This window comes from Nocardiopsis mangrovi (assembly GCF_042653925.1).
Classification (GTDB): Bacteria; Actinomycetota; Actinomycetes; order Streptosporangiales; family Streptosporangiaceae; genus Nocardiopsis_B; species Nocardiopsis_B mangrovi.
This window is the reverse complement of record NZ_JBHSFQ010000026.1, coordinates 57,029-100,598: the sequence shown is the minus strand read 5'-3', so window position 1 is coordinate 100,598 and position 43,570 is coordinate 57,029. Positions and strand designations below refer to the sequence as shown.

Genomic DNA, 43,570 nt, shown 5'->3' with positions numbered 1-43,570 from the left:
GCCCTGCCCCATCGTGTGCGACAAGGGGTTCGCCGGGGCCGGGATCGAGAGGGCCGCGGCTGCCCTGGGCCACGTGCTCATCCGCCCGGCCCGCCGCGACGAGGACGGCTCCGGCGCCTTCCCGGGCCGGCTGCGCCAGCGCATCGAGGCGGTCATCTGGACGCTGAAGAACCAGCTCGGCCTCGAACGCCACGCCGCACGCACCCAGGAAGGACTCTGGGCGCGCACCTGCCAGCGCATCCTCGCCCTCAACGCCGCGATCTGGCACAACTGGCTCATCGACGCACCCGTCAAGCGCTCACTCGTGGCCTACGACCACTGAGCAGCACACACCAACCCCCATCAACGATCTAGCCGACACCCTTCACAGAGAGTCGGGAACACATGGGGAACACGGCGCCCACGGAGTCCGCCGGCGACGACGCGGTGGCGTTCGCCCGGGTCGGCGACGGCTTGGTCGAGGACGTCGTCACCGGCTCCGGAGGGGAGCCGGCCGCCTTGTCCGCATCCGCGGCGTCCGAGGGGACCGCACGCCTGTTCGAGGTGCCGGGGAACGCGCGGCGCCTGATCACTGCGATCAAGGAGCTGGAGGCCGGCCGCGGGGTGGAGAGAGCGCTCATCGAGTGACGCCGCCCCGCGCGCGGTTCCCGTCGGCGCCGATACGGACGGCGCGCGCAGGGGGAGCGGCGCCGCGGTGTCCCGGTGCCGCCGGCCGGGCAAGTGGCTGGGCGGGGGCGGGCGCGGCGCCGCGGGGCCGGCCGGTCAGGCCGCGGTGCGGATGTAAGTGGGGCGATGCGGGGCGATCACGCCGCCGTCGGGGAGGAGTTCACCGGTGTCTTCAAAGACCACGACGCCGTTGCACAAAAGGCTCCAGCCCTGCTCAGGGTGGCTGGCGACCACCCTGGCGGCCTCATGGTCGGGGTCGCCTGATGTCGGACAGGGGGGTTGGTGCTGGCACATGCCGTGCCTCCGGTTCGATCGTCGGTTGTCGGTCGGTGTTCGGTCGGCCGTGGGGTGCCGTTCGTACTCTAGTGCGTGCGTGTCGGCGGTCACACCGTTTCACATTTTCCCGGATTTCGACGCGGGACGTCAGTGCCGCGGCCCACTTCGGACGCCGATCGGCCGGGTCCGGCCGCGGATCGAACCGGCGCGGCCCGGCGCGCGTCAAAGGCCCCTGAGCACGTCCCGCGAGAGGCGGTCCGCGCGGCGGATCGGCTCGGGCAGCCGGTAGCTCGGGGCGAGCCGGAGCACCAGCCCGGTGGCGCCGTCCAGATCGATGCGGTGCCCCACCGAAACGTACACCGGTTTGACGCCGTCGCGGGTCCGCAACGCGCGCCCCACCACATCACCGCCGTCCACGAGCGGCGACCACGACCCGCGCCGCTCGCCGGGCGGCTCGGCCGACCCCACGAACGGCGACTTGCCGACCCCCAGCGCCGGACGGTCCAGCAGCACCCCCAGGTGGCAGGCGAGCCCGAAACGACGCGGATGGGCCAGGCCGAACCCGTCGCAGACGAACACGTCGGGCGCGGTGCGCAGCCGCCCGATCGCGTCCAGCAGCGGCGGCACCTCCCGGAAGGCGAACAGCCCCGGCACATAGGGGAACGCCGGCCGGGCGACCGCGGTGGCCGACTCCACGACCTCCAGCGTCCCGGCGTCCAGTACCACGGCGGCGGCGACCAGGCGGTCGTCGCCCGGCGCGTAGGTGACGTCCAGCCCGGCGACCAGCCCCACCCGGTCGGGGTCGAGCGGATCGGTCCGCACCAGCGGGGCCAGCCGCGCCTGCTCGGCCCGCGCCTCCTCGGCGCCGGCGGGCGGGGGACCGGCGGCGGGGACGAGGGGGCGGGCGGGCATGGGGGCTCCTGAACATCGGTCGCACGTGGCCGCAGGCGGCCACGGAGTCTCGGGGAAACGGCGGCGGAGCCGCAGGCGCGCTGCCTAGTATGGCGGTGGTGGGCGACGGCAGCCGTCCGGTCGCCGCCGGGTTCGCCCGTGCCGCCCGCGCACGGGCACGGGCGGGGGAAGGGCCGTGCGTCGGACCTTCCGCGGCCCGTACCACCGGCTCGCTCGGCCCCGCCCCCGCGAGCGCCACTGTCCACCCGCACCCTCGGCCGGGCACGCGAAGTCCGGTCGTCGGCCGCTACCGCGGCGCGGACCCGGTCCCGCGTGCCGCGCACGCGGCGCGGGTGACACGGCCCGGACGGGCCGGGCCGATACGGCCGCTCCGCCCCGCACAGGGCCGGCGGATCCGGTGGCCGTGCTCAGTGGCAGATGCGCCGCAGCCCCTCAATAGGCGCCGCGGCTTCTTCGTGCAGCCGGTCTGCTCCGGCGGCCGGACCCGGCGAGCCCGCCGCGCTGGAACGCTCGCACGAGCTCCCCGCCCAGGTTGACCCCGGCGCCCAGGGCGAGCCCGATCGCCACGGCCTCGGCCACGCTGAGCAGGCCGTCCACCGGATGCCCGAGGGTGATCTCCAGCAGCCCGCGGTACAGGGTGCTGCCCGGCAGCAGCGGTGCGATCGCGGGGATCACATAGGGCAGCACGGGCCGCCGGCTGCGCATGGCCAGCCAGTGTCCCGCCATGCCGATCACCACCGCCCCCACAACGGTGCCCATGATCGGCGGGGTGTCCAGGGCGATGCGCACCCCCGCGTAGATGAGCCAGATCACCACGCCCAGGACGCCGATCGAGGGGAGCATGCGCGGCGGCACCGTCAGCGACACGGCGAACGCCATGGCGATCCCCGCCGCGCCCACCAGCACCGGGACGTCCACGGCCGTTCCGGCCGACGGCAGGTTGTCCAGCTCCATGTTGACGCCGAGCCGCACCGCCGTGTAAGCGACGGCGCCGACCCCCGAGACGATCGCGCCCAGGGTGAAGAAGGTCTCCAGCAACCGCGCCGAGGCCGAGACGAAACTGCCGCTGACCCCGTCCTGGAGGCTGGACACCAGCGGGCGCCCCGGCAGCAGCGCCATGATGTTGCCGGTGATGATCGCGCCCGCCTGCAACCCCAGGTCCATCTGCGCGCTCGCCCACAGCAGCGCCACCCCGATGGTGGAGGCGGTGACCGCCGCCGCGGCCATCTGGTAGAACTCCGCGACCCCGCGCCGGGCCAGCAGCGCCGACGCGCGGTCGCCCAGGACGGTCGCCAGGAACGCCGCGGCGGCGACGAGTAACTGGCCGCCGACCATGAGGCTGGCGCTGGAGGCGATGAGCCCGAACCCCGTGACGATCACCCAGTTGGGGTAGGGCGGGCGCGCCTGCTTGATGGCGCGCAGCCGCGCGATCGCGCCCTCCAGCTCCAGCATCCCCAGAGCGGCGTCCTGCACGAGCGTGTGCAGCTGGTTGACGCGGAAGTAGTCGAGGGTGCGCCGCCGCACGACGCGCTCGCCGGTGATGGGCGGGTGGTCGCCGCCGGGGTGGGTCGACAGGGTGATGGCGGTGAAGGTCACCGACACCTCCGAGCGCGGCAGCTCGAAGGCGACGGACAGGCTCAGCATGGCCTCGCTGACGACCTCGGTGGCCTCACCGCTGGCGAGCAGCAGCTCGCCGACGCGCAGGACCAGGTCGAGCGCGCGGGGGTCGGGCATTTCCACCGGGTCGTCGTCGAGGCCGTCGGCGTGCAGTTCCGACTCGCGGGCCGCCCGCCAGTCGCGGAGACGGCTCAGCAGGTTGTTCTCGTTCAACGGCGTCTGCTGGTGCGGATTCTCGGCCATCGGCGGCTTTCGATACCTCCTCGGACAAGGAGCACGGAGTCGGGGCACGGTCGCGCCCGGTGGCGGAGCCCCGGGTGGGACGCCCGGAATCCGCCAGCGGTTGGCGGCACCCCCACTTGCTCCCGGGTGAGGTCCGTCACCGACCATCGTCGCAGGTACAGCCTTTGATCAAGGTTACGGTCGGTAAGCGGGCAGCACACGGTTCAGAGTCGATCGCGTGCCGAATGCGGGCCGCCAGGCCCGCTCGGAGGGCGGTCGCGGAGGACCGGCGGGCGGCCCCCGCGGGGTGCGCGAACGGTCGCGGACCGCGACGGATCCGGGGGTCTGGGCGTGTGCGGCGGCCCGGCGGCGGCAGCGGCGCGCCCGTCCGCGGGGCGGGGCCGGCGGCGGGCGGGCACGCCGGTCGGACGCGTCGCTGACGGCGGTTGTGGCCGGACCCTAATCCGCCCGCGCGGATGCGGACCGGCCCCCGCCGCCGGCGCCGTCAGTCGTCGCCTTCGCCCGGCCGGACGATCCCGGCCTCGTAGGCGTGCACCACGGCCTGCACCCGGTCGCGCAGGCCCAGTTTGGTCAGGACGTTGCCGACGTGGGTCTTCACCGTGGTCTCGCTGACCACCAGGCGGCGCGCGATCTCGGCGTTGGACAGCCCGCGCGCCAGCAGCCGCAGCACCTCGCGCTCGCGTTCGGTCAGGTGCTCCAGGCGGGGTGCGGGCCGGGCGCGGGTGGAGGGGAGCTGGTGGGAGAAGCGGTCCAGCAGCCGCCGGGTCACCGACGGCGCGACGATCGCGTCGCCCTCGGCCACCACCCGGATCGCCGCCACCAGGTCGTCGGGCGGCACGTCCTTGAGCAGGAAGCCGCTGGCGCCGGCGCGCAGCGCCTCGACCACGTACTCGTCGAGGTCGAACGTCGTCAGCACGAGCACCCGCACCTGCTGCCCGGCCCCGGCCGCCCAGGCGAGGATCTCCCGGGTGGCCTCGATGCCGTCCTTGCCGGGCATGCGGATGTCCATGAGCACGACGTCGGGCAGCAGCCGCTTGGCGCCGGCGACGGCTTCGCGGCCGTCGGCGGCCTCGCCGATGACCGACACCTCGGGCTCCGATTCCAGGATCAGCCGGAACCCGGTTCGCAGGAGGGGCTGGTCGTCGACCAGCAGGACACTGATGGGCATGCCCCGATTCTTCCCGATCGCGGGCACCGGCCGCGCCGCCGGACCGGTCACCGGTCCGGAAGCGGCCCGCACCCGGGGCCGCGGTCCGCCCCGGAAGCGGCCTCCACCGGGAGCCGCGCGCCGACCCGGAAGCCGCCCCCTTCGCGGGCGCCGGTGCGCAGCTCGCCGCCGAACAGGGCGACGCGTTCGCGCATCCCCAGCAGCCCGTGGCCGGGTTCGTCGGACGGGACCGCCGGGCCCCCGGGGGCCCGGCCCCCGGAACCGTCGTCCTCCACGGTCAGTTCGACGTCGCGGGCGCCGAAGGTCAGGGCGACCGTCGCGCGGGCCCCCTCGCCCGCGTGCTTGAGGACGTTGGTCAGCGACTCCTGGGCGACCCGGTAGAGGGTGAGGTCGAGCCCGGGGGGCAGGGCGACCGGCTCGCCCGAGACCCGCAGCTCCACCCGCACCCCCGCCTCGCCCATCTGGTGCGCCAGGTCCGACAGCCCGGCCACCCCCGGCTGCGGCCCGAGGTCGGCACCGGCCGACTCCGGCACGCGCAGCACGCCGACGATCCGCCGCATCTCCGCCAGCGCCTGGCGGCCCGTCCCCTCGATCTCGGCCAGGGTCTGGCGGGCGCGCTCGGGCGAGCGGTCGATCACCCGGCGGCCGGCGGTGGCCTGGACCGTCATCACGCTCACGTGGTGGGCGACGACGTCGTGCAGCTCGCGGGCGATGCGCGCGCGCTCTTCGACCAGCGCGGCGCGGGCGTAGGCGTCGCGCGCCCGTTCCAGCCGCTCCGCGCGGGCCCGCAGCTCGGCGACGTGGAACGCGCGCATCCGGACCAGCCGCCCGAGCCACCACGACCCCACCATCCAGCTCAGGAGGAAGACGAGGTCGATCCAGGGGAACGCGACGGGGCCCAGGGTCGGAACGGGGGAGGCCAGGGTGGTCGCGGCGTTCACCGCCACCGCCGCCCCCAACCCGACCGCGGACCTGGCCAGGGTGAGGTAGCGCCCCACCGAATAGGCCGCCACCGCGATCCCCACCGAGACCGTGCCCCACACGAACGCGTGCATGTGTTCGAAGACGAAGGCGCTCACCATGAGCACCGCCAGCGTGGTGAACGGCAGGTACCGGCGCGCCGCCAGCACCAGCGCCAGCAGCGCCCCGCCGATGTGGCCGGCGGCGGCGTCGCCGAACACCGACCCCGTCTCGGCGGCCACCACCGAGACCAGGGCGGAGTTGCAGGCGGCCAGCACCACCACGATCAGGGCGTCGGTCAGCCACGCCCACCGGACGGACGCGAACCGCCCGGGCGCGGGCGGCACGTGGGTCCCCGCGCCCTCGGGCCCTGCCGGGCCGCCCGCGCGTTCGGCTGGTGTGGTGGTCACATGCCAACGCTAGATCGTCCGGTTCCCCGGCCCGACCTTCCCCGGGGGGATCTCGACTCCTACGTCAGGAGGAGTCCGCCCGGGCGCGGTCAGCGCCCGGGCAGGGGCGGCGGGGTCCCGCCGAACTCCGGGCAGACCGCCTGGTGCTCGCACCATCCGCACAGCTTGCTGCGCTTGGCCGGCCACTCGCCGGAGCGCGCCGTGGCCTCGATGTCGCGCCAGATCCCCAGGATCTCCGACTCGGCGGCCAGCAGCTCGGCCTCGGTGGGCTCGTACCAGCGCACCGAGCCGTCGCCCAGGTACAGCAGCTGCAGGCGGGTCGGCACCTCGCCCAGCTCCCGCCAGAGCATCACCGCGTAGAAGAAGATCTGGAACTTCGCCTTGTCCTCGTAGCGCGGGTGCGGCGACTTGCCGGTCTTGTAGTCGACCACGCGGATCTGCCCGGTGGGGGCGACGTCGAGCCGGTCGACGTAGCCGCGCAGCAGCAGCCCGGATTCCAGCGTCACCTCCAGGCGCATCTCGCGCTCGCGCGGCTCCAGCCGCTGCGGCTGCTCCAGTTCGAAGTAGCGCGACAGCAGCGTGCGCGCCTCCTCCAGCCAGGCCGTCAGCGCCTTCTCGTCGGCGAACAGCTCGGCGGTCTCGGGCCGGCGCTCGCGCAGCCGGTCCCACTGCGGTTCCAGCAGCGACAGGGCGGTGCGCGGGGTGCGGGACTCGGCCGGCAGCTCGTAGAGCCGCTCCAGGACGGCGTGCACCAGCGTGCCGCGCAGCGCGGCGGCGCTGGGCTTCTCGGGCAGCCGGTCGATCACCCGGAAGCGGTACAGCAGCGGGCACTGGAGGAAGTCGGAGGCCCGCGACGGCGACAGCGAAGGGACCAGGGGGGCGGTGCGCGGGGAGGTCATGTTCCCACACTATGACGGCACGCCCCGGAGTCGTGCCCCGCTGCGACCACGTAACCTTGCACTGTGACCGACGACGGCAGCACGCCCCCGCAGCAGCCCGCCCGAGAGCGAGACCGAGCCGCCGGAGGGCGCAGGCCCGGGCTGCTCATGGGGCGCCCGTTCGGCATCCCCATCTACGTCACCCCCTCCTGGCTGATCATCGCGGTGATCATCACCGTGCTCTACCAGCCGGTCGTCGACCGCACCCTGCACCTGGGCGCGTCCTCCTACCTGGTCGCGTTCGCCTTCGCGGTGCTGCTCTACGCATCCGTTCTGATCCACGAACTGGCCCACTCGGTGGTCGCCCGCATGTACGGGCTCCCGGTCCGCCGGATCACCCTCTACATGCTCGGCGGGGTCTCCGAGATCGAACGCGAGGCGCCCACCCCCGGCCGCGAGTTCTGGATCGCCTTCTCGGGTCCGCTGCTGTCCCTGGTGCTGGCGGGCCTCGGCTTCGTGGCCTACCTGTTCGTCGATCCGCTCACCATCGCCGGGGTGCTCATCTGGCAGCTGTGGGCGGCCAACCTCGTGGTGGGCGTGTTCAACCTGCTTCCGGGGCTCCCCCTCGACGGCGGCCGCCTCGTGCGCGCCGCGGTGTGGAAGCTGACCCGCCGCCCCGGGGCGGGAACGGTCGTGGCGGCGTGGGGCGGCCGGCTGCTGGCCGCCGCGGTGGTCCTGCTGCCGGTGGTCTACGCCTGGTCGCTGGGGCTGACCCCGAGCCTGTTCGCCGTGCTGTGGGGCGTGCTGCTCGGCTCGTTCATCTGGATGGGCGCCGGGTCGGCGCTGCGCGCGGCCCGCATCCGCGAGCGCATCCCCGGGCTGCGCGCACGCTCCCTGGCCCGCGCCGCGGTCACGGTGCCGGCCGACACCTCGGTGGCCGAGGCCGACCGGCGCATGGGCGACGCGGGCGCGCGGGCGGTGGTCATCGCCGACTCCGCGGGCACCCCGGTGTCCATCGTCAGCGACACCGCGGCCCGCGCCGTTCCGGAGCACCGCCGCCCCTGGGTGCCGGTGACCAGCGTGGCCCGCGCGATCACCGCCGGGGCCGTGGTCCCGGCCGACCTCGACGGCGAGGAGCTGCTCGACGCGCTGCGCAGCCACCCCGTGGCGGAGTACCTGGTGGTCGAGCCGGACGGGTCGGTGCTCGGGGTGTTGCGCACCGCCGACGTCAACGACGCCTTCGCCGGGGTCTGACCCCGGCCGCGCTCCCCGTTCTCAGCGCGTGGCGCCCTCGGGCCAGACCACGCTGACGGGCCGGTGGCGGGCGCGCGCGTAGCCCACGATGTCGGCGGTTCCGCCGTGGCCGCGCGCCGGCCGGCCGTCCCACACGGCCACCAGCTCGTCGCAGTGGTCCACCAGGTGGCGCCCGGCGTCCATGTGCGCGGCGGGCGCGGACTCGCGGTGGGCGAGCCGGTGGATCCGCGCCGCCGACGCCATCAGGGCGTCGTAGGCCGGCCGGTGCTCGGCGGGCAGGGCGTCGCGGAACCCGGCGGCGGGAACGACCACCTCCAGATCCCCGCCGGCGTCCAGGACGGCCCGGGCGAAGACGGTGTCGGCGCCGTCGGCCAGGCAGGACAGGCCCGTGAGGGGGCCGTCCACGGCGGCGAGGCGGGCGCGCACGGCCGTGTCGACGGCGCGTTCCACATCGGCGCGGAGCTGTCGGTGTCCGGTGACCGCGATGCGCGGCATGGCGCTGCTCCTTCGTCACAGGGGGCGGGTCGGGGGAGTGGGGTACGGCGGGGAGCCCCCGATGGAGCGGGGGCGGGGCCCGTCCCGCGCGCGGGACGGGGTGCGGTCGGAGCCGGGACGGCTAGGTCACCAGCCCGGACGCGAGTTCCTCGTCCAGCTCGGATATACACCGCGCGCCCGGTCCCCGGTAGGCGCGGCGGAACCGGCGCACCCGGGCCACCACCCGTTCGGAGCCGAGCCGCCGCCCGGTGCGCAGCGCCTCGGCCGCCAGCAGGAACGCCTCGTCGACGTCGCCGGCGTCGGCGTGCGCCGCGGCCAGCTCCGCCATGAGCAGCGCCCCCTGCTTGGCGCCGGGCCGCGCACCGGCCAGCGCGACGGCGAAGGCGGCGCGCGCCTCGCCCGGGCGGTGCCGCCGGACCGCCACCAGCGCGCGGCACCCGGCGACCTTGGCGTGGTCGAAGGGGAACACCCACGGCCAGGGCGGATCGGTGTTGTCGACCAGGCCCACCTGCTGCTCGGCGAAGCGGAGCTCCGCGACGGCCGCGACCGATCCGCCGAGCTCCGCGTGGGCCATGGCCCGCACGCAGGCCAGCCAGGCCGCCGCGGTGGGGTGGGGCGACGGGCCCAGCCGCCGCCCGGCCTCGCCGGCCAGGGCCAGGCCCAGAGCGGGGTCGTCGGCGTCGGTCTCGAAGGAGGCCAGGCTGCCGAGCATGTAGACGTTGAGCAGGCGGTCGCCGGCCTCGCGCGCCCGCCGTACGGCGGTGCCGTAGTGCGCGCGCGCCGACCCGTGGTCGCCCATATCGGCGTGCAGCCACGCCGCGAAACCGGCCGCCTCGGCGGCGGCGCCGGCGATGTCGGGCGCCAACGGCGTGTGCCTGGCCCGTTCCAGGGTCCGCGCTGTAAGGTCCACGTGGGCCACGGCCCCTTGGGCGAGGTCGCGCGCCGGCGACGACGCGTCGAGCCGGCGCTGCCCGCCGGTGATGGCGCGCAGGGCCGGCGCCGTGGTGTCGTCCAGGTCGCCCCCCGGTGGTGCCGCGGGCAGCGGTAGCGCCGCCGCGGCCATGACCTTGCCGAAATCCCTGCGTCGCGTGGGATCCGCCCCCTTCCCCGGAACCGCGGGGCTCGCGAACCGGAGGAGGTGGACCGGGATGCCGAGTCGGCCCGTGAGGTCGCGTACCTGCTCGATGGTGAGCGACTGCTGGCGGTTGACCACCCGCGACACCCAGCTCTGCGAGTACCCCACCGTGAGCGCGAGATCCCCCTGCGACCAACCGCGGGCGACCCTGATCCCCTCGACGATCGCCGCCATGTCGCATGTGGCCAATGCGCCCGCCATTGTGGGCCGCGACCAAAACTCCGGCGGCAGAGCGCCGTCTCGTTCGGGCATGAGCCTAGGTTAGGGTTGCCACCTGGATTTAGTGGCTATGTGTGAAAGAAATGATGCTATGCGTAATGCGCATGGGAGGCCCTTGGCGGGCCGTCCGAGATGCACAGTCAAGGGACCAAAGTCCCCGTGGTCCTGCGAATTCCCCGTATGAGTCAGGAGTACCGATGACCGTCGAGACCCCACCGTCCGGCACTCCCAGCCTGGCCGGATCCGGCCGCCGCCTTGACAGTTCCGGGCTCGACGCAGCCTGGTTGAGCGCGCTCACCGACCTCACCGCCGAATTGCGCTCCTGCGGCCTGGAAGCGCGCATGGACGGCGCCATCGGCGCCGTCGACGCGATCGCCTACGGCCCCGCGCGCCGCATCCAGCGCGCGGTGCTGCGCCCGCACCGCGGCCGCCTGTGGTGGTGGCTGCGCTGGAGCAACGACCCCACGACCACGGCGCCGCACGCGGCGCCGCTCACCCCCGCCGGCGACACCGCCGACGCCGCACGGCGCATCGTGCGCGTGCTCGGGCCGCGGCGGGGCCGGTGAGCCGCCCCCGGGGACTCCCGTCCCCGGGCGCCCGGCCCACCGCCTAGCCGTCCCCGCCGTGCCGGGCTCAGCCGCCGAACCGCTCGGCCGCCAGGACGGCGGCCCCCACGATCCCCGCGGTGTTGCGCAGCTGGGCCGCCACGATCGGCGCGTTCAGATCGAGCAGGGGCAGGAATTTGTCGGCCTTGCGGCTGACCCCGCCGCCCACCACGATCAGGTCGGGCGACAGCAGCATCTCCACCACGGAGTAATAGCGCTGCAATCGCTCGCGCGCCCATTTCTCATATGAGAGATCCTCGCGCTCCTTTGCACTGGAGGCGGCCCGGGTCTCGGCGTCGTGCCCGTCGATCTCCAGGTGCCCGAACTCGGTGTTGGGCACCAGGCGGCCGTCGACGAGCAGAGCGGTGCCGATCCCCGTGCCCAGCGTCGTCAGCAGCACCACGCCCGACGCGTCCTTGGCGGCCCCGTAGCGGTCCTCGGCCACCGCCGCGGCGTCGGCGTCGTTGACCACGTACACCCGCCGGCCCGTCTCCCCGGCCAGCAGCTCCTCGACATCGGTGCCGACCCAGGACGGGTCGACGTTGGCGGCGCTGCGCGCCACACCGTGCTGGATGACCGCGGGGAACGTGACCCCCAGCGGGGTCGTCGACGCGACGTGCTCGGGAAACGCCGAGGCGATCTCGGCGACCACCTTCGCCACCGCCTCGGGTGTGGAGGGGCTCGGCGTCGCGATCTTCAGCCGGTCGACGATGAACTCCCCGGTCGCGAGGTCGACCGGTGCCCCCTTGATCCCGCTCCCGCCGATGTCGATCCCCAGCCCGACCTTTGGCGCCTCGTCCGCCATCGTCCATCCGCCCTTCTCGCAAGCCCTGAGGGGCGGTCCGCGCCGCCCCACCCGATTCTCCCTGCTTCCGCGGGCCGCGCTCACCTTCCGGGCCCACTTCGCCGTTCCCGCTTCGCCGGCCCGTCCCAAGGGCCCGCGCCGGCACCGCCCGCCGCCCGCCCTCCACCGGATCCGCGGGCCGCGGGGGGCCGGGCGGGATCCGCCGATTACGCCGTGGCCGACCGGGGCGGATACCCTGGGCGACTGCCCCGACCCGACGATCCAGAACCGAGAGACGAGCACCAGTGACCGGCATCCACGGCCGCCGCGGACCCTTCGACGACGGCGACATCGTGCAGCTGACCGACCCCAAGGGCCGGATGCACACCATCACCCTGCGCGCCGGCACGGCGTTCCACACCCACCGCGGCCGGCTCGACCACGACGACCTGATCGGCCGGCCCGAGGGCAGCGTGGTGCGCGCGACCTCGGGCACCTCCTACGTCGCGCTGCGGCCCCTGCTGGCCGACTACACGCTGTCGATGAAGCGCGGGGCCACGATCGTCTACCCCAAGGACGCGGGGCAGATCGTCGCGGAGGCCGACATCTTCCCCGGTGCGCGGGTGATCGAGGCCGGCGTCGGCTCGGGCGCGCTGACGTGCTGGCTGCTGCGCGCGGTGGGCGAGGAGGGGCGGGTCTCCTCCTACGAGCGCCGCCCCGACTTCGCCGACATCGCACGGGGCAACGTCGAGCGCTTCTTCGGGCGCGAGCACCCGGCGTGGCGGCTGACCGTGGGCGACCTCGTGGAGAGCATCGACGACGCCGACTCCGGCGCCGACCGGGTCATCCTCGACATGCTCGCCCCCTGGGAGTGCATCGACGCCGTCGCCAAGGCCCTGGTGCCCGGCGGGCTGATCTGCGCCTACGTCGCCACCACGACCCAGGTCTCGCGGGTCGTCGAGGGGCTGCGCGAGCACGGCTCGTTCTACGAGCCGCGCGCCTGGGAGACGATGGTCCGCACCTGGCACGTCGAGGGCCTGGCCGTCCGCCCCGACCACCGCATGATCGGCCACACCGGGTTCCTGGTCACCGCGCGCCGCCTCGCCGACGGCGCCGACGCCCCCGAGCGCCGCCGCCGCCCGTCCAAGGGCGCCTACGGCGAGGACTGGAAGAAGTCCCAGGAGGCCCGCGGGGGTGCCGCGCCGGCGTCGGAGGACGGCGGGGAATCCGCGACACGCGCGTGAGAATTCGTTACTTTCTCATTACGCGGGGCCGTCTTCTACCAGGGTGGCGGGCGTATACACAAGATCGAAAAGTGAGTCCTTCGACACTGGCCGTGCTCGGGAGGTTAGGAATAGTCCATGGGTAGGTAGGCTCCCGAGTAGTCGTCCTCTTATAGGGAGGTGGCGGACGTGGCCGATCGCGACGACGAGCGTCAGACGGAGCGCGACCGTGAGGTTGCGGAACTCACCGCTCAAGTCTCCTATCTGGAAAAGGAACTCAGCGTAGTCCGGCGCAAGCTCGCCGATTCCCCCCGCCATGTGCGGCTGCTCGAAGACCGGCTCCGTGAGGCTCAGGCCAACCTGGCCGCGGCCAACGGCCAGAACGAGCGCATCGTGGCGACCCTGAAGGAAGCCCGCGACCAGATCGTGGCGCTGAAGGAGGAGGTCGACCGGCTCGCGCAGCCGCCGTCCGGCTTCGGCGTCTTCCTCGAGGCGCGCGACGACGAGACCGTCGAGATCTTCACCAACGGGCGCAAGATGCGCGTGAACGTCAGCCCCTCGGTCGACATCGAGGGCCTGCGCCCCGGCCAGGAGGTCATGCTCAACGAGGCCTTCAACGTCGTCGAGGCGCAGTCCTTCGAGACCGTCGGCGAGGTCGTCATGCTCAAGGAGTTCCTCGAGGGCGGCGACCGCGCCCTGGTGATCTCCAACCACGACGAAGAGAAGATCGTCCGCATCGCCGAGCCGCTGCGGGACCAGCCCGTGCGCGCGGGCGACTCCCTGCTGCTGGAGCCGCGGTCGGGGTACGTCTACGAGCGCATCCCCAAGTCCGAGGTCGAGGAGCTGATCCTCGAAGAGGTCCCCGATATCGCCTACACCGACATCGGCGGCCTCAGCGGGCAGATCGAGCTGATCCGCGACGCGGTCGAGCTCCCCTACCTGCACAAGGACCTGTTCTACGAGCACCGGCTGCGCCCGCCCAAGGGCATCCTCCTCTACGGTCCCCCCGGATGCGGCAAGACCCTCATCGCCAAGGCGGTCGCCAACTCGCTGGCCAAGCAGGTCGCCGAGAAGACCGGCCACGACGTCGGCAAGAGCTTCTTCCTCAACATCAAGGGCCCCGAGCTCCTCAACAAGTACGTCGGCGAGACCGAGCGGCACATCCGCCTGGTCTTCCAGCGCGCACGGGAGAAGGCCGACGAAGGCACCCCGGTCATCGTCTTCTTCGACGAGATGGACTCCATCTTCCGCACCCGCGGGTCCGGGGTCTCCAGCGACGTCGAGAACACCATCGTCCCCCAGCTCCTCAGCGAGATCGACGGTGTCGAGGGCCTGGAGAACGTCATCGTCATCGGCGCGTCCAACCGCGAGGACATGATCGACCCGGCGATCCTGCGCCCCGGACGGCTCGACGTCAAGATCAAGATCGAGCGCCCCGACGCCGAGGCCGCCCGCGACATCTTCTCCAAGTACATCACCGCCGACCTCCCCCTGCACGACGACGACCTCGCCGAGCACGGCGGCTCCGCGCGGGCCACCGTCGACGCCATGATCCAGCGGGTCGTGGAGCGGATGTACACCGAGACCGAGGAGAACCGCTTCCTGGAGGTCACCTACGCCAACGGCGACAAGGAGGTCCTGTACTTCAAGGACTTCAACTCCGGGGCGATGATCCAGAACATCGTCGACCGCGCCAAGAAGATGGCCATCAAGGACTTCATCGACCACAAGTCCCGCGGCATCCGGGTGTCCCACCTCATGCAGGCCTGCGTCGACGAGTTCAGCGAGAACGAGGACCTGCCCAACACCACCAACCCCGACGACTGGGCGCGCATCTCCGGCAAGAAGGGCGAGCGCATCGTCTACATCCGGACCCTGGTGTCGGGCAAGAAGGGCGCCGACTCCGGCCGGTCCATCGACACCGTGGCCAACACCGGGCAGTACCTGTAGCAACACGGTCTGACGGGGCCCGCCGGAACGCCGGCGGGCCCTTTCCGTTCGGCCGTTCGCGGTCCCCGCGGCCCCGGGGCGCGGCGCGCCGTATCGGGTGCGACACGCCGCACCCGCGGTGGCTGTTGGGCCACAATTGGCGACCGTGCGTTCAAGACGGCGCGGTGGTGGATAACCTTCCACCATGAGTGTGCGGCGGATTATGGGCGTCGAGACCGAGTACGGCATCTCCGTTCCCGGCAACCCCGGTGCCAACGCGATGGTGACCTCCACACAGGTGGTCAACGCCTATCTGGCGGCCTCGGCCGCCAGGGCCCGCAAGGCCAGATGGGATTTCGAGGAGGAGAACCCCCTTCGGGACGCGCGCGGGTTCGACCTTGCCCGCGAGGTCGCCGACCCCACCCAGCTCACCGATGAGGACCTCGGGCTGGCCAACGTCATCCTGACCAACGGAGCCCGGCTCTACGTCGACCACGCCCACCCCGAGTACTCCGCCCCCGAGGTCACCAACCCGCTCGACGCCGTCCTGTGGGACAAGGCCGGCGAGCACGTCATGGCCGACGCCGCGCGGCGCGCCTCCGCGATCCCCGGTGTGGAGCCCATCCAGCTCTACAAGAACAACACCGACAACAAGGGCGCCTCCTACGGCTGCCACGAGAACTACCTGATGCGCCGCTCGACCCCCTTCGGCGACATCGTGCGGCACCTGATCCCGTTCTTCGTCTCCCGCCAGGTCATGTGCGGCGCGGGCCGGGTCGGCATCGGCGCCGACGGCCGCGACACCGGGTTCCAGATCAGCCAGCGCGCCGACTTCTTCGAGGTCGAGGTCGGCCTGGAGACCACGCTCAAGCGGCCCATCATCAACACCCGGGACGAGCCGCACGCCGACCCCGACAAGTACCGCCGGCTGCACGTCATCATCGGCGACGCCAACATGAGCGAGGTCTCCACCTACCTCAAGCTCGGCACCACCGCCCTCGTGCTCTCCATGATCGAGGACGGCTTCATCGGGGTCGACCTCTCCCTGGAGACACCCGTCGCCGACCTCCGGGCGTTCTCCCACGACCCCGGCCTGTCCCACACCGCGCGGCTGCGCGACGGCCGGCGCATGACCGCCCTGCAGATCCAGCGCGAATACCTGGAGCAGGCGCGCAAGTACGTCCAGGACCGGTTCGGCACCGACGTCGACCCCGACACCGCCGACGTGCTCGACCGCTGGGAGTCCACGCTCGACCGGCTCGCCGACGACCCCATGCAGCTGGCCGAGGAACTCGACTGGGTCGCCAAGCTCAAGCTCCTGGAGGGCTACCGCACCCGCGACGGCCTCGACTGGGGCCACCACCGGCTCCAGCTGGTGGACCTCCAGTACTCCGACGTCCGCCCGGAGAAGGGCCTGTACAACCGGCTGGTGGCGCGCGGCCGGATGAAGCGGCTGCTCGACGACGCCGACGTGGAGCGCTCGATCACCGAGCCGCCCCACGACACCCGCGCCTACTTCCGCGGCCGCTGCCTGGCCAAGTACGCCGATTCGGTGGCCGCCGCGTCATGGGACTCCGTGATCTTCGACCTGCCGGGCTACGACTCGCTCCAGCGCGTGCCCACGCTCGAACCGCTGCGCGGTACCCGGGAGCACGTGGGGGCCCTGCTGGACCGGGCGGCCACGGCGGCCGACCTCGTGGCCGTGCTCACCGGCGGCCGCCGCTGAGCCGGCGCGGCCCCGCGCACAGCGCGCCGTCCGCCCGCGCGGCAGGGCCCACGGCCCCGCCGCGCGCGGCGGTCCACTCCGGCGGCCGTGCCCGCTAGAACGGGTCCAGCGTCACCGTGAACGACGTCGGCGCGTGGTCCTGGATGTAGGACGCGAACCCGCCGACGTCGTCGAACGCGAACCCGTAGGCGCGCCCGTCCTCGGCGAACTCGTGCATCACGCGGGCGTAGTGGTTGGCGATCTCGCCCGTGTAGAAGCCGTCGGGGTCGTCCGTGGGCTGGTCGGCGGAGTCCAGCAGGGTCGCGCGGTTGAGCGCCGACCCCAGGATCGCCGCCACCGGGCCCAGGCGGCCGTCGTTGGGGGCGGCCAGCGCCCCGTCACAGAACAGCACGTCGCGAGTGGTGGGCTTGGGGATGGGGTCGAAGCCGCCGTCGAAGACCAGCGCGTCCGAGCCGTCGACCCGGCCGATGAACGTCCCCTCGTTGGTGGTGACGCTCAGGTCGGTGGACCGGTAGCGTTCCCAGACCTCGTCGACGTAGCCGGCGAAGTAGTCCTCGGCGAACAGCCCCTGGTCCAGGCCGTGACCGGGGGCGATGATCCGGGTGCCGTCGCCGACCACGAGCGGGGAGTAGTCGGGGAGGGCGGCGACCGCCTCGAAGATGCGGTCGCGTCCGCCCTCGACGAGGGCGCCGGTGCTCTGGTCCTGCTCTCCGGTGAGCCGGATGGCGATCGGCACGCTGAACTGGTCCACCGTGGTGGTGTTGCAGTACATGCCGTCGTCCTGGTGGGTGAACTCCACCGTGTCGTGCAGGACGCCGAAGTTGGGGTCGGACTCCACCCATCCGGCGGGGTAGGCGAGGGCGGCGCTGCCGTCGCCGGCCTCGACGACCTTGAACCGCAGCTTGTCGCCCATGGCGAAGTACATGCGCCCCGACATCGGCGAGGGCAGGGAGATGCTGGTCTCGCCCGATTCGGACAGGGACAGGGCGTAGTCGGTGTAGCCGTCGTCGGTGTTGTCCGACGCCTGCACCGGGACCATGGCCCCTTCGGCGTTCACCCGCACCTGCTGCCCGGTGCCGAGGTCGGTACCGACGATGTAGACGCGGATGTCGCCGTTGGCGAAGGACCCGCTGTTGTTGACGATGGTCACCGGGAGGGCGGCGGCCGCACCGGAGGCGAGGGAGGCGGTGGAGGAGGGGCGGGGGAGGGCGATTGCCGCCCCCGCACCCCCGAGCGCGGCGGCGGCGCCGAGGCCGCCCACGAAGCTGCGTCTGCTGATCACGCCGAGCGATTCCTTTCGGTGGGGTGCGCCATGTGTGCACGCACCGGGGACGGCCAATCTGACCGCCGTCCGGCGGAGCGTCAAGGGCCGCTCACTACGCGTGGGGTGCGTGCCGTGGCACGGGGCGCCGTCACCACTGGAAACAAACCTTACTAGTGACGTAGATCACCATGTCATCCCCGAGAGCGCTCTCTTCACGCACAGTGACCGGCGCGGCGTGCGGGCCGCCCTGAGGGACGGGGCGCGCGGGCGGCGCCCAGAGCGGGCGGGGAATCGCCCTCAGGTCTTCCGTGTTCGCACGGGTGTACGGGGCCTTAGCGGGGTAACGTGCACACAACAGGCGCCGCGATCAAGGTTGAGGCGGCTCTGCTTGGGCCAAGATAAGGGCGAGAGCCCCGATCGAGGAGGTTGCTTCCATGGCGACGAAGGACACCGGAGGCCAGCAGCAGGCCAATCGCCGCGACGACGAGGTCGAAGAAGTCGAAGCAAGCGCCGACGTTGTGGAACGCAACGAGAAGCTCGACGAGGACGTCGACGACATCCTGGACGAGATCGACGAGGTCCTGGAGAGCAACAGCGAGGACTTCGTCCGGCAGTTCGTGCAGAAGGGCGGGGAGTAGGGGCGGGCCCGGGGGGAGACGCCGACCGGGAGGTCCCGGGGCGCGCGGCGCCCGGGATTCGCTCACAGCGGAGCCCGGCCAGGTGAGTACGCCTTCGACTTCTTTGATCAGTAGGGTCATCGGTACCTGGTAAGAGAACAACCTCTCGCGCCCCGCCCGCCCCCTTCGATGGGCGGAGCGCCACCCGAAGGGAGTCGCGTGTCCCAAGCGTTCGACGGCGGTGGACGGCTGCCCGCCGCGTTCATGAATGCCGCAACCTCCTCTTTCAGCGAGTTCCTGGGCGAGGTCAGCCCTGAACTGCTGCCGGGGCGGACGGAGATTCCGCAGGGCGTCGCCTCTTCGCACCTCACTCCCGAGGCCACGACCATCGTCGCGCTGACCTACCCCGGGGGCGTTCTCCTGGCGGGCGACCGCCGCGCCACCTCCGGGAACGTCATCGCCAACCGCGACATGGACAAGCTGTTCCGGACCGACGAGTTCTCCGCCGTCGCCATCGCCGGGGCCGCCGGGATCGGCATCGAACTCGCCAAGCTGTTCCAGGTCGAGCTGGAGCACTACGAGAAGATGGAGGGGCGCCCGCTGTCCCTCGAAGGCAAGGCCAACAAGCTCGCCACCATGATCCGCGGCAACCTCGGCATGGCCCTGCAGGGGTTCGTCGTCGTGCCGCTGCTCGTGGGCTTCGACCAGGCGAGCGGCATCGGCCGGATCTTCAGCTACGACCCCGTGGGCGGGCGCTACGAGGAGCACCGCTTCCACTCGATCGGCTCCGGATCGGTCTACGCGCGCGGCTCGCTGAAGAAGCTCTTCACCGACGAGCTGTCCCAGGAGGACGCCGCGCTCGTCGCCGTCCAGGCCCTCTATGACGCAGCCGAGGACGACTCCGCCACCGGCGGACCCGACCTGCACCGCAAGATCTTCCCGCTCATCGATGTGATCACCGGGGACGGCCACCGCCGGCTTCCGGCCGAGGACGTCGAACGGCTGGCCCGGACCGTGGTCGAGGGCCGCGCCGACCGGCCCGACGGCCCGACCGCACCGCTGCACTGACGCCCACGCCCGACGACTTCAGTAAGGAACGATCCGCGGTGTCGATGCCGTTCTACGTGTCCCCCGAACAGAGCATGAAGGACAAGGCGGACTACGCGCGCAAGGGGATCGCGCGCGGCCGCAGCGCCGTCGTCCTCCAGTACGAAGGCGGCATCCTGTTCGTCGCCGACAACATGTCCCGCACCCTGCACAAGATCAGCGAGCTCTACGACCGGATCGCCTTCGCCGCGGTCGGCCGCTACAACGAGTTCGACAACCTGCGGACCATGGGCGTGCGCTTCGCCGACGTGCGCGGGTACGCCTACGACCGCAGCGACGTCAACGGCCGGATGCTCGCCAACCTCTACGCCCAGACCCTCGGCACGGTGTTCAGCGAGAGCAACAAGCCGTGGGAGGTCGAGGTCGTCGTCGCCGAGGTCGGCGACACCGCCGCGACCGACGAGATCTACCGCATCACCTTCGACGGATCGGTCGTCGACAAGCACGGCTTCCTCGCCATGGGCGGCTCCGCCGACCGGGTCGCGACGGCCATCCAGGAGCGCTTCGACAAGGACGCCTCCTTGGACCGCGCCCTGGCGACCGCCATGCACGCGCTCGCCCACGAGAACGGCGAGCAGCGCGACCTGGAGGCCGCGAGCATGGAGGTCGCGGTCCTCGAACGCGCCCGGGGCGAGCACCGGAAGTTCCGCCGCATCCAGGGCGACCGGCTCAACCGGCTCGTCGAGCAGGCGAACGGGTCCGCGGACGGCGGTGACTCCGACGCCGATTCCTGAAGCGGCCCGGCCGCACCGCGGCCACCAGGCCGCCGGGCGACGCGGGGCACCCCCCGCGGGTTCCGGCGGCCCCGCCGCGTTTCCCGTGCGCTCGCGGAGCCGAAGAATAGGGTGGAGTCGTTGCGGTGCCGCGGCGTGGGCCGGCGGCCGCGACCCTTGGACGCAGAACGGGTGAGGCCACATGGAACGACGGATCTTCGGCCTGGAGAACGAGTACGGCGTCACCTGCACGTTCCGGGGACAGCGCAGGCTGTCGCCGGATGAGGTGGCCCGCTACCTGTTCCGGCGCGTGGTGTCGTGGGGGCGCAGCAGCAACGTCTTCCTGCGCAACGGCGCCCGCCTCTACCTCGACGTGGGCAGCCACCCCGAGTACGCCACCCCCGAATGCGACAGCCTGCTCGACCTCGTCGCCCACGACAAGGCCGGCGAGCGCATCCTGGAGGGCCTCCAGGTCGACGCCGAGCAGCGGCTGCACGAAGAGGGGATCGCCGGCGAGATCTACCTCTTCAAGAACAACACCGACTCCGCCGGCAACTCCTACGGCTGCCACGAGAACTACCTGGTGGGGCGGCACGGCGAATTCGGCCGCCTCGCCGACATCCTGATCCCCTTCCTGGTCACCCGCCAGATCATCTGCGGCGCCGGAAAGGTCCTGCAGACCCCCCGCGGCGCCCTGTACTGCGTCAGCCAGCGGGCCGAGCACATCTGGGAGGGCGTCTCCTCCGCCACCACGCGCTCGCGGCCCATCATCAACACCCGCGACGAGCCGCACGCCGACGCCGAGCGGTTCCGGCGGCTGCACGTCATCGTCGGCGACTCCAACATGAGCGAGGTCACCACCCTGCTCAAGCTGGCCTCCACCGACCTCGTGCTGCGGATGATCGAGACCGGTGTCGTCATGCGCGACTACACCCTCGAAAACCCCATCCGCGCCATCCGCGAGGTCAGCCACGACATGACCGGCCGGCGCAAGGTGCGCCTGGCCAACGGGCGCGAGGCCAGCGCGCTGGAGATCCAGCGCGAATACCTGGAGAAGGTCCAGGCCTACGTCGACCGCAACGGCACCGACGCCACCGGCAAGCGCGTCCTGGAGCTGTGGGCGCGCACCCTGGAGGCGGTCGAGACCCAGAACCTCGACCTGGTGGCGCAGGAGATCGACTGGGTCGCCAAATACAAGCTGCTGGAGCGCTACCGCGCCAAGCACGGCCTGTCGCTGTCCTCGCCGCGCATCGCCCAGCTCGACCTCACCTACCACGACATCCACCGCGACCGCGGCCTGTTCTACCTGCTCCAGCGCAAGGGCCGGATGGAGCGGCTGGTCGGCGACCTCCAGATCTTCGAGGCCAAATCGGTGCCGCCGCAGACCACCCGGGCCCGGCTGCGCGGCGAGTTCATCCGCAAGGCCCAGGAGAAGCGCCGCGACTTCACCGTCGACTGGGTGCACCTGAAGCTGAACGACCAGGCCCAGCGCACGGTCCTGTGCAAGGACCCGTTCAAGGCGGTCGACGAGCGCGTCGAGAAGCTCATCGCCGGAATGTGACGGACCGCGAGGGCACGGCACTCTTACGTCGTTCTCACCCTGAAGCGGCAGGATGGTCCTTTCGATAGTGTGTCGGGGACCTGAGCCGGATATTGAGGTTGTGACCTATGCGACGTCGTGCCGCCGCCCTCGCGGTGCCGTTCTCCGCCGTCCTGCTGGCGGTGACCAGCTGCGGGGCGATCCCGGAGGAGTGGCGAACCCCCGCATTCATGCGCTCCGACGAGCCGGAGTTCGACGAGCGCCTGCCCACCGTCACCGGTGACGTGGGCGAGGAGCCCGATGTCGAGTTCCCGAGCATCGCCCCGCCCGGCGAGCAGATCTCCGGTGTCGCCCACCGCGGCGCCGGCGAGGGAGCCCTCGTGCGCACCGACGACATGATCGTCGCCGACATCGTCGACTACCAGTGGACCGGCGAGGGCGAGGCCGAGAAGACCAACTCCACCTACGACACCGGCACCCCCGTCCTGCTCGAACTGGCCCAGATGAACGAGGAGCTGACCGGCAGCCTCGCCGACCAGCCCGTGGGCAGCCGGGTCGTCTTCAACTTCCCCGCGCAGGACCCCGCCGAGGCCGCCTCCATGGGCCAGCCCGAACCCGAGCCCGGCGACTCGGTGTCGATCGTCGACATCCGCTCCCGCTTCGGGCGCGGCGACGTCGTCCCCGGTGAGCAGACCACCGACGGCGGCGGCGACGGCCTACCGACCGCCCCCGACCCCGGGCACGACCGGCCCGAGATCACCATCCCCGAGGACACCGACCCGCCCGGCGGGCTGGAGAGCACCCGGCTCATCGAGGGCGACGGCCCCGAGGTCGAGGCCGAGCAGCAGCTCGTCGTCCAGTACACCGGTGTCACCTGGAACGACGGTGAGGTGTTCGACTCCACGTGGGACCGCGGCGGCGCCCCCGCCACCTTCCCGATCGGCGTCGGACAGGTCATCGAGGGCTGGGACGAAGGGCTGGTCGGCCAGAAGGTCGGCAGCCGGGTGATGCTGACCATCCCCGAGGACCTCGCCTACGGCGAGGCGGCGGCGGAGTCCGGGTCGCCCGAAGGAACGCTCGTCTTCGTCGTGGACATCCTGGGCGCCGTCGACAGCCCGCCGGCCCCCGAGCCCGAGGCGTCCGGCGAGCCCGAAGCCTCCGCCGAACCCGAGGGGTAGCCCCGCACGGCGGGGCGCGCGGTCAGAGCAGGGCGGCGGCGTGCCGCCCTGCCGCGGCCGCCGCCAGGAAGTAGGCGGGGTCGTCGGCGAACGGCCGGCCCATCGTCGACAGCCGCAGCGGCAGGTCCGCCAGCGCCGTCTCAAGGCCGTCGGTGTCCACCTCGACGAGCCGGTGGCGCGCGCCCAGCGCCGCGGCCTGCTTGCGCACGCGCTCGCCGAACGCCCCGGGCAGCACGGGCACGGCCACGTCGGCCGGGGCCAGCGCCACCTTGCCGTAGGCGGTCAGGCTGTGGTGGGAGACGCCCTGGTGGCGCTCGCGCCGGTCGGCCTCACTGACCCGCAGGCAGGCCACGGGGCGCCCGCCCAGTACGGCCGCGGCGTTGACCGCCTCGCCCGCCGCTACCCCGGAGAACCCCCACGCGGTGCCCGTGCCGAGGTTCCCGGGCCCCTGCGCGACCACCGCGATGTCGGCGCCGGCCACCAGCCGGGCCGCCAGCAGCCCGGTGTGCACGGTCACCGTCTCCAGGTCGCCGCCGAACGCCTGGCCGGTGGTGATCGTGGCCCCCAGGAGCCCGGCGCGCGCGAGCGCCGGGACCGCGCGCGAGAACGCGGCGGGCAGGGCCGCGCCGTCGAGCATCACGTAGGCGGCGCGGGTGCCGGGACGCGCCTGGGCGATCCCGGCGAGCACCGCTGGCAGCGCGGAGTGCAGGTCGGCGACGACCACCGGCATGCCGCCGATGTCGTCGGCGTCGCGCAGCACGCCGTGGTGCGGCGAGTCCTGCTCATCGGCGCCCAGCACGGTCGCCTGCAAGGGCGTGTAGCGGGCCTTCACCAAGTGGCCGGGCCCCCCGGGGTCGGCGGCCGGCCGGTCGGGGATCGCGACCACCATGGCGTAGCCCCCGGTGCCCAGCCCCATGTCCAGGGCGGTGGTGTTGAGCAGGACGCGGTCCCCCGGCGCGGGTGTCCCCACCAGGTCGGTGTAGGCCAGTGCCCGGCAGGCCCGCCCGGGGGCACCCGGCGGGCCGGCGACGACGACGTCGAGTTCGGCCGCTCCCCGCCACTCGCGGACGACCCCGCGCACATGTGCTGACCGCCATTTGATCACTTGAGGCACGGTACCGTCATGCCTGAAGCAGGCGCGGTGACGGCGCGCGGAGACGCGGAGGGAAGCGGCCCATGTCGCAGAAGAAGACCGAACGGCAGCTCAACCTGGTGATCTGCCTTCTGGCGACACGCCGTTTCCTCACGGCGCGCGAGATCCGCGCGACGGTCGCCGGCTACGACGAGGCCGAGAGCGACGCCGCGTTCAAGCGCATGTTCGAACGCGACAAGCGCGAGCTCCGCGACAGCGGCATCCCCATCGAGACCGGCGGCGGCGACCTCTGGAACGACGAAGAGGGCTACCGGATCTCCCGCGCCGACTACGAGCTCCCCGAGATCGAGCTCAAGGCCGACGAGGCCGCCGTGCTGGGCCTGGCCGCCCGCGCCTGGCGGCACGCCGCCCTGGGCGAGGCCGCGGCCAACGCGGTCATGAAGCTGCGCGCGGCCGGGGTGCCGGTCGACTCCGACGCCGCCCCCGGCATCACCCCGATGCTGGGTACCGACGAACCCGCGTTCCTGCCCATGTGGCAGGCGGTGCGCGACCGCCGGCCGGTGGAGTTCGACTACCGCAAGCCCGGCGCCGGCGTCGGCCGCCGCCGGCTGGAGCCCTGGGGCGTGGTCAACGTCCAGGGCCGCTGGTACGCGGCCGGGTACGACCGCGACCGCGGCGCCCGGCGGGTGTTCCGGCTGGGCCGTATCGTCGGCACCGTCCGGGTGGTGTCCACCGGGCCCCCGTTCGAGGTGCCCGAAGGCGTGGACGTGCGCTCGGTGGTGCGCGCCCAGCCCGCCGAGCCCGAGCGGGTGGCGCGGCTGCGGGTGCGCGCCGACTCCGCCCACGAGCTGCGCCGGGGCGCGCTGCGGATCGCGACCGGCGCGTTCGAGGCGGGGCGGGGCCGCTGGGACCAGGTCGACCTCCCCTACAGCGACGTCGCCGACCTGGTGGGCGGGGTCGCCCGGTTCGGCGACCGGGTGCTCATCGAGGCGCCGGAGGAGGCCCGCGACGCCCTGGTCGCGCACCTGTCGTCGGTCGCCGGCCACGTGCCCGACCCCGCCGAGGCGGCGGCGCAGGAGGCGGAGGGCGCCGAGCCGGTCGCCGAGGGCCGGCGCGCGTCGGCGTCCTCCGAGCAGCTGCGCCGGCTGCTGATGCTCGTGCCCTACGCGCTCAGCCACGACGTGCGCGTGCCCGAGGTGGCGGCGCACTTCGGGCTCTCGGAGCGCCAGGTGCTCAAGGACCTCGGCCTGCTGTGGATGTGCGGGCTGCCGGGCTACACCCCCGGCGACCTCATCGACGTCGACCTGGAGGCCGCCGAGGCCACCGGGGAGATCATCATCGGCAACGCCGACACCCTGGCGCTGCCGCTGCGGCTGTCCGCCGACGAGGCCGCCAGCCTCATCGTGGGCGTGGACCTGCTGGGCGGCCTCCCGGGGGTGGCCGACAGCGACGCGCTCAAGCGGGTGGGGGAGAAGCTGCGCTCGGCGGCGGGGCGGGCCGTGGACCGGCTGGCCGACGCCGTCGAGGTGCGCATCGACCTCAGCGAGGAGGTCCGCGAGGTGCAGCGCCGCTGCGACGAGGCGCTGCGCTCCGGCCAGCTGCTGCACCTGCGCTACCTGTCCGGCTACGTCGACGAGGTCACCGAGCGCGACGTCGACCCCATGGGCCTGGTCGTGCAGGACGGGCAGCCCTTCCTGGAGGGGTGGTGCCGGCTGCGCGGCGCCGTCCGGCTGTTCCGGCTCGACCGGGTCCTGGACCTGACCGTGCTGCCCCAGGCCGCCGAGGTGCCCGCCCGCGCCCGCCGGCGCGACCTCAAGGGCGGTGTGCTCCAGCGCTCCGCCGACGACGCCCGCGTCACCCTGGAGCTCGACGCCTCCGAGCGGTGGGTGACCGAGGAATACGTGTGCTCCTCGGTGCGCGACCTGCCCGACGGCCGGCTGCGCGCGACACTGCGCACCCCGGCCCCCGCCTGGGTGCGCCGGCTGGCCCTGCGCCTGGGCCCGCGGGCCCGCGTGGTGGCGCCCCTGGAGATCGCCGAACACGTCCGGGAGGACGCCCGGCGGGCGCTGGCGGCCTACGAGGGCGGCGCATAGTATGGCGGGCGGATGTCCGGTTCGTCCGGGCACCACGTGGGACCTGGTCGTTCACCCTCGGTCCATCTCCGGTCCCATAACGACGCAGTAAGGTGGGAACGTGGTCGCGATCGCCGTACTCGGCACCGTCACCCTCGCCGGACTCGCCGTTCTGATCCTGCTCGCGGTCCGGATGTCGACGGAACTGCACCGCCTGCGGGAACAGATCGCGCGGACCCGGCGCGAGGTCGAGCCCGCGTACCGGAGGCTCCATGCGGCACAGGCGCACGGGCGGACCGACACCCGCTGATCCGCCGCGGAGCGGGGGAGTACCATCAATGGCGCAGAGCGCCGTCGAGAGAGGTAGCACAAGATGGGTTTCGGACCGCGTGAGCTTCTTATCCTGTTGCTCATCGCCCTGGTGCTGTTCGGGGCGAAGAAACTGCCGGACCTGGCCCGGTCGATCGGTCGCAGCGCCCGCATCCTGAAGGCCGAGACCAAGGGCCTCTCCGATGAGGAGCAGGAGGAGCAGAACCGCCAGCAGCAGGCGCAGGCCCAGGCCCAGCAGGCGGCCGCGCCCCAGCCGCAGCCGGCACCGCAGCCGCACTACGAGCCCCAGCCGCAGCAGTCCGCCTACCCGGAGCTGCCCGCCGGCCAGCGGATCGTCAACGAGAACGGTGAGACCATCCGCCGGGGGCCGGCCTCCTGAGGCGGTCCACGGCCGAACGGCTGAACACGGCCCCTGGCGACAGGGGCGGCGGGGCCTGAGCGGCCCCGGGCAGGACGCCGGCGCAGCCCCCGGGCGGGCGCCGCGAATCGGTGCGGGTCAGGTGCGAGGGGTGTAAGCGGGCGATGCAGGTGCGACGGCAACGGGAGACCAAGGACCCCGAAGGCCGCATGCCGCTGATGGACCATCTGCGCGAACTGCGCAACCGGGTCGTCTTCGCGCTGCTGTTCGTCTCCGCCGGGTGCGTGGTCGGCTTCCTCGTCTTCGACCCCGTGTGGGACTTCCTCCAGCGGCCCTACTGCGAGGTGCCGCAGGTGCGGGAGACCGGCGAGTGCGAGCTGATCTTCACCGGCATCTTCGACGCGTTCTTCCTCAACTTCAAGGTCGCCGCGATCGTCGGTGTGCTCGTCTCCAGCCCGTTCTGGCTCTACCAGCTCTGGGCGTTCGTCGCCCCGGCGCTGCGGGGGCGCGAGAAGCGCTACACCTACTACTTCATCGGTGCCGCGGTCCCGCTGTTCCTCTCCGGCGCGGCCCTGGCCTACTACATCACCGGCCTGGCGATGGAGGTGCTCTTCGGGTTCGGCACCGAGGGCATGGTCCAGATGATCGACATCACGAGCTACCTGAACTACATGATCACCATGATCCTGGTGTTCGGGGTCGCGTTCGTGGTCCCGCTGATCGTGGTGCTGCTGAACCTCATGGGCGTGCTCTCGCACGAGGTGCTCGCCAAGTGGCGGCGGCTGATCATCTTCGTCATCTTCGTCATCGCCGCGGTCGTCACCCCGGCCGAGCCGATCTCCATGCTGGCCCTGGCCATCCCGCTGGTCGTCCTCTACGAGGCGGCCGAGCTGGTCTGCTTCCTCAACGACCGCCGCAAGGGGCGCAACGACCCCTACGCCGACCTCGACGACGACGAGATGTCGGTCATCGAGGACGCCGATACCGGCGATGACATCCCGGGCCTGCCTCCGAAGCGCTAAGGTCGTCCGCGGACCTGGACGGCGAGGGCGCCGTCGGGGCACCGCCGTATCCACCGATGGCCGAAGGAGCGTCCGACCGTGCAGAACCCGTCCGCCGATCAGCCCAAGCGCGAACTGCCGCCGGAGGCGCAGGGCAACGAGAAGTGGCACGACACCACGCACGCCGTGTGGAAGCGGTCGTCGCTGTCCAGCGAGGAGTCCGACGCCATCGTCGAGGTCGCCAAGTTCGACGACGGATTCCGCGCGGTGCGCGACGGCAAGAACCCCGAGAAGGGCACGCTGTTCTTCACCCCCGCCGAGTGGGAGGCGTTCGTGCTCGGCGCCAAGGACGGCGAGTTCGACATCCCCGAGGAGTACCTCACCCCCGAGGAGGCCGCCATCCAGCGCGGCGACGTCCCCGTGACCGCGGTCCCCGCGCCCGGTACCCCCGCCGCCGCGCGCGACACCGACGACGGCGACCCCCGCGCCGGCGCGCAGTAGCCCCGGAGCGGACCGGCGGGCGCGGGCCCGGGGGCGGCGCCCGCGGCCGAATCCGGCCCCTGACAGGGCGGCGGGGGCGCGCTCGTCACCATCACACCCTAGGCTTGATCGATATGAGTACGCACGCCGCCCGCTACGCCGAGTTCCGCCGGCGCCAGGCCGAGTCCAGCGCGACGATCGAGGAGTTCCAGGGCCTCTACGGCTTCGAGTTCGATCCGTTCCAGATCCGCGCCTGCAAGGCGCTGGAGACCGGCGACGGCGTGCTGGTGGCGGCGCCCACGGGGTCGGGCAAGACCGTGGTGGGGGAGTTCGCGGTGCACCTCGCCCTGCGCGGCGGCGCCAAATGCTTTTACACCACCCCCATCAAGGCGCTGTCCAACCAGAAGTACACCGACCTCGTGCGCCGGTACGGCGCCGACAAGGTCGGCCTGCTCACCGGCGACAACAGCGTCAACGGCGAGGCGCCCGTCGTGGTCATGACGACCGAGGTGCTGCGCAACATGCTGTACGCGTCCTCGCACACCCTCCAGGGCCTGGCCTACGTCGTCATGGACGAGGTCCACTACCTCGCCGACCGGTTCCGCGGCGCGGTGTGGGAGGAAGTGATCATCCACCTGCCGGAGTCGGTGCGCATGGTCGCGCTGTCGGCCACCGTCAGCAACGCCGAGGAGTTCGGCGACTGGCTGCAGCAGGTCCGCGGCGACACCGCGGTCATCGTCGACGAGACCCGCCCGGTCCCGCTGTGGCAGCACGTGATGGCGGGCAAGCGCCTGCACGACCTCTTCGTCACCGTGGAGGAGCAGGCCGAGGGCGGCGCCGACGAGGACGAGGACGGCCGGGGCCGCAAGCGGTCGCGCAAGCGCGACCGCCGCGAGGGGCGCGACGGCACCAAGCCCGTGGAGATGGTCGTCGGCGGGGAACGGCTCCAGGTCAACCCGCGGCTGATCCGGCTGGCCCAGGAGGACGACCGCGTCACCCAGCTCGCCCACCGCCGCCGCCACCCGCAGACGCGGTCGCGCAGCACGCCCCGCCCCCGCTCCAAGTTCGCCCCGCCCAGCCGGGTGCAGATCATCGACGAGCTGGACCGCGAAGGGCTGCTGCCCGCGATCACCTTCATCTTCAGCCGGGCGGGCTGCGACGACGCCGTCCGCCAGTGCGTGCAGTCCGGGCTGGTCCTGACCACCGACCCCGAGGCCGAGGAGATCCGCGCCTACGCCGAGCGGCAGTGCGCCGACATCCCGCCGGCCGACCTCGTGGTCCTGGGCTACCACGAGTGGCTGCGCGCCCTGGAGCGCGGTGTGGCCGCCCACCACGCCGGGCTGCTGCCGGCGTTCAAGGAGGTCGTCGAGACACTGTTCTCCCGCGGGCTGATCCGCGCGGTCTTCGCCACCGAGACCCTGGCCCTGGGCATCAACATGCCCGCGCGCAGCGTGGTGATCGAGAAGCTCGACAAGTGGAACGGCGAGACCCACGCCGCCCTCACCCCCGGCGAGTACACGCAGCTCACCGGGCGGGCGGGGCGCCGCGGCATCGACGTCGAGGGGCACGCGGTGGTGATCTGGCAGCCCGGCACCGACCCGCAGGCGGTCGCGGGCCTGGCCAGTACCCGCACCTACCCCCTGAACTCCAGCTTCCAGCCGTCCTACAACATGGCGGTCAACCTCGTGGGCCAGGTGGGCCGCGAGCGCAGCCGGAACATGCTGGAGTCGTCCTTCGCGCAGTTCCAGGCCGACCGCGCGGTGGTCGGGCTGGTGCGCCAGCTGCGCAAGCACGAGGAGGCGCTCCAGGGGTACGCCGAGGCCGCCCAGTGCCACATGGGCGACTTCATGGAGTACGCGGCGCTGCGGCGGCGGCTGAGCGACCTTGAGGCCCAGGCGTCCAAGGGCCGCAGCGCGCGCCGCCGGGACGAAGCCGTGCGCAGCCTGGAGCGGCTGCGGGCCGGCGACATCATCCGCATCCCCTCCGGGCGCCACACCGGCTTCGCGGTGGTGCTGGAGCCCGGGACGCGCGGCGACGTCCCCGCTCCGCTGGTGCTGACCGCCGGACGCCAGATCAAGAGGGTCAACGCCGCCGACTTCCCGGTCCCGGTCGAGCCCGCCGGGCGGCTGCGCATCCCGAAGAACTTCTCCGCGCGCTCCGCGCAGTCCCGGCGCGATCTGGCGTCGTCGCTGCACAACAAGTTGCAGGAGACCGGCGGGGAGGCCCCGCGCGACCGCCGCGGCGGAGGCGGCGACGGCGGCGGCGGCGAGGACCCCGAGATCCGCGCTGTGCGCCGCGAGATGCGCGCCCACCCCTGCCACGGCTGCCCCGACCGCGAGGACCACGCGCGCTGGGCCGAGCGCTACTTCCGGCTGACGAAGGAGACCGAGGGGCTGCGCCGCCGGGTCGAGGGGCGCTCGCACGTCATCGCGCGCACCTTCGACCGGGTCTGCGGCGTCCTCCAGGACCTCGACTACCTCGACGGCGACACCGTGACCGACGAGGGCCGCCGGCTCGCCAAGATCTACTCCGAGCTGGACCTGCTCGTCGCCGAGTGCCTGCGCCGCGGCCTGTGGGAGGACCTGGGGCCGGTGGAGCTGGCGTCGTGCGCGGCGTCACTGGTGTACGAGTCGCGCCGCTCCGACGACGCCTTCCCGCGCGTCCCCGAGGGGCCGATCGGCGACACCCTCGTGGAGATGGAGCGCCTGTGGGGCGAGCTCGGCGAGGTGGAGCGCGACCACCAGGTCTCGTTCCAGCGCCGGCCCGACCTCGGGTTCGTCTGGCTGGCCTACCGCTGGGCGCGCGGCGACCGGCTCGACCGCATCCTGATGGAGGCCGAGCTGCCCGCGGGCGACTTCGTGCGCACCGCCAAGCAGCTGATCGACATGCTCGGCCAGATCGCCGACGCCGCCCCCGGCGACTCCCGCGTGCGCGCCACGGCCCGCAAGTCCGTCGACCTCGTCCGCCGCGGAGTGGTCGCCTACACGTCGGTGGCCTGACGCCTTCGCCGCGGCGGCCGTACGCCACCGACACCGGTGGCGTACGGCCGCCGGCGCGCCGCTGAGGCCGGGCGGCACCGCTCCGGGCGGCCGAACAACGGTCCAGCGGATACCGGCGGCGCCCCGGACCCCGTGTGCGCACGGGATCCGCGTGGTGCGCCGCCCCGTGCGGGCTGCGGTGGGGGCGGGTCCACCGGTCCGGTAAAGTGCCGTGCGTCACCATGTATGTGGACGACCTACTAAATGCGGGCGTCCGTGGCGCGAAGGGGATGGCATGGCCGTTGAGCGCACTCTTCCCACCGACGAGGCCGCCGAGCTGCTCGGCCTGGTCCGCGACATCGCCGCCAAGGAGCTGGCGCCCCGCGCCGCCGCCGACGAGGAGGCCGCCCGCTTCCCGCGCGACCTGTTCGCCCTGCTGGGCCGCTCCGGCCTGCTCGGGCTGCCCTACCCCGTCCGCTACGGCGGCGGCGGCCAGCCCTACGAGGTCTACCTCCAGGCCGTCGAGGAGCTCGCCGGCGCCTGGCTGGCGGTGGGGCTGGGGCTGAGCGTCCACACGCTCTCCTGCTTCCCGCTCGCGGAGTACGGCGACGACGCCCAGCGCGCCGCGTACCTGCCCGCCCTCCTCGGCGGTGAGCTCCTGGGCGCCTACTGCCTCTCCGAGGCCGCTTCCGGGTCCGACGCCGCCTCGCTGGCCACCACGGCCCGCCCCGACGGCGCCGGCCACCGGATCGACGGCGCCAAGTCGTGGATCACCCACGGCGGGGCCGCCGACTTCTACACCGTCTTCGCCCGCACCGGCGGCCCCGGATCCGGGGGGCGCGGAATCAGCTGCTTCCACGTACCCGCCGCTGCCGAGGGCATCAGCGCCGATCCGCCGGAGCGCAAGATGGGCATGGCCGCCTCGCCCACCGCGGTCGTGCGCTTCTCCGGCGTGCGTACGGACACGCGCGTCGGAGAAGCGGGCCAGGGGTTCCCGATCGCGCTGGCCGCGCTCGACTCCGGGCGGCTGGGGATCGCCGCGTGCGCGGTCGGCGTCGCCCAGGCGGCCCTGGACCTGGCCGTGGCCTACTCCCGCGAGCGCGCCCAGTTCGGCGCCCCCATCGGCGACTTCCAGGGGGTCGGGTTCCTGCTCGCCGACATGGCCACCGCCACCGCGGCGGCCCGCGAACTCTACCTCGCGGCGGCGCGGCTGCGGGACTCCGGGCGGCCGTACGGGGCGCAGGCCGCCATGGCCAAGCTGTTCGCCACCGACACCGCCATGAAGGTCACGACCGACGCCGTGCAGGTCCTCGGGGGCAGCGGCTACACCCGCGACTTCCCCGCGGAGCGCCTGATGCGCGAGGCGAAGGTCCTCCAGATCGTCGAGGGCACCAACCAGATCCAGCGGATGGTGATCGCCCGGGGGCTGGCCCGCGGCGCCGACCCGGTGGCCGGGCGGGCCCGGTGAGCAAGCCCGCCGACATCGCCGTCATACCAGGGGAAAACAGCGGAAAATCCGACGTCGCAGGCGGTTTGGCGGATACGAGTTCATAACAGGGCTTCGCGGCGTCTGTCGCCTCGGGACATTCGCTGATACGAAATGTGCAAGAGCCGAGTGGTGCATGCCACGTGGCGCGCACCACAGATGTTATGAGTGGAAACGGGCAGGGTGCCCGGCAATGGAGCCGGTGGAGGCGGATCGTGGCGAGAGTCCGATTGGCGGGGGTCGCTAAGACCTATCCCGATGGCACGAGCGCGGTGAAAGGGCTCGACCTCGATATCGCCGACGGGGAGTTCCTTGTCCTCGTCGGCCCCTCGGGATGCGGCAAGACCACCGCCCTGCGCATGGTCGCGGGGCTGGAGGAGATCAGCGGCGGGACCCTGACCATCGGTGACCGGGTGGTGAACCGCACCCCCTCCCGCGACCGCGACGTCGCGATGGTCTTCCAGAGCTACGCGCTCTACCCGCACCTGTCCGTGCGCGACAACATCGGCTTCGGCCTCCAGCTGCGCAAGGTCGCGAAAGCCGAGATCCGCTCCCGCGTCGAGGACGCCGCCAGGACCCTCGGCCTGACCGAGCACCTCGACCGCAAGCCGCGCAACCTCTCCGGCGGCCAGCGCCAGCGGGTCGCCATGGGCCGCGCCATCGTGCGCAGCCCCCAGGCGTTCCTGATGGACGAGCCGCTGTCCAACCTCGACGCCAAGCTGCGCGTGCAGATGCGCGCCGAGATCTCCCGCATCCAGCGCGACCTGGGCGTCACCACCATCTACGTCACCCACGACCAGGTCGAGGCGATGACCCTGGGCGACCGGGTCGCGGTCATGAAGAAGGGCGAGCTCCAGCAGGTCGCCGCCCCGCAGGAGCTCTACGACCACCCGGTCAACCTGTTCGTCGCCGGGTTCATCGGCTCGCCGGCGATGAACCTCCTCCAGGGCAGCCTGGAGGCCGACGGCGCGGGCGCCCGGCTCACCCTGGGCGACCAGCACCTGGCGGTGCCCGCCGAACTGCTCGACGAGCGCCCGCCCCTGCGCGACTACCTCGGCCGCGAGGTCGCCGTCGGGATCCGCCCGGAGGACATGGACGACGCCGACCTCGGTACCGAGGCCGACGGCTCCGTCCTCACCTCCACCACCGAACTCGTCGAAGCCCTCGGCGCGGAACTGCTCGTCCACTTCACCCTCGGCGCCGCCCCCGTCGTCACCGAGGACACCAAGGAGCTGGCGCGCGACGCCGGCGCCGACACCGACCTCGACTCGGGCCGTCGTTCCAGCGGCGTCATCGCCCGGTTCAGCCCCCGGTCCCGGACCGCGATCGGCGCACCCATACGCGTGCGGGTCGACACCGGGCGGCTGTATTTCTTCGATCCCGTCACGGGAGCAGGGATCTGGGGGGACCCCGCACCCGCCCACCAGCAGAAAGAGGGAACCCATGCCTGACAACCCGCGAAGAGCGCGCGGCGCGATCGCCGTCGCCGCGGCCGGAGCCCTGCTCGCCACCGCGTGCAGCCCCGGCGCCGGGCCGGGCGGCGGCGGAGGCGAGCTGAGCGGCGTCGAACTCCTGGTCGCCGCCAAGTGGACCGGAATCGAGCAGCAGAACTTCGAAGAGGTCCTGGCCGGGTTCGAAGAGCAGACCGGCGCCACCGTCTCCTACGAGTCCACGGGCGAGGACACCGGCGCCTACCTCGGCCCCAAGCTGGAGGCCGGCGAGCCGCCGGACATCGCGATCCTGCCCCAGCCCGGCCTGGTCCAGGAGTACGCCGAACAGGGCGCGCTCGTGCCCCTGGCGGGCGACGCCGCCTCGGTGCTGGAGGAGGACTACACCGACTACTGGCGCGAGCTGGGGTCGGTCGACGGCGAGGCCTACGGCATCCTGCTGAAGGCCGCGCACAAGTCGATCATCTGGTACCGCCCCGACGCCTTCGCCGATGCCGGGGTCGAGCCCCCCACGACCTGGGACGACCTGACCGGCACCACCGCCACCACCCTCTCCGACGCCGGCATCACCCCCTTCGCCATGTGCGGCGCCTCCGGGTGGACGCTCACCGACTGGTTCGAGAACGTCTACCTCTCGCAGGCCGGGCCGGAGCAGTACGACCAGCTGGCCGCGCACGAGATCCCCTGGACCGACGACTCCGTCGTCCAGACCCTGGAGACCCTCGCCGACATCTGGGGTGAGGACTCCATGATCAACGGGGGCAGCGACGGCGGGGTGCAGACCGACTTCCCCACCTGCGTCACCGATGTCTACGGCCAGCAGAACGCCGCCATGGTCTACGAGGGCGACTTCGCCGCGGCCAATGCCGTCGAGGCCGGCGCCACCGTCGGCGAGGACGCCGTGGCCTTCCCCTTCCCCGCGGTGGGCGATGAACCGCCCCTGGTGGTCGGCGGCGACATCGCCGTCGGGATGGGCGAGGGCGAGGGCGTGCAGGAGCTCCTCGCCTACCTGGCCTCCGCCGAAGCCCAGACCACCTGGGCCGGCCTGGGCGGCTACCTGTCGGCCAACTCGTCGGTCGCCACCGACGCCTATGAGGACGAGTTCACCCAGCAGCTCGCGCAGACCGTCCTGGACGCCGGCGACTCCGTCCGGTACGACCTCTCCGACCAGGTGCCCAGCGGGTTCGGCGCCACCGAGGGCCGGGGCATGTGGTCGATCCTCCAGGACTTCCTGCGCGACTCCTCCGACCCTGAAGCCGCCGCGGAGGAGTTGGAGAACGCGGCATCGGACGCGGATTCCTAGACGAAGAGTGGATGTCCATGGCGACCACCGGTGAGCCGGAGGCGGTGCCGCTCAGCGGCACCCCCGAACCGGCCGAGACCGGGGACGCCGCCGCCCCCACGGGGTCGGGCCGTCTCGGCCCGCCCTCGTGGCTGGCGCTGGTGTTCCTGCTGCCCGCCCTGCTGTTCCTGGGCGCGTACATGCTGTACCCGATCCTGTTCTCCGTCTACCGCAGCCTCTGGGACGCCGCCGGCCTGGAGTTCGTCGGTGTGCAGAACTACATCGAGCTGTTCACCACTCCTTCGACCTTCGTCGCGCTGCGCAACAACGTCATCTGGGTGGTCGTCGCGCCCATCGTGGTGACCGTCGCCGGGCTGCTGTTCGCCGTGCTCACGGAGCGCATCCGCTGGGCGACCGCGTTCAAGATGATCGTCTTCATGCCGATGGCGATCTCGTTCCTGGCGTCGGGCGTGATCTTCCGCCTGGTCTACGAGCAGGACCCCGACCGCGGCCTGGCCAACGCGGTCATCACCACCGTGCAGGACACGATCTCGCCGTCGGCCGCCTTCCCCGATGCCCGGCCGCGGCCCGAGTCCCCGCTGGCCGCCGCCGACGGCGGCTTCGAACTCGGCGACGAGGTCGCCACCGGCGAGACCGCGCTCATCCCGCTGGTGGGCGTCCAGGCCGACGACCTGCCCGGCGGCACCGAGCCCGCCGCGGCGGCCGAACCCGCAGACGGCACCGTGACCGGAACCGTGTGGCTGGACTTCACCCGCGGCGGCGGCGGGGAGGAGGGCGCGATCGATCCGACCGAGATGGGCCTGCCGGCCATGGAGGTCCAGGCCGTCAGCGGCGGCCAGGTCGCCGGCACCACGCTCACCGACCCCGACGGATCGTTCGCGTTCGACGGCCTGGCCGAGGGCTCCTACACGCTCCGGCTCTCCGCGGCGAACTTCACCGAGCCCTACAACGGCGTCACCTGGCTGGGACCGACCCTCATCACCCCGGCCATCATCGGCGCCTACCTGTGGGTGTGGGCCGGCTTCGCGATGGTGCTCATCGCCGCCGGGCTGTCGGCGATCCCGCGCGACGCGCTGGAGGCCGCCCGGGTCGACGGCGCCACGGAGTGGCAGGTCTTCCGCCGGGTGACCGTCCCGCTGCTGTCGCCGGTGCTCATGGTCGTCTTCATCACGCTGATGATCTACGTCCTGAAGATCTTCGACCTGGTGTTCATCATCGCCCCCGGATCGGTCCAGCGCGACGCCAACGTGCTGGCCGTGGAGATGTGGCGGGTCTCCTTCGGCGGCGGCAACGACCAGGGCCTGGGCAGCGCCCTCGCGGTGTTCCTGCTGGTGCTGGTCGTTCCCGCGATGATCTTCCAGATCCGACGGTTCCGCCAGGAGAACAAATGACCACCGTTAGTGAAGCCGAGGCCCCGGCACCGGTCGCCGACGAAGCGGAAGGGGCGCCGCGCCGGTCGGTGGCGTCCAGGATCGTGAACCGGCTGGGGTCGGGCGTACTCCAGGTGGTGCTGATCCTCATCGCGCTGTTCTGGCTGGTGCCCACGCTGGGCCTGTTCGTCTCCAGCCTGCGCTCGCCGCAGGACAACGCCGCGTCGGGATGGTGGGAGGCGCTCGCCCGGCCCTCGCAGATCACCCTGGAGAACTACGCGGGCCTGCTCGACAACTCCGGGTTCGTGGCGTCGTTCTTCAACACGGTGCTGATCACCGTCCCGGCCACCGTGCTGATCGTGGTCATCGCGGCGCTGGCCGCCTATGCGTTCGCGTGGCTGGAGTTCCCCGGGCGCGACTGGCTGTTCCTGGTCGTGGTCGGGCTGCTCGTGGTGCCGCTCCAGGTGGCGCTGGTGCCGGTCGCCCAGATGTACGGCGGGATCGGGATCTACGGCTCGATCGCCGGCGTGGTGCTCTTCCACGTCGGCTACGGCCTGCCGTTCGCGATCTTCCTGCTGCGGAACTTCTTCGCGGGCATCCCGCGCGACCTCCTCGAGGCGGCGCGCATGGACGGCGGCAAGGAGTTCACCATCTTCCGCCGGGTGATCCTGCCGCTGGGCGGGCCGGCGATCGCCTCGCTGGCCATCTTCCAGTTCCTGTGGGTGTGGAACGACCTGCTGGTGGCGCTGGTGTTCGCCGACGCCGCCAACCAGCCCATGACCAAGGCGCTGCAATCGGAGATGCGGCAGTTCGGCGCCAACATCGACGTCATCTCGGCGGGCGCGTTCCTGTCCATGGTGGTGCCGCTGGTGGTGTTCTTCGCGTTCCAGCGCTACTTCGTCCAAGGGGTCATGGCCGGTGCCGTGAAGTAGGCGCCGCCGGCCGGGCGAACGCGCAACGGCCCGGCCCGCGTGAGCGGGCCGGGCCGTTGCGCGTGCCGGGGTCAGGCGGGCGCCTGGTAGCCGATGGCCAGGCCGCTCTCCTTGTCGAAGTAGTGCAGCTGGGTGACGTCGACGGCGAGCTCGATGGAGCCGCCGGGCCGGACCTGGCTGCGGGGGTTGACCCGGGCGGTGAACAGCGAGCGGTCGCCCGACAGCGGGAGCGCGGCGTCGGCGTCCTCGCCGTCGCCGGCGGCGTCGGCGGCCAGCGCCGCGGCGTCGTCGTGCTTCACCGGGGGAGCGTTGACGCCGAAGATGACGTTGATCTCGGTGCCCAGCTCCTCGGTGACGTCGGCCTTGACCTCCATGGTCGCGGCGCTGTGCGAGGAGAGCGCGGCGTCTTCGAAGTCGGAGGGCCGGATGCCCAGGATGATCTGCTTGCCCAGGTGGTCGCGCAGGCCCGGGCGGGCGTCGACCGCCTCGGCCGAGACCGGCAGGGCGTGGTCGGCGAACTTCAGCACCGCGCCCTGGCCGTCCTGCTGGAGTTCGGCGTTGATGAAGTTCATGGCGGGCGAGCCGATGAACCCGGCGACGAACAGGTTGACCGGGCGGTCGAACAGGTTCTTGGGGGTGTCGACCTGCTGGAGCCGGCCGTCGCGCAGCACCGCCACGCGGTCGCCCAGGGTCATGGCCTCGATCTGGTCGTGGGTGACGTAGACCGTGGTGACGCCCAGGCGCTCGTGGAGCTGGTTGAGCGAGGCGCGCATCTGCACCCGCAGCTTGGCGTCGAGGTTGGACAGCGGCTCGTCCATCAGGAACGCCTGCGGTTCGCGGACGATCGCGCGGCCCATGGCGACGCGCTGGCGCTGACCGCCGGAAAGGGCGGCCGGCTTGCGCTTGAGGTAGGGCTCCAGGCCGAGCATCGCGGCGGCCTCGTTGACCCGCTTCTCGATCTCGGGCTTGGGGATCTTGCGCAGCTTCAGCCCGAAGGCGAGGTTCTGCTCGACCGTCATGTGCGGGTAGAGCGCGTAGTTCTGGAAGACCATGGCGATGTCGCGGTCCTTCGGCGGGCGGTCGTTGACGACCTCCTCACCGATCTTGAGGTCGCCGTCGGTGATCTCCTCCAGGCCGGCGATCATCCGCAGAGCGGTGGACTTGCCGCAGCCGGAGGGGCCGACGAGGACCATGAACTCGCCGTCGTTGATCTCCAGATTGAGGTTGTCGACGGCCTTCACACCGCCCGAGTAGACCTTGTCGACGCCGTCGAGGACGATCTTCGCCATGGGGCAACAGCTCCCGTGTCACTGCGCTCGCCCGGGGGCCGGATCGAGCGGTTCTGCCGAGTGGTGATCGAACTGTATCGATCTGCTCGATTCATCGAACACCAACGGAGCCTTTCTGTCGAGGGTTCGCACGATTTCGATCTGGTTTCATCCACCATGTGAGACCGGATTCCCGCAGGTGGAGAGGTGCCGGGCGGTCGGACCTGACTGGCATGTGGCCAGCGGGTGCGTTAGCCTGGCGACGGATATCCGGTTCCCCTGACTCGGGCCCGCGCATGCGGGCGCGCGCCGGGGCGGCGGCCAAGCGGGTCCCGACACGTGGCCCGGGGGTTGCGGCACTCGACGGGGAGTCTGGGTAATCTACTGACCAGTCCAGCACTGGACGGACCGGTTGAGCGGTCCGGTTCTTGCCCGAGCGGCCGTCGCACCACGCACCAGGTGCGGCCGGAGGTCGGGGAAGGACCGGCGCCCGCGACCGGGCGGGGGGTTGGACCCGGAGAAGGCCCGAACATCCAGTAGACAACGGTCTCCGCGCTCGCCGCCGACGAGACGGATCCGGTCCGAAGGGTGGTTTCGGGCCTTTTCCGCGTCCCCCTATCTCCCCCATATCCATCGAAAGCGAGCCCGGCGTGGAAGCAGTGGACGCCCAGAGAGCGGAGCGCGCCGGCGACTCGGCCCCCGTCGGCGTTGCCCCCGATCCGGTTCCGGGTCCGGTGCCCGGCGGCCCCCACACCTTCCTGCGCGCCCTCGCGGCGCTCGCCTCTGGCGCGGCCCAGCTCTTCGCGCTCCCCCCGTACGACCTCTGGCTGCTGGGGCCGTTCAGCGCCGCCCTGCTCGCCTGGGCGCTGATGGGAACCCGTCCCCGCCGTGCCGCCTGGCTCGGGCTCCTCGCGGGGGCCGCCCTCATGTTCCCGCTGGTGCGCTGGCAGGACGTCTTCGGCGCCGACGTCTGGCTGGCCATCGCGGCCCTGGAGACCGCCTTCTTCCTCCCCATGGCGATCGGGATCGCCGTCGTCTCCCGGCTGCCCGGCTGGCCCGTGTGGACCGCGGCGGTGTGGGTGCTCCAGGAGGCCGTGCGCGCCCGCTTCCCGCTGGGCGGATTCGCCTGGGGCAAGCTCGCCTTCGCCCAGCCCGACACCCCGTTCTCCGGGTACGCCGCGTGGGGCTCCTCGGCCCTGGTGACCTTCATGGTGGCCCTCACCGGCGCGCTGCTGCTGTGGGCCGTGCTGCGCGTCGCCCGCGCCCCCCGCACCGCCCTCCTGCCCGCGGGGGCCGCCGCGGTGGGCGCCGCGGCCGTCCTCGGCGCGGGGACGATGGTCCCCTCCATCGGGGCCCCCACCGTCGACCACACCGCCACCGTCGCCCTGGTGCAGGGCAACGTGCCCGGCATCGGGGAGATGAGCGTCCTCGGCGAGCGCATGCAGGTGCTGGAGAACCACATCGACGGCGTCCACGAACTCGCCCGGCAGGTCCGCGCCGGGGAGGCCGAGCAGCCCGACCTCGTGGTGCTCCCCGAGAACGCCAGCGACATCGACGCCTACGCCGACCCGCAGGCGGCCGCCATGATCGACGCCGCGGCCGCCGATATCGGCGCGCCCCTGCTGTTCGGCATCACGCGCTACAGCGACGACGGCTCCGAACGCGAGATCCGCTCCGTCGTGTGGGACCCCGAGGACGGGCCCGGCGACCACTACACCAAGCGCCAACTGATCCCCTTCGGCGAGTACGTCCCCTACCGCGACTTCTTCACCCGGTTCGTCGAGCGCCTGAACCAGATCGGCAGCGACGGCGTGCCCGGCACCGAGCCCGGGGCGCTGGAGCTGGGCGGCACCACGGTCGCCGCGGCCATCTGCTTCGACATCGCGTTCGACACCCCGGTGCGCGAGTCCGTGGCCGAAGGCGGCCAGATCATCGTGGTGCCGACCAACAACGCCAACTACAACTTCACCGGTCAGACCGATCAGCAGCTCGCCATCACGAGGCTGCGCGCGGTCGAGCACGGCCGCCCGGCCGTGGTGGCCGCCACCAGCGGGGTCAGCGCGGTCGTGGCCGCCGACGGCTCGCTGGAGTACCGTTCGCCCGAAGCCGAACCCGCCGTGTACGCCACGGAGCTGCCCGCGATGACCGGCCTGACCCCCGCGACCCGGCTGGGCGCGCTGCCCGAAGGCGCCATCGGCGCCGTGGCCGCGGCGGCCGTCGCCGGTGCGGTCGTCCTGGGCCGGCGCCGGGGTGCGGTCCGCGCCGCGCCGCCGGGGGAGGCCCGGGCGGCCGGTGCGGGACCGGCGGCCGGGTGACCGCGCGAGCCGCGGGCCCGCCGGGAACGTTCCTCGGCCCTGAAGCGTTCTTGACAGTGGGATGACGCGATTCCGAGGATGGGACCCATGCCGCTGCTGATCGTTCTGTCGCTGATGGCGATGCCGTTCATCGAGATCTGGCTGATGGTCCTCGTCGGCCAGCAGATCGGGCCCGCCTGGACCATCGTCGCGCTGTTCGCGCTGAGCGCGTCCGGCATTCTGGTGGTGCGCCGGGCCGGGATGAAGGCGTTCCGCGAGGCGGACGCCGCCATGCGCACCGGGCAGCAGCCCAAGCAGGGCGTGCTCGACACCGTGATGCTGATGGTCGGCGGGATCCTGCTGATCATCCCTGGGTTTCTCACCGGGGCGCTGGGCGCCCTGATGGCTCTGCCGGTGACCCGGCCGCTGCTGCGCTGGGCGTTCAGCGGCTGGGCCGAGCGGCGGGTGAAGCGGATGCGCGAACGCGCCGAACGCGAGTTCGCCACGATCGGTGTGCACGTGCCGGGGCAGGCGCCCGGCGACGGCCCGCCGCGTGCCGGGAGCGGCAAGGTCATCCGGGGCCACATCGTCGACGACGGCCCCGCCGACCCCGCTGCCCGCTGACCTCCGGCGGACCGCGGACCGGACCAGGGGGTGGTCCGGCGGCCACGGTCCGCCCGCCGCAAGGGGGGAGTCCCAGGAGACACCTGGGACGCGGCATCGCCGCGTGCGGGCTCCGTCAGAGACGGTGGGCCTCAGCCAGCAGGGCGCGCCAGGCGCCGACGGAGAAGTCCAGCAGTGCCCCATCGGGGTTCCTGCTGTCGCGCATCAGTGCGCGGCCGTCGGCGGCGCACGCCTCAACGCATTCTCCGGCCGCACCGCTGTGGCTGGACGTGCGCCATTCAGAATCCATCTCGAACCTTCCTGATCAGATCGTACGAGGCCCTCGGGGGAAGGGCGACGCCCTGAAGCTCCCCGAACAAGGCCGTGTGACGCCGGATCTCCGGCAGTGCGTCGATGACCTGCCCGCCGCCGGAACCCTCGGAATAGAGCAACGTTCCGCCACCCGATGTTGTGAGCAGACGGAAAGGCCCGGAATTACCGGGGCTGTCGGTGGTGTCGGCGGGGACCACCTGGATCCGCACCAGGCCCGATTCTGACAGATCAGCGAGGCGCGTGAGCTGCTTCCTCATCACTTCCGTACCGCCGACCATGCGCGTCAGTACGGTCTCGCACAGAACCGCCCAGAGTGTCGGTCCCTCCCCTCCGGTAAGGGTTTCATATCTTTCCACCCGACCCGCGACCAGCCGTTCGATGTGCGCGGGGCGATCCAGTGGGCGCCCGACTCGAAATACCGCGCGTGCGTATTCGGGGACTTGAAGGTAACCGGGGCACAGAATCGGACCCCAGCTGCGTATTTCGGTGGCCTGTTCCTCCGATCTGAGGATCTGCCGGAACCAGTCGGGACCGGTCGTGGCGTTGGTGGCCTCGGCCCAACGCCGAAGGACCGCGCCCTCAGTGCGGAAGAACTGGTCGAGTTCGGTGGCCGTGTCTTTCTTCGCCTGACGCGTCGCGCGCTCGATCTTGCTCAGCATGCCGGGGGTGATCGACAGGTGCTTGGCCACCTGGTCGAGGGAAAGGCCGGCGTGCGCCCGCAGCCGGCGAACCTCACGTCCGAACGTCGACCACGCTGGTAATGGTCGCTCTGTCATGAGTACAAAAATAGACCTGCTGGATACCGCATAGGACATCCGCGGACAGTAAACGCCGGACCGGGGCTGCCAGGGGATCCGCGTAATTCCTGGTGGAAGGCTTGATACGGAAAAGCCCCGCGACGGCGGAGGCCATACGGGGGAACGGTCATCGAAACCGGGAGCTGATGGTGCCGACCACCTTAGAGCTGAAAACGTGGAATATCCGACCATTCGTGGCGAAGTGTGGGCGCTGTCGGTATCGCCTGGATCTGGAATGCGTGTCGCATTTCAGCCGGGCGGCACGCCGCGCAACTGTGAGGTCGTGGGTGAAACCATGAGTTATGCGAATATCCAGCAGATCAGCATCGCGGAACTCCGCTTCTGGGCGCACTCCCGCGGGGTCGATATCGTCGAACTGGAAGTACCCGACATACAGGGAAACCGCATCTTCTCGGCGACCGATGGCGACGAGACCCGGGTCGCGAAATGCCCTCCCGCGGAGTCGCTGCCCGTTCGCGATGCCTGGGACGCCCGCATGCGCACG

Annotated in this window: 39 protein-coding genes and 1 pseudogene (1 of these 40 only partly in view); 26 read left to right on the top strand and 14 right to left on the bottom strand. The window is 72.2% G+C overall.

Features of this window, described 5'->3' with window-relative positions; translation table 11 throughout:
• A pseudogene (locus ACFO4E_RS22570) lies at positions 1–322 on the top strand (IS982 family transposase); the annotation flags it as partial.
• Between the two features lie 62 nt (positions 323–384).
• Positions 385–627 carry a type II toxin-antitoxin system Phd/YefM family antitoxin gene (locus tag ACFO4E_RS22565; protein ID WP_378577949.1) on the top strand — a complete coding sequence of 81 codons (243 nt, stop codon included), beginning with the start codon at positions 385–387 and terminating at the stop codon, positions 625–627.
• Between the two features lie 135 nt (positions 628–762).
• Here the strand turns inward: ACFO4E_RS22565 and ACFO4E_RS22560 are convergent, their stop codons facing one another.
• From ACFO4E_RS22560 to ACFO4E_RS22535, 6 genes are all read right to left on the bottom strand, one after another.
• Positions 763–960, bottom strand: coding sequence for a DUF5999 family protein (locus ACFO4E_RS22560; protein WP_378577961.1), 198 nt, complete (start codon positions 958–960; stop codon positions 763–765).
• Between the two features lie 204 nt (positions 961–1,164).
• Entirely contained in the window at positions 1,165–1,854 is a 690-nt protein-coding gene (locus tag ACFO4E_RS22555) for an endonuclease V (RefSeq protein WP_378577947.1), read from the bottom strand.
• Between the two features lie 432 nt (positions 1,855–2,286).
• Positions 2,287–3,714 carry a threonine/serine exporter family protein gene (locus tag ACFO4E_RS22550; RefSeq protein ID WP_378577945.1) on the bottom strand — a complete coding sequence of 476 codons (1,428 nt, stop codon included), beginning with the start codon at positions 3,712–3,714 and terminating at the stop codon, positions 2,287–2,289.
• Between the two features lie 484 nt (positions 3,715–4,198).
• Positions 4,199–4,882 (bottom strand): response regulator, encoded by a 684-nt coding sequence (locus ACFO4E_RS22545; RefSeq protein WP_378577944.1) that lies wholly within the window; start codon positions 4,880–4,882, stop codon positions 4,199–4,201.
• A gap of 47 nt (positions 4,883–4,929) precedes the next feature.
• Complete coding sequence (locus tag ACFO4E_RS22540) at positions 4,930–6,252, bottom strand: sensor histidine kinase (protein ID WP_378577942.1); 1,323 nt, start codon at positions 6,250–6,252, stop codon at positions 4,930–4,932.
• Between the two features lie 89 nt (positions 6,253–6,341).
• Positions 6,342–7,151 carry a RecB family exonuclease gene (locus ACFO4E_RS22535; RefSeq protein ID WP_378577940.1) on the bottom strand — a complete coding sequence of 270 codons (810 nt, stop codon included), beginning with the start codon at positions 7,149–7,151 and terminating at the stop codon, positions 6,342–6,344.
• Between the two features lie 63 nt (positions 7,152–7,214).
• Between ACFO4E_RS22535 and ACFO4E_RS22530 the strand changes: the two genes are divergently transcribed.
• Positions 7,215–8,384: a site-2 protease family protein gene (locus ACFO4E_RS22530; RefSeq protein WP_378577938.1), complete on the top strand. Its 1,170-nt coding sequence runs from the start codon at positions 7,215–7,217 to the stop codon at positions 8,382–8,384.
• Between the two features lie 21 nt (positions 8,385–8,405).
• On the opposite strand, the gene ACFO4E_RS22525 is transcribed toward ACFO4E_RS22530, so the two are convergent.
• Complete coding sequence (locus ACFO4E_RS22525; protein WP_378577937.1) at positions 8,406–8,879, bottom strand: hypothetical protein; 474 nt, start codon at positions 8,877–8,879, stop codon at positions 8,406–8,408.
• A 121-nt stretch (positions 8,880–9,000) separates the two neighbouring features.
• Positions 9,001–10,266 (bottom strand): helix-turn-helix domain-containing protein, encoded by a 1,266-nt coding sequence (locus ACFO4E_RS22520; RefSeq protein WP_378577935.1) that lies wholly within the window; start codon positions 10,264–10,266, stop codon positions 9,001–9,003.
• A gap of 164 nt (positions 10,267–10,430) precedes the next feature.
• Between ACFO4E_RS22520 and ACFO4E_RS22515 the strand changes: the two genes are divergently transcribed.
• Positions 10,431–10,799, top strand: a complete 369-nt coding sequence (locus ACFO4E_RS22515) for a hypothetical protein (protein WP_378577933.1) — start codon at positions 10,431–10,433, stop codon at positions 10,797–10,799.
• Between the two features lie 67 nt (positions 10,800–10,866).
• On the opposite strand, the gene ppgK is transcribed toward ACFO4E_RS22515, so the two are convergent.
• Positions 10,867–11,643 (bottom strand): polyphosphate--glucose phosphotransferase, encoded by a 777-nt coding sequence (ppgK, locus tag ACFO4E_RS22510; RefSeq protein WP_378577931.1) that lies wholly within the window; start codon positions 11,641–11,643, stop codon positions 10,867–10,869.
• A gap of 284 nt (positions 11,644–11,927) precedes the next feature.
• On the opposite strand from ppgK, the gene ACFO4E_RS22505 reads away from it, so the two are divergent.
• The 3 genes from ACFO4E_RS22505 (at position 11,928) to dop (ending at position 16,500) form a co-directional block, all read left to right on the top strand.
• Positions 11,928–12,866, top strand: coding sequence for a tRNA (adenine-N1)-methyltransferase (locus ACFO4E_RS22505; RefSeq protein ID WP_378577929.1), 939 nt, complete (start codon positions 11,928–11,930; stop codon positions 12,864–12,866).
• 159 nt (positions 12,867–13,025) lie between these two features.
• Entirely contained in the window at positions 13,026–14,795 is a 1,770-nt protein-coding gene (arc, locus tag ACFO4E_RS22500; RefSeq protein WP_378577927.1) for a proteasome ATPase, read from the top strand.
• Positions 14,796–14,979: 184 nt separating this feature from the next.
• The gene (gene dop, locus ACFO4E_RS22495; protein WP_378577925.1) at positions 14,980–16,500 is read left to right on the top strand and encodes a depupylase/deamidase Dop; all 1,521 of its coding nucleotides are present in this window, start codon (positions 14,980–14,982) and stop codon (positions 16,498–16,500) included.
• Between the two features lie 94 nt (positions 16,501–16,594).
• Here the strand turns inward: dop and ACFO4E_RS22490 are convergent, their stop codons facing one another.
• Positions 16,595–17,782 carry a beta-1,3-glucanase family protein gene (locus tag ACFO4E_RS22490; RefSeq protein ID WP_378577923.1) on the bottom strand — a complete coding sequence of 396 codons (1,188 nt, stop codon included), beginning with the start codon at positions 17,780–17,782 and terminating at the stop codon, positions 16,595–16,597.
• A gap of 416 nt (positions 17,783–18,198) precedes the next feature.
• Between ACFO4E_RS22490 and ACFO4E_RS22485 the strand changes: the two genes are divergently transcribed.
• The 5 genes from ACFO4E_RS22485 to ACFO4E_RS22465 all read left to right on the top strand — a co-directional run bounded on the left by ACFO4E_RS22485 (position 18,199) and on the right by ACFO4E_RS22465 (position 22,919).
• Entirely contained in the window at positions 18,199–18,402 is a 204-nt protein-coding gene (locus ACFO4E_RS22485) for a ubiquitin-like protein Pup (protein ID WP_378577921.1), read from the top strand.
• Positions 18,403–18,600: 198 nt separating this feature from the next.
• On the top strand, positions 18,601–19,449 hold the full coding sequence (gene prcB / locus ACFO4E_RS22480) for a proteasome subunit beta (RefSeq protein ID WP_378577919.1): 849 nt from the start codon (positions 18,601–18,603) through the stop codon (positions 19,447–19,449).
• A gap of 44 nt (positions 19,450–19,493) precedes the next feature.
• Positions 19,494–20,222, top strand: coding sequence for a proteasome subunit alpha (prcA, locus tag ACFO4E_RS22475; protein ID WP_378577959.1), 729 nt, complete (start codon positions 19,494–19,496; stop codon positions 20,220–20,222).
• Positions 20,223–20,403: 181 nt separating this feature from the next.
• Entirely contained in the window at positions 20,404–21,762 is a 1,359-nt protein-coding gene (pafA, locus tag ACFO4E_RS22470; protein WP_378577917.1) for a Pup--protein ligase, read from the top strand.
• 107 nt (positions 21,763–21,869) lie between these two features.
• A complete protein-coding gene (locus ACFO4E_RS22465; protein WP_378577915.1) occupies positions 21,870–22,919 on the top strand; it encodes an FKBP-type peptidyl-prolyl cis-trans isomerase in 1,050 nt (349 codons plus the stop codon).
• A 22-nt stretch (positions 22,920–22,941) separates the two neighbouring features.
• Here ACFO4E_RS22465 and ACFO4E_RS22460 read toward each other — a convergent pair whose 3' ends face one another.
• Positions 22,942–24,024 (bottom strand): DUF3866 family protein, encoded by a 1,083-nt coding sequence (locus ACFO4E_RS22460; RefSeq protein WP_378577913.1) that lies wholly within the window; start codon positions 24,022–24,024, stop codon positions 22,942–22,944.
• A 71-nt stretch (positions 24,025–24,095) separates the two neighbouring features.
• On the opposite strand from ACFO4E_RS22460, the gene ACFO4E_RS22455 reads away from it, so the two are divergent.
• From ACFO4E_RS22455 to ACFO4E_RS22405, 11 genes are all read left to right on the top strand, one after another.
• Entirely contained in the window at positions 24,096–26,105 is a 2,010-nt protein-coding gene (locus tag ACFO4E_RS22455; RefSeq protein ID WP_378577911.1) for a helix-turn-helix transcriptional regulator, read from the top strand.
• Positions 26,106–26,205: 100 nt separating this feature from the next.
• Complete coding sequence (locus tag ACFO4E_RS22450) at positions 26,206–26,394, top strand: hypothetical protein (RefSeq protein ID WP_378577909.1); 189 nt, start codon at positions 26,206–26,208, stop codon at positions 26,392–26,394.
• Between the two features lie 63 nt (positions 26,395–26,457).
• Entirely contained in the window at positions 26,458–26,793 is a 336-nt protein-coding gene (gene tatA / locus ACFO4E_RS22445) for a Sec-independent protein translocase subunit TatA (RefSeq protein WP_378577907.1), read from the top strand.
• Positions 26,794–26,981: 188 nt separating this feature from the next.
• Positions 26,982–27,794, top strand: a complete 813-nt coding sequence (gene tatC, locus ACFO4E_RS22440) for a twin-arginine translocase subunit TatC (protein WP_378577957.1) — start codon at positions 26,982–26,984, stop codon at positions 27,792–27,794.
• A 78-nt stretch (positions 27,795–27,872) separates the two neighbouring features.
• Positions 27,873–28,274, top strand: coding sequence for a DUF397 domain-containing protein (locus ACFO4E_RS22435; protein ID WP_378577905.1), 402 nt, complete (start codon positions 27,873–27,875; stop codon positions 28,272–28,274).
• A 113-nt stretch (positions 28,275–28,387) separates the two neighbouring features.
• On the top strand, positions 28,388–31,252 hold the full coding sequence (locus ACFO4E_RS22430; RefSeq protein WP_378577903.1) for a DEAD/DEAH box helicase: 2,865 nt from the start codon (positions 28,388–28,390) through the stop codon (positions 31,250–31,252).
• Positions 31,253–31,526: 274 nt separating this feature from the next.
• The gene (locus tag ACFO4E_RS22425; RefSeq protein WP_378577901.1) at positions 31,527–32,699 is read left to right on the top strand and encodes an acyl-CoA dehydrogenase family protein; all 1,173 of its coding nucleotides are present in this window, start codon (positions 31,527–31,529) and stop codon (positions 32,697–32,699) included.
• Between the two features lie 233 nt (positions 32,700–32,932).
• On the top strand, positions 32,933–34,168 hold the full coding sequence (locus ACFO4E_RS22420) for an ABC transporter ATP-binding protein (RefSeq protein ID WP_378577899.1): 1,236 nt from the start codon (positions 32,933–32,935) through the stop codon (positions 34,166–34,168).
• Complete coding sequence (locus ACFO4E_RS22415; RefSeq protein ID WP_378577897.1) at positions 34,161–35,468, top strand: ABC transporter substrate-binding protein; 1,308 nt, start codon at positions 34,161–34,163, stop codon at positions 35,466–35,468. Before ACFO4E_RS22420 ends, ACFO4E_RS22415 begins: the two co-directional genes overlap by 8 nt.
• A gap of 17 nt (positions 35,469–35,485) precedes the next feature.
• Positions 35,486–36,859: an ABC transporter permease subunit gene (locus ACFO4E_RS22410; RefSeq protein WP_378577955.1), complete on the top strand. Its 1,374-nt coding sequence runs from the start codon at positions 35,486–35,488 to the stop codon at positions 36,857–36,859.
• Entirely contained in the window at positions 36,856–37,770 is a 915-nt protein-coding gene (locus tag ACFO4E_RS22405) for a carbohydrate ABC transporter permease (RefSeq protein WP_378577895.1), read from the top strand. Before ACFO4E_RS22410 ends, ACFO4E_RS22405 begins: the two co-directional genes overlap by 4 nt.
• Before the next feature lie 71 nt (positions 37,771–37,841).
• Here the strand turns inward: ACFO4E_RS22405 and ACFO4E_RS22400 are convergent, their stop codons facing one another.
• Positions 37,842–39,059 (bottom strand): ABC transporter ATP-binding protein, encoded by a 1,218-nt coding sequence (locus ACFO4E_RS22400; protein WP_378577894.1) that lies wholly within the window; start codon positions 39,057–39,059, stop codon positions 37,842–37,844.
• Positions 39,060–39,697: 638 nt separating this feature from the next.
• Between ACFO4E_RS22400 and lnt the strand changes: the two genes are divergently transcribed.
• Complete coding sequence (gene lnt, locus ACFO4E_RS22395) at positions 39,698–41,353, top strand: apolipoprotein N-acyltransferase (protein ID WP_378577953.1); 1,656 nt, start codon at positions 39,698–39,700, stop codon at positions 41,351–41,353.
• 87 nt (positions 41,354–41,440) lie between these two features.
• Positions 41,441–41,956, top strand: a complete 516-nt coding sequence (locus ACFO4E_RS22390; RefSeq protein WP_378577893.1) for an FxsA family protein — start codon at positions 41,441–41,443, stop codon at positions 41,954–41,956.
• A gap of 115 nt (positions 41,957–42,071) precedes the next feature.
• On the opposite strand, the gene ACFO4E_RS22385 is transcribed toward ACFO4E_RS22390, so the two are convergent.
• Positions 42,072–42,245 carry a DUF397 domain-containing protein gene (locus tag ACFO4E_RS22385; RefSeq protein WP_378577892.1) on the bottom strand — a complete coding sequence of 58 codons (174 nt, stop codon included), beginning with the start codon at positions 42,243–42,245 and terminating at the stop codon, positions 42,072–42,074.
• Entirely contained in the window at positions 42,235–43,044 is an 810-nt protein-coding gene (locus tag ACFO4E_RS22380) for a helix-turn-helix domain-containing protein (RefSeq protein ID WP_378577891.1), read from the bottom strand. Before ACFO4E_RS22380 ends, ACFO4E_RS22385 begins: the two co-directional genes overlap by 11 nt.
• A 196-nt stretch (positions 43,045–43,240) precedes the next feature.
• Here ACFO4E_RS22380 and ACFO4E_RS22375 point away from each other — a divergent pair, with 196 nt between their 5' ends.
• On the top strand, positions 43,241–43,570 hold the 5' portion of the coding sequence (locus ACFO4E_RS22375; protein ID WP_378577889.1) for a hypothetical protein. The gene runs 84 nt beyond the window's last position; the window shows 330 of its 414 coding nt (coding positions 1–330); the start codon lies at positions 43,241–43,243; its stop codon lies off the right edge, out of view.

What these genes read in the sequence shown, in the direction of transcription:
- ACFO4E_RS22550 (WP_378577945.1), bottom strand. Translation starts at nt 3,714, where the DNA reads ATGGCCGAGAATCCGCACCAGCAGACGCCGTTGAACGAGAACAACCTG.
- prcA (WP_378577959.1), top strand. Translation starts at nt 19,494, where the DNA reads ATGCCGTTCTACGTGTCCCCCGAACAGAGCATGAAGGACAAGGCGGAC.
- ppgK (WP_378577931.1), bottom strand. Translation starts at nt 11,643, where the DNA reads ATGGCGGACGAGGCGCCAAAGGTCGGGCTGGGGATCGACATCGGCGGG.
- pafA (WP_378577917.1), top strand. Translation starts at nt 20,404, where the DNA reads ATGGAACGACGGATCTTCGGCCTGGAGAACGAGTACGGCGTCACCTGC.
- ACFO4E_RS22455 (WP_378577911.1), top strand. Translation starts at nt 24,096, where the DNA reads ATGTCGCAGAAGAAGACCGAACGGCAGCTCAACCTGGTGATCTGCCTT.
- ACFO4E_RS22525 (WP_378577937.1), bottom strand. Translation starts at nt 8,879, where the DNA reads ATGCCGCGCATCGCGGTCACCGGACACCGACAGCTCCGCGCCGATGTG.
- ACFO4E_RS22425 (WP_378577901.1), top strand. Translation starts at nt 31,527, where the DNA reads ATGGCCGTTGAGCGCACTCTTCCCACCGACGAGGCCGCCGAGCTGCTC.
- ACFO4E_RS22555 (WP_378577947.1), bottom strand. Translation starts at nt 1,854, where the DNA reads ATGCCCGCCCGCCCCCTCGTCCCCGCCGCCGGTCCCCCGCCCGCCGGC.
- dop (WP_378577925.1), top strand. Translation starts at nt 14,980, where the DNA reads ATGAGTGTGCGGCGGATTATGGGCGTCGAGACCGAGTACGGCATCTCC.
- ACFO4E_RS22400 (WP_378577894.1), bottom strand. Translation starts at nt 39,059, where the DNA reads ATGGCGAAGATCGTCCTCGACGGCGTCGACAAGGTCTACTCGGGCGGT.
- ACFO4E_RS22515 (WP_378577933.1), top strand. Translation starts at nt 10,431, where the DNA reads ATGACCGTCGAGACCCCACCGTCCGGCACTCCCAGCCTGGCCGGATCC.
- ACFO4E_RS22520 (WP_378577935.1), bottom strand. Translation starts at nt 10,266, where the DNA reads ATGCCCGAACGAGACGGCGCTCTGCCGCCGGAGTTTTGGTCGCGGCCC.
- ACFO4E_RS22485 (WP_378577921.1), top strand. Translation starts at nt 18,199, where the DNA reads ATGGCGACGAAGGACACCGGAGGCCAGCAGCAGGCCAATCGCCGCGAC.
- ACFO4E_RS22390 (WP_378577893.1), top strand. Translation starts at nt 41,441, where the DNA reads ATGCCGCTGCTGATCGTTCTGTCGCTGATGGCGATGCCGTTCATCGAG.
- ACFO4E_RS22385 (WP_378577892.1), bottom strand. Translation starts at nt 42,245, where the DNA reads ATGGATTCTGAATGGCGCACGTCCAGCCACAGCGGTGCGGCCGGAGAA.
- ACFO4E_RS22415 (WP_378577897.1), top strand. Translation starts at nt 34,161, where the DNA reads ATGCCTGACAACCCGCGAAGAGCGCGCGGCGCGATCGCCGTCGCCGCG.
- ACFO4E_RS22545 (WP_378577944.1), bottom strand. Translation starts at nt 4,882, where the DNA reads ATGCCCATCAGTGTCCTGCTGGTCGACGACCAGCCCCTCCTGCGAACC.
- ACFO4E_RS22465 (WP_378577915.1), top strand. Translation starts at nt 21,870, where the DNA reads ATGCGACGTCGTGCCGCCGCCCTCGCGGTGCCGTTCTCCGCCGTCCTG.
- ACFO4E_RS22380 (WP_378577891.1), bottom strand. Translation starts at nt 43,044, where the DNA reads ATGACAGAGCGACCATTACCAGCGTGGTCGACGTTCGGACGTGAGGTT.
- ACFO4E_RS22535 (WP_378577940.1), bottom strand. Translation starts at nt 7,151, where the DNA reads ATGACCTCCCCGCGCACCGCCCCCCTGGTCCCTTCGCTGTCGCCGTCG.
- ACFO4E_RS22405 (WP_378577895.1), top strand. Translation starts at nt 36,856, where the DNA reads ATGACCACCGTTAGTGAAGCCGAGGCCCCGGCACCGGTCGCCGACGAA.
- ACFO4E_RS22410 (WP_378577955.1), top strand. Translation starts at nt 35,486, where the DNA reads ATGGCGACCACCGGTGAGCCGGAGGCGGTGCCGCTCAGCGGCACCCCC.
- ACFO4E_RS22430 (WP_378577903.1), top strand. Translation starts at nt 28,388, where the DNA reads ATGAGTACGCACGCCGCCCGCTACGCCGAGTTCCGCCGGCGCCAGGCC.
- tatC (WP_378577957.1), top strand. Translation starts at nt 26,982, where the DNA reads ATGCCGCTGATGGACCATCTGCGCGAACTGCGCAACCGGGTCGTCTTC.
- ACFO4E_RS22560 (WP_378577961.1), bottom strand. Translation starts at nt 960, where the DNA reads ATGTGCCAGCACCAACCCCCCTGTCCGACATCAGGCGACCCCGACCAT.
- tatA (WP_378577907.1), top strand. Translation starts at nt 26,458, where the DNA reads ATGGGTTTCGGACCGCGTGAGCTTCTTATCCTGTTGCTCATCGCCCTG.
- ACFO4E_RS22565 (WP_378577949.1), top strand. Translation starts at nt 385, where the DNA reads ATGGGGAACACGGCGCCCACGGAGTCCGCCGGCGACGACGCGGTGGCG.